This is a genomic window from Streptomyces sp. NPDC020379 (assembly GCF_044387105.1).
Classification (GTDB): Bacteria; Actinomycetota; Actinomycetes; order Streptomycetales; family Streptomycetaceae; genus Streptomyces.
On record NZ_JBIRVR010000008.1, the window covers coordinates 187,535 to 243,644 of the forward strand.

Sequence of the window (56,110 nt, forward strand, 5' to 3'; positions counted from 1 at the left end):
AATGCCGACGGCTCACGCGTCAGGTGGTCAGCAGCACCTTCCCGACGTGCGTGCTCTCCTCCAGGACGCGGTGGGCCTCCGCGGCCTCCCGGAGCGGCAACGTCCGGTCGACCACGGGCCGTACGCGTCCTCCGGCGATCAGCGGCCAGACGTGTTCGCGCACGGCCGCCACGATCGTCGCCTTCTCCGCGAGCGGACGGCCCCGCAGCGAGGTGCCCATCACGGCGGCCCGCTTGGTGAGCAGCGCGCCGATGTCCAACTCGGCCTTGCGGCCGGCCTGGAGGCCGATGATGACGAGCCGTCCGTTGACGGCGAGGGCGTCCACATTGCGCGCGAGGTACTTCGCGCCGACGATGTCGAGGATGACGTCCGCGCCGGCGCCTCCGGTGACCTTGCCGAGCTCCTCGACGAAGTCCTGCTCGCGGTAGTCGATGAGGATGTCCGCACCCAGCTCCCGGCAGCGTTCCAGCTTGTCCCGGCTGCCCGCCGTGACGGCGACGCGCGCGCCGACGGCCTTCGCCAGCTGCACGGCCATCGTCCCGATGCCGCTGCCGCCGCCGTGGACGAGCAGGGTCTCACCGGGGCGCAGGTGCGCGACCATGAAGACGTTGGACCAGACGGTGGCCGTCACCTCGGGCAGACCGGCCGCGGTGACCAGGTCCATGCCCTCGGGCACCGGCAGCAACTGACCGGCCGGCACACAGACCTTCTCGGCGTACCCGCCGCCCGCGAGCAGCGCGCAGACCTCGTCGCCGACCGCCCATCCGCTCACCCCGGGGCCGAGCGCGGCGATCCGGCCGGAACACTCCAGGCCGGGGTAGGGGGAGGCGCCGGGCGGCGGGTCGTAGAAACCCTGTCGCTGCACGACGTCGGCGCGGTTGACGGCGCTGGCCACGACATCGACCAGGACCTCTCCGCTGCCGGGAACGGGATCGGGGACCTCGGCCCAGACGAGGGCCTCCGGCCCGCCGGGCTGGGGGATGGTGATCGCATGCATGCTCGCGAGGCTACTCCCGGGTCCCCCCGCCGATCCCGGAACATGGGACGCATGGCAACAAACCCGCGGCGCCCGGACTCCCGGAAGGCGCCCACCCGGCTCTCGCTCTTCCGCTCGCTCTGGCACCGCACCCGCGGTGAGGCCGAGGACGACGCGGAGGCCGGGCGCTCCATCGTGATGCCCGTCCAGAACGTGGCGGCTCCGCTGCGGCAGGTGCTGCGCCGGCTGATCATGGCGCTGCTGGTGCTCGGCGTCACGACGCTGCTGGTCTACGCCGACCGCGAGGGCTACCACGACAACGCGGACGGCGCCGTCGGCTTCCTGGACTCCGCCTATTACGCGACCGTCACCCTCTCGACGACGGGCTACGGCGACATCACACCCGTGAGCGACGGGGCGCGGCTGACGAATATCTTCGTGGTCACGCCGTTGCGCGTGTTGTTCCTGATCATTCTGGTCGGTACGACCCTGGAAGTCTTGACCGAACGGACGCGCCAGCAAGTGCGCATCCACCGCTGGAGGTCGCGGATGCGAGATCACACCGTCGTCGTCGGATACGGCACCAAGGGCCGCCACGCGATCGAGACCCTGATCGGGCAGGGCAAGCCGAAGGACAAGATCGTGGTGGTCGACCCGCAGAAGAAGGTCGTGGACGCGGCGTCCAGCGACGGCCTGGTGGGCGTCCTGGGCGACGCGACCCGCTCCGACACCCTGCAGCGCGCCGAGCTGCCACGGGCCGCGCAGGTCGTGATCTGCACCGAGCGGGACGACACGGCGGCCCTGGTGACCCTGACGGCACGCCAGCTCAACAAGCAGGCCACGATCGTGGTGGCCGTCCGGGAGGACGAGAACGTGCCGCTGCTGCGGCAGAGCGGCGCCAACACGGTGGTGACCAGTTCCAGCTCGGCGGGCCGGCTGCTCGGCATGTCGATGGTGAGCCCGAACGTCGGCACGGTCCTGGAGGACCTCCTGACGTACGGCAACGGCCTGGACGTCGTCGAGCGCCCGGTCACCAAGCGCGAGGCCGGCCACTCGCCGCGCGACTGCGAGGACTTGGTGGTGGCGGTCGTGCGCGGCCACCGGCTCCTGCCCTTCACCGACCCGGAAGCGGCGACGCTCCACCTCGCCGACCGGGTGATCACCATCCAGACGGCGGGTGTGAGCGAGGCGGGCTGAGCCTCCGTCAGGCCCCCGCCGGTGCCGCCCAGGGGAGGCCCAGCAGGCTCACCGCGTCGCCGGGTGCCGCGCCCCCGGGCGGGACGACGGCCAGCGCGTCCGCCGCCGCGAGACCGCGCAGCATGGCGGGTCCGTGGAAGGCCAGGGGCCGTACGCGGTCACCGGGCAGCCGCAGCACCGGCATCAGACGGGTGTCCGTGGGGTGCCCCTGCGCGGCCTCGGCCAGCGCCGCCCGGGTGCGGGCCGGCGCGGGGCTGCCGGAGAGCGTGCGCAGCAGCGGCTCCGCGAGGGTCAGCAGACCCGCGACGGCGGCCAGCGGGTTGCCCGGGAGGCCGACCAGGTGCCGGCCGGGGGCGAGCCGGGCCAGCAGCATGGGGTGGCCGGGCCGTACAGCGACGCCGTCGACCAGGAGCTCGGCGCCGACACGGCGCAGGGTGGGGTGCACGTGGTCGACGGGCCCGGCGGCCGTGCCGCCCGTGGTGAGCACCAGATCGGCGTCCGAGGAGGTGAAGGCGTCGTGCAGGACGTCCGCGTCATCACCGAGGCGCCGGGTCGCGATCACCTCGGTGCCGAGCGCGGCGAGCCAGGGGCCGAGCATGGGCCCCAGGGCGTCCCGGATCCGGCCGCCCTGGGGCAGGCCCTCCCGGAGCAGTTCGTCGCCGAGCACGAGGATCTCGACGCGGGGCCGCCTGGTGACGCGCAGCCGGTCGTAGCCCGCGGCGGCGGCCAGGCCCGCCACGGCCGGGCTGACGGTGGTGCCCTCGGGCAGCAGGTGATCGCCGTGGCGGCACTCCTGGCCGCGGGGGCGGATGTCCTGTCCGTGCGTGACGCGGCGGGTGGCGTGCAGTTCGCCCTGGCCGGTCACCTCGCCGTGCTCGCTGCGCAGGACCGCGGTGGCACCCGGGGGGACGCGGGCGCCGGTGGCGATGCGGACGGCGTGTCCGTCGCGGAGCGGCGTGGCACCGGAATGATCGGATCCGGCCAGGACGCCGCCGGCGGCCTGGGGTGATGGCAGCCGCCAGGGGCCGGGGCCGGAGACCGCCCAGCCGTCCATGGCCGAGGTGTCGAAGGACGGGAGGTCGGTGAGGGCGTCCAGGGGTTCCGCCAGCACCTGCCCCAGGGCTTCGCCGAGGGGCCGTTCCTCGGCGGGCAGCGCCTCGGCCGCCCGCGCGGCGGTCAGGTGGGCGCGTGGCCAGGGCGTGGCGGAGTGGGACCGCGGGGGCAGGTCAGCCATGGGGATGCCGGATGGGGAGTGGGACGACGGGTGGGTCGGTTCGCCGGAGTGCCCGGACTGTTCGCCGGAGTTTCCGGACGCGGGAGCGGAGGCGCGCTCCGAGGCGGGCACGGCCCGGGGAGCGGGCTCGGGGGAAGGGGCGGAAGCGGAAGAGCCGGGAGAGCCGGGCGCGGGAGGGCGAGAAGCAGAGGAGGCTGTCTCACCGAAGGGGTCGTCGGCGAACAGGAACTCGTAAGCCCGTGCCGGGGAGCTGTTGCCGCGCACCCCGTCCGTGGAAGTGCTGGCGCGACCACCACCGACCACGCCACTTCCTATCGGCATCTCTCCGAAGGGGAAATATGCGGTGGGAGTTTCGTGGTCGTGCACGCTCGCGGCCGGTGACCCGGCAGGGCCGTCGTCGTGGCCGTCGGTACGTCGGTCACGGGCGAACAACGCCAGCGCCTCCGCGGCGGCCCGGTCGAGCGCGGAATCCGCTTCCTTGTCGGTCATTCCGACTCTTCGGCCTTGTCATCGGACCGAGGGTTCCTGTCGCCGGAGCCGTGTCCCTGACCGGCGGCGGGCTTGCCCGGCGCCATCGCGGGCCGCCCGGCCGGCGCGGCCCCTCCAGGGCCCTCCGCCTCCTCGGCGGCCCAGCGCCGGGCCAGCGCGCCGGCCTTGCGCGTGAGTTCGGCGACGGCCTCGGGGCCTCCGCCCCGCTGCGCGGCCGCGTAACCGACCAGGAAGGTCGTCAGGGGCGCGGCGGGGCGGGCCACGCCGTGCGCGGCGTCGCGCGCGAGATCCAGAAGGGCGACCGTGTCGACATCGAGATCGATGCCGAGCTCGGCCTTGGCAGCGGTGATCCATTCATCCAGCACCCACCCATCGTCCCTGATGCGCGCGCGGGCGGCGGCGACGTCCTCCCAGGTGTCACAGTCGAACGAGGCGTCCGGGTGCGGAAGGCGGCCGAGCGACAGCTCAGCGGTGAGCAGCCGCAGCGGGAGCCCGGACAGCGAGCCGTACTCGGCGGCGAGCAGTGCCAGTTCACGGCGGAGCGACTCCGTGCGGTAGGCCGCGACCAGCGGCTGGTCACGGCCGCCGGGGTCGGCGAGCAGGACGCCTTCCACCGCGGCGCCCCCATGGGCGACCTCGCGGAGCAGCGCCCGTACCGTCTCGGCACGCAGGAACGGCAGGTCGGCGGAGAGCACGAGCGTGGTGGCGGCGGCCGTGTGCCGGAGCCCCGCTTCGAGCGCGGCGAGCGGCCCGCCGCCGGGAGGCTGCTCGCGCGCCCACCGCACGGCCCGTACGGTCGGACGGCGCGGCCCCACGACGACGGTGTCACCGGCGTCGGCGCACGCGCTCAGGACCCGGTCGAGCAGCGTGCGACCGCCCACACTCAGAGCGGGCTTGTCCGCACCGCCCAGTCGGCCGGCCGCACCCCCGGCAAGCACTACGGCGTCATAAGCAGTCACCCGTCGAGTATGGCCGCTCGCGCACCGCCGTCCGCTGTCCTCCCCTCACAGGGAGCGCAGCAGCACCGCCGGGCGCTCGACGCAGTCGGCCACGTACCGCAGGAACCCGCCCGCCGTGCCTCCGTCGCAGACCCGGTGGTCGAAGGTGAGGGACAGCTGCACCACCTGCCGTACTGCCAGCTCGCCCTCCCGCACCCAGGGCTTCGGCGCTATCCGGCCCACACCGAGCATCGCGGCCTCCGGGTAGTTGATGATCGGCGTGGAGCCGTCGACTCCGAACACCCCGTAGTTGTTCAGCGTGAACGTGCCTCCGGTCAGCTCGGCCGGGCTGAGCGTGCCCGTCCGCGCCGCTTCGGTGAGCCGGGCCATCTCCGCCGACAGCGCGACGGCGTTACGGGTGTGGGCCTCCCGCACGACGGGGACGACGAGCCCGCGGTCCGTCTGCGCGGCGAAGCCGAGGTGCACGCCCGGCAGCCGCACGATCTCCTGGGCCTCGGTGTCCACGGTGGCGTTCAGCTCGGGGAACTCCGCCAGCGCCGAGGTGCAGATCCGGCCCAGCAGGGCGAGCAGCGAGACCTTGGGCGCGTCGCCCGCGTTCATCGTCCGGCGGGCGGCGAGCAGTTCGGTGGCGTCGGCGTCCACCCAGCAGGTGGCGTCCGGGATCTCCCGGCGGCTCCTGCCGAGCTTCTCCGCGACCGCGCCGCGCACTCCGCGCAGCGGTATGCGCAGCGCCTCGGGTTGCGGGGATGCCGTATCCGCACTCCGGAGGGCCGCCTCCCGCCCGTCCCGCCGCTCTGCCGCCGCCCGTTCGACATCGGCGCGCAGGATCAGGCCCTCGGGGCCGCTGCCGCGCACCTGGGCGAGGTCGAGTCCGCGCTCCCGCGCGATCCTCCGGACGAGCGGGGAGATCACCGCCCTGGCCACCGGCGCGGTCCTCCCGGGCACCTCGGGTGCCGCGTCCCCTGTCGCCCTCTGCCGGTCGCCGACCGGTGCCCGGAGCCGGCGCCGCCGGGCCGCGGGAGCCTGGGTGCCATAGCCGACCAGCACGTTTCCCGAGCCTTCCGGCGCGCTGCTCCCGGCTCCCCCGGTGTGCCCGTCGCCTTCCGGCCTCACCGGCACCGGCTCGCCGACCGCCACCGTCAACAGCGGTGCCCCCACCGGGAGCTCGGCCCCCTCCTCCCCGAACCGGGCGGTCACTACGCCTCCGTAGGGGCACGGCACCTCGACCATGGCCTTGGCCGTCTCGACCTCCACCACGGGCTGGTCGACGGCGACCACGTCACCCACCTTCACCAGCCAGCGGACGACCTCCGCCTCGGTGAGCCCCTCGCCCAGGTCCGGCAGCCTGAATTCGCGCACCACGGCCATCAGCGCCCGCTCCTCTCGTGCCCCGCGGGCGTCCATTCCGACTCCCACTGCAGGCGCGCGACAGCGTCCAGCACCCGGTCCACGCCGGGCAGATGGTGCTGCTCCAGCATCGGCGGCGGGTAGGGGATGTCGAAGCCGGCGACGCGCAGCACCGGCGCCTCCAGGTGGTGGAAGCAGCGCTCCGTGACCCGTGCGGCGATCTCCCCTCCAGGACCGCCGAAACCTGCCGACTCGTGCACGACGACGGCCCTGCCGGTGCGCCGTACGGACGCGCAGACGGTCTCCTCGTCGAACGGCACCAGGGATCTCAGGTCGACGACCTCGAGGTCCCACCCCTCTTCGAGCGCCGCCTCGGCCGCCTCCATGCAAACCGGCAGGGACGGGCCGTAGGTGATGAGGGTCGCGGACGAGCCCGGGCGCCGGATAATCGCGCGTCCGATGCCGGGCACCGTCTCCGGGTGCGCGGCGTCCCAGTGGTCCTTCGCCCAGTAGAGCCGCTTGGGCTCCAGGAAGATCACGGGGTCGTCGGAGGCGATCGCGGCGCGCAGCAGTCCGTACGCGTCGGCGACCGTCGCCGGGGCGACGACATGGAGGCCCGGTGTGGCCATGTAATACGCCTCGGAGGAGTCGCTGTGGTGCTCGACCCCGCCGATCCCGCCGCCGTACGGCACCCGCACCGTGAGCGGCATCGGTACGGCCCCGCGCGTGCGGTTGCGCATCCGCGAGACGTGGCTGACCAGTTGCTCGAACGCGGGGTAGGCGAAGGCGTCGAACTGCATCTCCACCACGGGCCGCAGCCCGTACATGGCCATCCCGACCGCCGCCCCCAGGATGCCGGCCTCGGCCAGCGGGGTGTCCGTGCAGCGGTCCTCGCCGAATTCCTTGGCCAGCCCGTCGGTGACCCGGAAGACGCCTCCCAGGGTGCCCACGTCCTCGCCGAGGACATGGACGGACGGATCGTCGGCCATGGCGTCACGCAGCGCCCGGCCGAGCGCCTGCGCCATGGTGGCGGGCTTGTGGCCGGCCCTGACAGCCGCTGTGGTCATCACCGCGCCCCTTCCTGAGCGCCGGACTCCCCGGCGGCGGCGAGCTCGGCCCGCAACCGGTCGGCCTGCTCGCGCAGTTGGGCGGTCTGCTCGGCGTAGACATGGGTGAAGAGCTCCATCGGGTCCAGGACGGGGTCCTGGTTCATCCGGTCGCGCAGATCGGCGGCCAGTCGCTCAGCGGCCTCCCGCTCGGCCTCGATCGCGGCCGCGTCGATCAGTTTCCTGCTGGTCAACTCCCTTTCCAGCAGGTCGATCGGGTCGTGCGCGCGCCAGGTCTCGACCTCTGAGTCGGAGCGATAGCGCGTGGCGTCGTCCGCGTTCGTATGGGCGTCGACGCGATAGGTGACGGCCTCGACCAGCGTGGGGCCCGCGCCGCCGCGGGCACGGCGGACGGCCTCGGCGAGCACCTGGTGGACGGCCGCGACATCATTGCCGTCGACCAGCCGGCCGGGCATGCCGTAACCGACGGCCTTGTGCGCGAAGGAGGGTGCGGCGGTCTGCTTCGCCAGGGGCACCGAGATCGCGAAGCCGTTGTTCTGCACGAAGAAGACGACCGGGGCCTTCCAGACCGCGGCGAAGTTCAGGGCCTCGTGGAAGTCACCCTCGCTGGTGCCACCGTCACCGACCATGGCGAGCGCGACGACGTCGTCCCCCTTGAGGCGCGCGGCGTGCGCGAGCCCGACCGCGTGCGGCAGCTGGGTGGCCAGCGGGGTGCACAGGGGCGCCACCCTGTGCTCGTGCGGGTCGTATCCGGTGTGCCAGTCGCCGCGCAGCAGCGTCAGCGCCTGCACGGGGTCGATCCCGCGGACCACGGCCGCGAGGGTGTCGCGATAGCTGGGAAACAGCCAGTCCCGCTCCTCCAGGACGAGCCCCGCGGCGACCTGGCACGCCTCCTGCCCGGTGGAGGAGGGATACACCGCCAGCCGGCCCTGGCGGGTGAGCGCGGTGGCCTGGCCGTTGTACCGCCGGCCGCGCACCAGCTGGCCGTAGAGCCGCTTCAGCAGACCGGGATCCAGCCCGGCGGCTGCGGCGGTGCCCAGCAGGCGGTACGGCTCCGTGTCGGGCAGCAGCGGCGCGGGGTCGGTGCGGGGCTGCCAGGCAGGGGGCGGGACGGGCCGGTACGAGCCGGGCTGCTCCAGAACCGTCATGACGAGCACCTCCTTTTGGGCGGGCTTGACCGGCCGCACGGCTCAGCGCGCCGCACGCCCTCCCTACCGATTGTTCGGTCGTCGGCACGTTTTGGCTACAGGCGGCCCGACCCTGTGGACAAACGGTTCTCCACAACCTGAGATATGGACAGGACGTCCACGAAGGGGAGGCGGGGCGGTATGCCGGACGAACAGATGGCCTTCTCGGGCGGCAAGCCACCCGCCCGGCCGCTCGACGAGATCGACCGCGCGATCCTGCGGATGCTCCGGTCCGACGGCCGCGCCTCGATACGGTCCGTATCGGAGCGGGTGCACGTCTCGCGCGCCAACGCCTACGCCCGGATCAACCGCCTCATCGACGACGGGGTGATACGCGGCTTCAGCGCCCGGATCGACCAGGAGCGCGCGGGGCAGAGCGCCTCGGCGTACATCACGCTGAAGATCGTCCAGAACTCCTGGCGCACCGTCCGCGAAAAGCTCCGGGCGCTTCCGGGAGCCGCCCATATCGCCCTGGTCAGCGGGGATTTCGATGTCCTGCTGCTCGTCCACACCAAGGACAACCACGCGCTGCGGGAGCTCGTTCTCACCCGCATCCAGGCCATGGACGAGGTGCTCAGCACCCGCACCCTCCTGGTCTTCGAGGAGACGGACCTGGAGGAGGGGCGGGTGCCGGGGGAACCCTGAGCGGCCGCGTCCGCCCGGGTCAGCCGGTGGTGCGCAGCCCGGCGAAGGCCGTGCGGACCACCGCGTCGGCCACCTCGTCGCTCGTGGCCCCGCCTCGCTCCGGCTGGTACCACTCCACGACGGAGTTGATCATTCCGAAGAGCAGCCGGGTCGCCAGCCGAACGTCGACGTCGGCCCGCAGGTCACCGTCGGCCGAGGCGCGCTTCAGCAGCTCGGCGACCTGGTGGTCGAACTCGCGGCGCCGCTCCATGGCCCAGCGCTCGGTGTCCGTGTTGCCCCGCACCCGCAGCAGCAGCGTCACGTAGGGCAGCTCGTCCATCAGGACTTCCACGGTCCGCCGGGTGACGTACTCCAGCCGCTCGATCGCCCGCCCCTCGACGGCGCGCGGCTCGTCCAGGACGGCGAAGAGCCCGTCCAGGGCGCGGCTTATCGCGAGCCGGAGGAGCTCTTCCTTGCTCTTCACGTGGTGATAGATGGAGGACTTGGAGATTCCGGCCGCCTTGGAGAGGTGCTCCATGGACGTGCCGTCGTAGCCCCGCTCGTTGAACACCTGGACGGCGACCGCGAGCAGCGATTCGGGCGTGTAGGTGTCGCGCTTGGCCATGGTCATGATTACAGCAGGCTCTCTTCGACGGCTGCACGGCGGAGCAGCGGCTGGGACGGCGCGTAGCGGCCGTCGGGGTACTGGCAGTGCAGGTTCCGCAGCATCCGGCTCACTCGCGCCGGGCCGAGGATCCGGCCCCACTCCAGCGGGCCGCGCGGGTGGTTCACACCGAGCCGCATGGCGGTGTCGATGTCCTCCGGGCTCGCGACGCCCCGGCCGACGGCGTCCTCGGCGAAGTCGACGAGCATGGCGACCGTACGGGCCACGATCATGCCCGGTGCGTCACCGATGACGCTGACCTGCTTGCCGAGCGCCTGGAACAGGCCGGTCGCCGCCCGGACGTCCGCCGGGGAGGCGGCCGCGGAGGGCGCGAGGGCGACGCGGGCGCAGGTGCGGTAGTCGAGGGCCAGGTCGAAGTGGATCCGGGCGCCGGCGGGCTCCGTGGTGGCCGGGCGGCCCTGCGTGAGGGAGAGCTCCGTGCCGCCGGGGAGGACGAGATATCCCTCGTCCTCGGGCCCGGAGACCTCGGTGACCGTGATGCCCGCTTCCCGGATCAGCTCGGCCAGTGCGGCGCAGACACCGGGAAGCCGCCCGTGGACGGTGACTTCCGCGGGGGCGCCGCACGGTTCCTCGGTGCGCGGCGACGGCCGCTCGGCTCCAGCCGTGTGGTCGTACCAGCCGTGGCCGCTTTTGCGGCCGAGCAGCCCGGCCTCCACAAGGCGCCGCTGCGCGAGCGAGGGCCTGAACTTCGGATCGTGGAAGAACGCCTCATGGACCGAACGGGTGACGGCTTCGTTCACGTCCTGGCCGATGAGGTCGGTGAGCTCGAAGGGGCCCATGGGGAAGCCGCCGCTCTCACGCAGCACGGCGTCGAGGGTCGCGGGGTCGGCGGCCCGTTCCTCGTGGAGGCGGAACGCTTCGGCGTAGAAGGGCCTGGCGACGCGGTTGACGATGAAGCCCGGGGCGTCGGCACAGCGCACCGGCTTCTTTCCCCAGGCGGCCACGGTGTCGTACGCCCGTTCCGCCACAGCCGCGTCGGTGGCGAAGCCCCGGACGACCTCCACGAGCGGCAGCAGCGGCGCGGGGTTGAAGAAGTGCAGGCCGACGAGACGGCCGGGGAGCCGGAGGGCACCCGCGACGGCGGTCACCGACAGGGACGAGGTGTTGGTGGCCAGCAGGCAGTCGTCAGGAACGACCGATTCCAGATCCGCGAACAGCTTCTGTTTGGCGGGCAGTTGTTCCAGAATCGCCTCGATGACGAGCGCCGAGTCAGCGAGATCGTCCAGTCGCGCGGCGGGGTGCAGACGGGCCAGCGCCGTGTCGCGGCCGACGGCCGTGAGCCTGCCCTTCTCCACGAGGCGGTCGAGGCGGGCGCCGATGGCCCGGGCGGCCTCGACCGCCCGCCCCTCGACCGTGTCGTACAGCCGCACACCATGGCCCGCCACGAGGGCGACCTGGGCGATTCCCTGGCCCATGGTGCCGGTGCCGACGACTGCGACGGTCGCGTTCGGCTCGATTGCGGTCATGCCGGTGATCCTCCCCGATGAGTTGTCCACAGGTTCGCCGGGCCCCCTTGTCCCGACCGATCGTTCGGTTACTGTATCCATCGGGGGGAGTCCCCGGCCTCCCGAAGCGTCCCGCCCGCGTTCTGTCGCCCGAAGTCTGTCGCCCCATCCGAGCCCAGCTCGACGAGGAGTTGGTCAGCCGTGACCGCCGGACCCAGCACCGCCCAGTTGATCGAGAAGCACCTCCCCACGCTCGACCAGGCCCTGGACGCCATCCGCACGCGCGTCTATTGGTCCCCCTTCCCCGAGCACCCGAAGGCGTACGGCCCGGAGGGCGCCGTGCCCGGCAGCCTGAGTGCCGCCGAGGGCCAGGCCGCCTTCGAGGCGCTGCGCGGCAAGCGCTTCGAGCTGGACCAGCCGGGCTCGGACGGCTGGGCGGGCTCCGAAGTCTCCCCGTACGGACCGGAGCTGGGCATCGAGTATCCGCACCCCGGCGTCGAGGCGCTGCTCCCGGCCATGCGCGCGGCGATGCCGCAGTGGCGCGAGGCGGGCCCCCAGGCGCGGGCCGCGGTCTGTCTGGAGATCCTCGCCCGGATCAACGCCCGTACGCACGAGTTCGCCCACGCGGTCATGCACACCAGTGGCCAGGCGTTCATGATGGCCTTCCAGGCCGGTGGCCCGCACGCCCAGGACCGCGGCCTGGAGGCCGTCGCCTACGCCTTCGCCGAGCAGGTCCGCACCCCGGAGTCGGCCGACTGGTCCAAGCCGCAGGGCAAGCGCCCGCCGCTGGAGCTGCGCAAGGAGTTCACCGCCGTGCCGCGCGGCATCTCGCTGCTGATCGGCTGCAACACCTTCCCCACCTGGAACGGCTACCCCGGCCTGTTCGCCTCCCTGGCCACGGGCAACGCGGTTCTGGTCAAGCCGCATCCGCGCGCCGTGCTGCCGCTGGCCCTGACGGTGCGCGTCGCGCGCGAGGTCCTCCGCGAGGCGGGCTTCTCCCCCGACCTGGTCACGCTGGCCGCCGAGCGCGACGGCGAGGGCATCGCCAAGTCCCTGGCCGTGCGCCCGGAGATCCGCATCATCGACTACACCGGCTCCACCGCCTTCGGCGACTGGCTGGAGGCCAACGCCCGCCAGGCACAGGTCTTCACGGAGAAGGCCGGGGTGAACACGGTCGTCATCGACTCCACCGACGACTACAAGGGCCTGCTGAGCAACCTCGCCTTCTCGCTGTCCCTCTACAGCGGCCAGATGTGCACCACCCCGCAGAACCTCCTCATCCCGCGCGAGGGGATCACCACGGACGCGGGGCCCAAGTCCTACGACGAGGTGGTGGCCGACCTCGCCGCCGCCGTCGACGGCCTGCTGGGTGACGACGCCAGGGCGAACGCCCTGCTGGGCGCGATCGTCAACGGCCAGGTCGAGGAGCGCCTCGCCGCCGCCGCACAGCTCGGCGAAGTCGCCCTCGCCTCGCGGGCGGTGACCAACCCCGACTTCCCCGACGCCACGGTGCGCACGCCCGTGATCGTCAAGCTGGACGGCGCCAAGCCGGATTCCGAGGCGGCCTATCTGTCGGAGTGCTTCGGCCCGGTGTCCTTCGCCGTGGCGGTGGACTCGTCCGCGGACGCCGTCGAGTTGCTGCGCCGCACGGTGCGGGAGAAGGGCGCGATGACCGTCGGGGCGTACACCACCTCACCGGAGGTCGAGCGGCTGGTGGAGGACGCCTGCCTGGAGGAGTGCGCCCAGCTCTCCCTCAACCTCACCGGCGGGGTGTACGTGAACCAGACCGCCGCCTTCTCCGACTTCCATGGTTCCGGCGGCAATCCGTCGGCCAACGCGGTGCTGTGCGACAGCGCGTTCGTCGCGAGCCGTTTCCGCACGGTGGAGGTGCGGCGTCCGCTCTAGGCCGTGCGGGCCGGGGCGGCTCCCGCCGCGAGTGGCGGGAGCCCCTCAGCCCAGGGGCCGTTCCGCGCCCGGCCCGCCCCAGTGGAAGAGGGCCATGGCGACGCTCGTGGCGAGGTTGTAGCTGGACACCTGCGGCCGCATGGGAAGGGCGACCAGCCGGGTCGCCCTCTCCCGCAGGTCGGGCGAGATGCCGTGCCGCTCGGAGCCGAAGGCAATGAGCGCGTCGTCGGGGAAGTCGACGGACCGGATGTCGTCGCCCTCCGGATCCAGCGCGAAGACCGGGCCGGGCGGCAGTTCGGGCAGCGGCAGCCGCTCGACCGCGGTCGCGTAGTGCAGGCCCGCGCCGGCCCGTACGGCGTTGGGGTGCCACGGGTCCATGTCACCGGTCGTGACCACACCCGTGGCGCCGAAGCCCGCGGCGAGGCGGATGACGGCGCCGACGTTCCCGAGGTTGCGCGGGTTGTCCAGCACGACGACGGGTGCGAGCCGCGGTGCCCGCGACAGGGTGTCGAGGTTCTTCCGGCGGCTCGGCCTGGCCGCCAGCGCGGCCACTCCCGTGGGGTGGACCCGGGGCAGCAGCTCCCGCAGGCTCGGCGCGGGGATCGCGACGAGCCGCTCGGCGAGCTCCTCGGTGAGGTCGTCGGCCAGCTCGGCGGCGAGCGCCAGCGTGGCCTCCTTGTCGGCGCAGACAGCCAGCCGCACGTCCGCGCCGAAGCGAAGCGCGTGCTTCAAGGCGTGGAAGCCGTCGAGCAGTACGGCGTCAGGGGCGAGCTCGCCCCACTGTCGTACGGCTGCCACGGCTTCGTCCTCGGTCATGCCCTCAGCCTACGGTCCCGCCCCGGGCCGGCCACTCCCGCTCAGCCCACCAGGCTGCGGGGGCTCCCCTCGTCCTCCCGCTGCGACGGGATCGAGGCCGCGTGCGCGGGCAGCAGCCGGTCGCGGGCCCGCCCGGCGAGAGCGCCGACGCGTCGCAGGAAGGACGTGGGCAGGAAGACGGCGTCCGCCACGATCATCGCCAGCGAGAAGAAGGGCAGTCCGAGGGTGACGGCGATGCCGAGGTGCTCGCACATCATCACGGCCAGCAGGACGTTCTTGGCCCGCCGGTTCAGCAGGGTGAACGGGAACGCGACCTGCACCGCCACCGTGCCGTAGCTGAGCAGCAGCACGATGACGCTGTTGCCCCCGAGGACGTCGGAAAGCTCGGGCCAGGGCGAGAAGTAGTCGAGGTGCAGCGGGTAGTAGAGCGCCGTACCGTCCTGCCAGCGGGACCCCTGGATCTTGTACCAGCCGGCCGTGGAGTAGATCAGGCAGACCTCGGCCATGATGACCAGCAGCGTCGCGTTGTGCGCCAGATTGGCGAACGCGTCCAGGACCGTGCGCGGCTCCCCGGGGGCGTAGCGCCGTACGCACCACCACAGGCCCTGGACGAGCCAGAGCCCCCAGAAGACCGAGGCCCAGCCGAGGCCGGGGAGCGGCCCGTCGGCCGTCCAGGACATCCGGCTGTCGCCGAGGGCCTGTGTGGCGGCCAGTGCGAGTCCGCAGGCGGCCCACAGCAGGATGCCGGTGACATCCGGGCCGGCGCCGGGACGCGTTCCGCCGGTCCGTCCCGCGTCGTCCGCCGCTTCGGTCCGGCGACGGCGGGCGCGCCGGGCGTCGAGGGACCACACCAGTCCGCAGCGGGTGAGGACGGTGTAGAGGGCCAGCAGGTGGATGACGTTGTCGCCGCCGTCGCCGAGGAAGACGCTGCGGTTCTGGAGCGACAGCACGCCGATCATGAACAGCACGGACATGGTCCGCGTCCGCCATCCGAGCATCAGCAGGGCGCTGGACACGATGGCGAGGCCGTAGAGGGTCTCGAACCACAGGGTGCTGTCGGACCAGACGAGCGCGGTGAAGGCGTGGTTGTCGGCGGTCAGCCGACGGGCCATGTCCCAGCTCCACGGGCCGTCGGGCCCGTACATCTCATGGCGGTTGGGCCACTCGCGGAGCAGGAAGCACAGCCAGGCGAAGGAGATGCCGATCCGGATCACGGCCGTCTGGTAGCGGCCGAGGGCGGAGCGGGTGACGCGGTCGATGCCCCGGGCGAGCGGGGCGAGGGAGGCGCTCACCGGTTCTTCGCCTCCGGGCGGTCGGCGGTGGTGACCGGCCACCAGTTCAGCACGCGGTAGGAGGGTTTGGTCCCCACCTTCTCGTCACTCCAGGGCGGCGGCGCCACGGAACGGGTCATCGACCGCACCTGGACGCGGTCGACCGGCCGTCCGTCGCGCTCGCTTCCGAGCCGGAGCAGGGCGATGCGCCGGATGTACTGCTCGGAAAGGTTTCCGCGCAGGCCGTTGGGCTGCTCACGGGCGTCGTGCGTGCTCACGTAGAAGTCCCAGGCGCGCCGCACCTCGTTCTGCTGGGTGTGGCTCGGGAAGAGGTTGTGATGTATCTCGGCACCGTCCTGGGCGGAGAGGTCGATCCACGGGGTGAGCACCGACCGGCCGTCCTGGCCGCGCAGCTCGGCGCGGGCCTGGACGGCGATGTTCTGCTGGAGGGGGTTGGGAGCGAAGAGCTTCCAGTTCTGTTCGAACTCCGGGTAGATGTAGTCGCCGATGGCCGCCGCGTGCTGCTTACTGACCGCGTTCGGCGGTGCCACGTGCAGGAACACCATCGCCAGGTGCACGGCGGTGGCCACCGTCACGACGGCGACGCCGAGGGCGACGGCGACGCGCGCGGGCAAGGACAGCCCCGCGACGGAGCCGGCCCGCTCGTCGTGCTCGTCATCCGTCTCCATGTCCCGCCCCGATCCCGCGTGCCGCCTGTATTCGTGCACCCGAACCGTACCCAGGACGTCCCACGGGGCCCAGCGCGCAGGGGTTATCCACAGGCTTGACACCTCACGATCCGGCGGCCCACCATTGAACCGAACGATCGGTCGGTCGGGAGCTCAGGGAAGGGCAGGGGGCATGCCATGACGACGACGGCGCCGGACGCAGGGACCTACGAGGCGGCCTTCGACGCCGCGGTGGCAGCCGACGAGCGCATCGAGCCACGCGACTGGATGCCCGACGCCTATCGCGCCTCGCTCGTCCGCCAGATAGCGCAGCACGCGCATTCGGAGATCATCGGCATGCAGCCCGAGGCCAACTGGATCACTCGCGCGCCCTCGCTGCGCCGCAAGGCCATCCTGATGGCCAAGGTGCAGGACGAGGCGGGCCACGGCCTCTATCTCTACAGCGCCGCGGAAACCCTGGGCACCGGGCGCGACGAGCTGCTCGACAAGCTGCACTCCGGCCGCCAGAAGTATTCGTCGATCTTCAACTACCCCACGCTGACCTGGGCGGATGTCGGCGCCATCGGCTGGCTCGTGGACGGCGCGGCCATCACCAACCAGGTCCCGCTGTGCCGCTGTTCCTACGGGCCCTACGCCCGCGCCATGGTCCGCATCTGCAAGGAGGAGTCCTTCCACCAGCGCCAGGGCTACGAGCTGCTGCTGACCCTCAGCCGCGGCACCGGGGCCCAGCACGCCATGGCGCAGGACGCGGTGGACCGCTGGTGGTGGCCGTCCCTGATGATGTTCGGCCCCCCGGACGACGAATCCGCCCATTCGGCCCAGTCCATGGCCTGGAAGATCAAGCGCCATTCGAACGACGAGCTGCGCCAGCGGTTCGTGGACATCTGCGTCCCCCAGGCCGAATCACTCGGCCTGACCCTCCCCGACCCGGACCTCCGGTGGAACGAGGAGCGTGGCCACCACGACTTCGGCGCCATCGACTGGGACGAGTTCCACGAGGTGCTGCGCGGCAACGGCCCGTGCAACGAACAGCGGATCAGCCGGCGGAAGCAGGCACACGAGGAAGGCGCTTGGGTGCGCGAGGCCGCCGCCGCCCATGCCCGCAAGCACAGCGGCACACCAGGGGAGGCAGGGGCATGACGAGCGCCGAGTGGCCACTGTGGGAGGTGTTCGTGCGCAGCAGGCGCGGGCTGTCGCACACCCACGCCGGAAGCCTGCACGCACCGGACGCGGCGATGGCGCTGCGCAATGCCCGGGATCTCTACACCCGGCGCTCCGAAGGCGTCTCCATCTGGGTCGTGCCTTCCGCCGAGGTCACCGCCTCCTCGCCGGACGAGAAGGACCCCTTCTTCGAACCGGCCGCGGACAAGCCCTATCGCCACCCGACCTTCTACGACATCCCGGAGGGGGTGCGGCACCTGTGAAGCCCCCCATCCCGGGCGCCTGCCCACAGGCCCCCGACCCTGCCCCCAGTGACCCCGGCGTGCCGCTCGGCGCGGCACTGGCGCTCGGTGACGACGCCCTCGTGCTGTCCCACCGGCTGGGGGAGTGGGCCGGCCGCGCGCCCGTCCTGGAGGAAGAGGTCGCCCTCGCCAATATCGCGCTGGACCTGCTCGGCCAGGCCCGCTTCCTCCTCTCCCTCGCCGGCGACGAGGACGAGCTGGCCTATCTCCGGGAGGAGCGCGCCTTCCGCAATGTCCAGCTGGTCGAGCAGCCCAACAGCGACTTCGCCCACACCATCGCCCGCCAGCTGTACTTCTCCACCTACCAGGAGCTGCTGTACGGGCAGTTGGCCGCTGGGGACGGCCCCTTCGCGCCCCTGGCCGGGAAGGCGGTCAAAGAGGTCGCCTATCACCGGGACCACGCCGAGCACTGGACGCTGCGGCTCGGCGACGGCACAGCGGAGAGCCACCGGCGGATGCAGGCCGCGACCGACGCCCTGTGGCGGTATACGGGAGAGCTGTTCGACCCGGTCGACGGTCTCGACGTCGATGTGGCCGCCCTGCGTGACGGCTGGCTGGCACTGATCACCAGGACGCTTGAGCAGGCCACTCTGACACTCCCCACCGGCCCGCCGTCCGGTGCCTGGACGGCCGGAGCAGGGCGGCAGGGCCTTCACACCGAGCCGTTCGGGCGGATGCTCGCGGAGATGCAGCATCTGCACCGCAGCCACCCGGGGGCGACATGGTGACCGTGCCGGCCCCTCTGGATCCGCAGGCGGCGGCCCCGTCGGCACCTCGCCCGCCGGGCCCGGAGCACACGACGCCCGCCCGCGGCCGGGCCGCTCAGGACGCCTCCGCCCCTGGTGCCGCCACCTTGGCACCCACCGCGCTGGAGCGGCGCCTCCTGGAGCTGGCAGGTGCCGTGCCCGATCCCGAGCTGCCCGTGCTGACACTGGCCGAGCTGGGCGTGCTGCGCGGCCTGCACCTGACCGGCCCCGGACGGGTGGAGGTGGAGCTGACGCCCACCTACACCGGCTGCCCGGCGATCGAGGCGATGTCCGCGGACATCGAGCGGGTGCTGCACGATCAGGGCATACCGGAGGTCGAGGTGCGCAAGGTCCTCGCACCGGCCTGGTCCACGGACGACATCACGGCCGAAGGGCGCCGCAAGCTCGCCGAGTTCGGCGTGGCACCGCCGCGGAGTACGGGCCCGGAAGGTCCGGTCCCGGTGACACTCGGCATCCGCTGCCCGCACTGCGGGTCCATGGACACCACGCTGCTGAGCCGCTTCTCGTCGACCGCCTGCAAGGCCCTGCGGCGCTGTGAGGCGTGCCGCGAACCGTTCGATCACTTCAAGGAGTTGTAGATGCCAGCAGCGGCCCGCCACGGCGCCTTCCACCCCTTGCGAGTGACGGCCGTCGACCCGCTCACGGACGACGCGGTCGCCCTGACCTTCGCCGTGCCTCCGGAGCTGCGGGACGTCTATCGCTACGCGGCGGGTCAGCACATCACCCTCCGCAGGAGCACGGAGGACGGCGAGGCCCGGCGCACCTACTCCCTCTGCGGCCCCGCCCCGGCACCGGGCACCGGCGAGGTGGCCGAACTCCGGGTCGGGGTGCGACTGGTGGACGGAGGGGTGTTCTCCACATACGCGCTGAAGGAGCTGGCCGCGGGGGACACGGTGGAGGTGATGGCACCAGCCGGACGGTTCGTGCTGGAGCCCCGCCCCGGGCACTTCGCCGCGATCGTCGGCGGCAGCGGGATCACCCCCGTCCTGTCCATCGCCTCGACCCTGCTCGCGCGGGAACCCGACGCCCGGTTCTGCCTGATACGCAGCGACCGGACCACCGCCTCCGCGATGTTCCTGGAGGAGGTCGCCGACCTCAAGGACCGCTGGCCGGACCGCTTCCAGCTGGTGCACGTCCTCTCCCGCGAGGAGCAGCAGGCGGGGCTGCCCTCCGGACGGCTGGACGAGGGGCGGCTGACCCGGCTGCTGCCCGCGCTGCTCCCGGTGGAGGAGATGGACGGCTGGTTCCTGTGCGGCCCTCACGGTCTGGTGCGGGAGGCCGAGCGGGCGCTGCGCGCCCTGGGGGTCGGCCGTGACCGTGTCCATCAGGAGATATTCCACGTCGACACCGCCTCGGACGCGCCCCCGGCCGGCTCCCCCGGCGCCGCCGCCCCCGCCCCGGCGCACAGCACCGTGACCGCGACGCTGGACGGGCGCAGCGGGAGCTGGCCGGTGCGGGAGGGCGAGCCGCTGCTGGACGCGGTGCTGCGCAGCCGTGCCGACGCCCCGTACGCCTGCAAGGGCGGGGTGTGCGGAACCTGCCGGGCCTTCCTGGTCAGGGGAGAGGTGCGGATGGACCGGAATTTCGCACTGGAGCCGGAGGAGCTGGCGGCCGGATATGTGCTGGCCTGTCAGTCGCATCCGGTCACGGAGGAGGTGGAGTTGGACTTCGACCGCTGAGCGGCAGCGGAGCGGACGGTAGCGCCGTGAGGGCGTCAGAGCGATCCCAGCGCCCCCGGGCCTGCGCCCCGGACCGCTTCCCCGGACACGTCCATGTGTTCCCAATTCCTGCAACGTGTTCTACCTTGACGCCCCATCAGCTCCAGGCGTCAGTGGCAGCAGCGGGCAGTGCCGGTGTGCGGGAGGACGGACAGTGGACTTCACCTTCACCGAGGAACAGCGGGCCGCCGAGGAAGCGGCCAGGGCGGTCTTCTCCGGGGTCTCCCTCGACGGCGTGCCCAGCCCGGCCCTGACCAGGGGCGCCGTGGCCGAGGACTTCGACCGGCCGCTGTGGGCGAAGCTCGCGGGCGCGGACCTGCTGAGCCTGCTCATCGCCCCCGAGCACGGCGGCGCGGGGCTCGGGCCTCTCGCGCTGTGCCTGGTGCTGCGCGAAGCCGGGCAGGTCCTGGCCCGCGTCCCGCTGCTGGAGACCGGCGCGGCCGCCGCCGTGCTGAGCAGCCACGGCGGGCCGGCCGCTGGCAAGTTGCTGCCCCAGGTAGGGCGGGGCGAGCTCGTCATCACCACCGCGTCCAGCGGCCGCACCGGTCATGACCCGGCCGAACTCGCCGTCACCGTACGCAAGGTGGACACCTCCGGCACGGAAGGCACCGGCTGGGTGCTCGACGGGGCGCAGACGGCCGTGCCCTGGGCCCGGAGCGCGGACCGCGTCCTGCTGCCCGCTCGTACGGAGGAGGGGCACACCGTGCTCGCGCTCGTCCCGCCCGACCGCCCCGGGGTCACCCTGGCCGGTCAGGTCTCCACCAACGGCGAACGGTACGCGGAAGTGCGTCTCGACTCCGTACGGGCCGGTCACGACGAATTGATCACCGCCGAGGGGGCGTGGGAGCGGCTGCGGCGGCTGCTCACCCTCGGCACGAGCGCGCTCGCCCTCGGGGTGGGTACGGCGGTGGCCCGCATGACCAGCGCGTACGCCACGAAGCGCGAGCAGTTCGGCCATCCGATCGCCACGTTCCAGGCCGTCGCCGTCCAGGCCGCCGACCGGTACATCGACCTGCGCGCGATGGAGGCCACCCTCTGGCAGGCGGCCTGGCGGCTGGAGTCGGGAGCCGCCGGGGAGTTGCCGGTCGACGCGGACATCGCCGTCGCGAAGATCTGGGCCTCCGAGGGCGTGCGCCGCGTCGTCCAGACCGGGCAGCACCTGCACGGCGGCTTCGGCGCGGACACCGGCTATGCCTTGCACCGGTACCACGCGTGGGCCAAGCAGTTGGAGCTCTCGCTCGGCCCCGCGGCGGCCCATGAGGAGGCACTCGGCGACCTGCTGGCCGCCTGTCCGGCCGACTGACCGCCGCCGGGGCCCCGCCGAGCGGGGCCCTCGAACGACCAGAGCTAGATCACGGCGCCGGGCGCGCCGTTGCCGTCGACGACCGGGCGGCCCGCGGCCTCCCAGACCTGCATGCCGCCGTCGACGTTCGCCGCGTCCAGGCCCTGCTGGACGAGGTAGGCGGTGACCTGGGCGGAACGCCCGCCCGAGCGGCAGATGACATTGATCCTGGCGCCGTCGGGGGCCTTCTCCGTCAACTCGCCGAACCGGGCGACGAAGTCGCTCATCGGGATGTGGAGCGCGCCTTCGGCGTGCCCTGCCGCCCACTCGTCGTCCTCACGGACGTCCAGCAGGAAGTCTTCGGGTGCGAGAGCGTCGACGCCGACCGTGGGTACACCGGAAAAATGCATGTCCCCGACGCTACCCGACCAGCGACGCGAGCTGTGCCCTGCGCTCGGCGACCTGGGCGACGAGGCCCTCGGCGATCTCCTCGAGGAGCCGGTCCGGATCGTCGGCCGCCATCTTGATCATCGAGCCGATCGCGGAGCCCTCCAGCTCCGCGGCCACCGCCGCCAGCATCTCCTTGCGCCGGGCCAGCCACTCCAGGCGGGCGTAGAGCTCCTCGGCGGGGCTCGGCCGCGGCTCCTCGGGCGCGGGGCCCGCGGCCCACTCCTCGGCCAGTTCCCGCAGCAGGGCCTCGGCCCCGTCCGCGTAAGCGGCGTTGACCCGCACGATGAACTCCTCGCGCCGTACGCGCTCCGCCTCGTCCTGCGCCAGGTCCGGGTGGGCCTTGCGGACGAGCTCGCGGAAGATCCGCCGGGCCTCGTCGCTCGGGCGCACCCGCTCCGGGGGCCGTACCGGCCGCTCCGTGAGCATCGCCGACGCCTCGGGCGACAGGCCCTCCGAGTCCATCCAGCCGCCGAGCAGCTCCTCCACCCCCGGCAGCGGCTGCACGAGGGCGCGCGCCTCGCGGGCCCGCCGGAGGTCCTCGGCGTCGCCGCTGCGGGCCGCCAGGGCCTCCGCGATCTGCGCGTCCAGCTCGTCGAGCTGTGCGTACACCGGGCCGAGCCGCTGGTGGTGCAGCCGGGAGAAGTTCTCCACTTCCACCCGGAAGGTCTCCACCGCGATCTCGAACTCGATCAGCGCTTGTTCCGCGGCGCGGACGGCTTGGGCCAGGCGCTGGGTGCCCGGCTCCTCGGCGTGGAGATTCTCGGCTTCCGGATTCATCACCCGCCCAGCGTACGAGCTCCCGCCCCCTGCGGATCCCCCCGAGCCCCACCGGTCCCTCCGTCCTCAGCCACCGGACGGGCGCGGATGCCCGCCGCGCATGGCCCTTGAAGCCCCGGAACGGGCGCGGACGTGTCCGGACGCACATCCGGCCGGCTACACCCCCATCTCGGCCGGCACCCGGCCGCTCCGGACGGCCGCCACGAGCTTCGCGTGGTCCGCCTCCGTGCGGTCCGCGTAGGTCACCGCGAAATCGGCCAGCGCCTCGTCCAGCTCGGCCGCCTTCCCGCAGTAGCCCGCTATGAGCCGGGGGTCAGCGGTGTGCGCGTGGGCCCGTGCGAGGAGCGCGCCCGTCATCCGGCCGTAGTCGTCGAGCTCGCCGGGGGCGAGGGCGGCCGGGTCCACGCTGCCCTTGCGATTGCGGAACTGCCGCACCTGATACGGCCTGCCGTCGACCGTCGCCCACCCGAGCAGCACATCGCTGACCACCTGCATCCGCTTCTGCCCCAGCACCACCCGACGGCCCTCGTGCCCCTCCGGGGGACGGCCGGGCGCGAAGCCGGCCTTCTTCGCGTACGACAGCAGCACCGAGGGCCGTGCCTCCTTGACCTGGAGCACGAGCGGCTCGCCGCGGTGGTCAAGCAGCAGCACCACGTAGGACCGCAGCCCCACGCTCCCCGTGCCCACCACGCGGAACGCCACGTCCTGCACCTCGTACCGCGCGAGCAACGGCAGCAGCTCCTCCGGCAGGGTGCCCAGATACTCGCCCAGCGACAGGGCGACCGCCGCCGCCTCACCGGCCGGCACCCGCCTCAGCACGGGCGGGGCGTCCACGAAGCACCGGCCCCCGTCCCCGGCCTTCTCGGTCGCCTTCGCCGCGAAGCGGGCGCTGGTGTTCCGCCGGGCCTTCGCCGCGACCCGCTCCAGCGTGCCCAGCAGCGCCCGCGCGTCGGCGTGCGCGACGAGCTCCTCGTCGGCGATGGCGTTCCAGGCGTCGGCGGCGGGCAGCTTGGCCAGCAGCCGCATCGTGTGCCGGTAGGCACCCGCGGCGTCGCGCGCGGCGGCCCGGCAGGTGTCCTCGTCGGCGCCCGCCTCCCGCCCGGCCAGCACCAGGGAGGCGGCGAGGCGCTTGACGTCCCACTCCCATGGCCCGTGCAGGGTCTCGTCGAAGTCGTTGAGGTCGATGACGAGTTCACCGCGCGCGTCGCCGTAGAGGCCGAAGTTGGCGGCGTGGGCGTCGCCGCAGATCTGCGCGCCGACACCCGTCACGGACGTACGCACCAGGTCGTGCCCCATCAGCCCGGCCGAGCCGCGCAGGAAGGCGAAGGGCGAGGCGGCCATCCGGCCGACCCGTATCGGCGTGAGCTCGGGAAGCCGGCCGGCGTTCGCAGCCTCCACCGACTCCACGGCCCCGGGGCGCCCCGCGTCGGCGGCCCACCCGGCGTGCGACGCCCTGGGCACACGCGCCCGCAGCGCCTTGCCCTCGGCCTTCGGTGAGCCCGGCTTCCCGGCCCCGCCAGGCTGCGCGAATCCTGGTACGTACGGCAGTCGCGACACAGCGCGCCCCTCCCCCTCGACGCCCAACTACCCCGAATCTAACGGGCACCACTGACAACGGCCGGGCCCGACCGATGCGGCACGGGCCTCAGCTGAACTGCTTCGGGCACTCCGCGCTGCTCTCCGGGAGGTATTTCCCGGCCCATCGCCCCAGTTCCTTGAGCGCCGGCTCCAGCGCCGCGCCCGCCTCCGTCAGCCGGTACGCCACGCGCAGCGGCGGGCCCGCGTGCACCTCCCGTACGAGCAGCCCGGCCGCGGCGAGCTGGGTGAGCCGGTCCGACAGCATGCGCTCGCTGATGCCCGGGATCGCCCGCCGCAGGTCCGCGAAGTGGACCGGGCCCTGCAGGAGCGTGGCGACGATCAGCCCCGTCCAGCGCTTGCCGAACACCTCGAAGACCCGCGTCATGCCCTCGTCGACGCTCTTGCACGCCTCTTCACCACGGTCCGCCATGCGTCCAGGGTACTGCGTTCCCCATCGTCCCTATAAAAAAGTAAGTCCCTGTGTTATTAATAGTTGCATACGGAGCTACACCCCGTGGCTCCGCCCTCGCCGGCGTCACGCCCGTCATCAGGAGAAACCCATGGCCACGCTGCTGCACCTCGACTCCTCCGCCCTCCCGCAGGGCTCCCACTCCCGCGATGTCACCGCCGCCTTCCGCAAGGCGTGGGAGGAGCAGCACCCCGACGGCACGGTCATCTACCGCGACCTCTCCGCGAACCCGCTCCCGCACATCACCGCCGACGGCATCCAGGCCCTCTTCGCCGCCCCGGAGGCGCGCACCGAGGAGCAGGCGGCCGCCTTCGCGCTGCGCACCGAACTGGCCGAGGAGCTGGAGCGCGCCGACGCCGTGCTGATCGGCGCCCCCATGTACAACTTCTCGATCCCCTCCAGCCTCAAGGCGTGGCTGGACCACGTGATCATCATGGGCCGCACGTCCGGTGTGGAAACGCCCTCGGCCGCCGGTACGCCGACCACCGTCGTCGCCTCCCGCGGCGGTTCCTACGCGCCGGGCACCCCGCGCGAGGACGCCGAGTTCGTGACGACCTACCTGGGCAAGGTCCTGGGCGACATGCTCGGCCTGGACGTCGACTTCATCGTCCCCGAGCTGACCCTGGCCCGCTCCGTGCCCGCCATGGCCGCCCTCGTCGACAAGGCCGACGCCTCCCGCGCCCAGGCGCACGAGGACGCCGCCATCAAGGGCAAGGCGACGGCCGCGCGCTTCACGGCCTGACGCCCCGGGCATGTGCCGGGAGTCCCCCGGACGCCCGCCCCGACAACATCTGGCCGAAATCGACCGTTCGCCGCGTCATGCCTGGTCATGAGTGACCAGGCAGACGAAATCCCCCCGCGCTGACGGAATCTTTAGCCGAATCCAGGCTTTTAGCTAAGCCTAAAGGTGGCATTCTCTTCTGCAGAGGTCTTCATGAGCCGCCGACGGCGGCCGAGGAAGTGGCCGCCGGCACCTCGGCCGGCGCCGCGATTCTGGGGGGTAGCCATGTCCTGGCGCCACGGTACGGAGCGCAGCCGCTACGCCGATCTGGCGGGGGCCCGCGCGGCACGGCACGCCACAGCCTCGCTCGCGGGCCTCGTCGCGGAACGGGGCATGTCCCGCAAGGAGTTGGCCGACCGCATGGGCGTCTCGCCCGGGAGGGTCAGCCAAATCCTGTCGGGTGACGAGAATCTGACGCTCCGTTCCCTGGCGGCGGTCGCCGAAGCCCTGGACGTGAGCATGGAGATCTCGTTCTGTGAGCAGCCCGCCACCGAGCACCGAGAGCCGCCGGAGACCGTGCGACCGGAGACCGCGGACCGGCTGCGCCCCTTAACTCCGTCCCACCGCTGAACCGCACACCTCGTGCCGCAGAGCGAGAAGCACCTTGTCGTCGCTGCGCTTGCCGTACGCGTGTGCCAGATCGAGCAGATACGTGCAGAGGTGCTCGGCCTCGCCGAACGCCCTCCGCGCCTGCCGGATCTCCTCCCGTGTGCGTTCACGCCGCTGCTGCTCGCACAGCTTCTCGATCTTCGTCTCGATGGTGATCCACTTCTGCGCCGCGGTGCGCACGTCCCGATGGCGCTCGCAGATCTCCCGCTTGAGGTGGGTGCGCCCCCTGGCCGTACGCCCCGGGATGTCCACCCGTGTCATCAGGTGCACCTTGACCCGGTCCGCGAAGGCGTCGAGATCCCAGCCGTCGGGAAAGCCGGCCACCATCGCGTGACACCACTCCGCCCGGTCCGTCCGCAGGCGCAGGGCCAGGCTGTTGAGCAGCAGCGAGTCCCCGAGGGTCACGATCGCCATCAGCGGGTGCTCACCGGGTTCCCCCGCCTTGCGCTTAGGCACCAGCCCCAGTCCGGCCACGGCGCCCACCGCCGCCGGCGGCACGCTCGACGCGTGCGGCAGCAGCAGCCCGCTGGCCAGGGCCGCCATGCCGGAGGTCCAGATCAGCACGGCGAGCGCCGCCGCGGCCGACCGCGCGGTGCCCAGCAGCCGCCCCTCAGCGCGGAAGCGCCAGATCAGGCAAACCCAGGTCACAGGCGCGCAGACAGCGGCGGGCAGCACCCACTCCGACAGCACGGACGACTGGCCCCACGCCACAGCGTCCCCCATTCCGGTTGCAGACGAGGCTCCCCGCGACACCGGACTCGACGCTCTTCACACAGAGCCCCAGCGCGATCACGGAATGATGTTCCCACTGCCATCGCTACCGTGTGCAGCGATTCCGGCCAAGACTTCGCTCAGGACCCCGCAAATCCAGCCATGGTCCGAACAGCGACTGGACAAGAGCGCAACAAAACGAAACGGACCCCTCCGTGTGACTTACGTCACTTCGGAGAGGTCCGTTTCGCTACCTCATGGTGCGCGAGGGGGGAGTTGAACCCCCACGCCCTTTCGGGCACTGGAACCTGAATCCAGCGCGTCTGCCTATTCCGCCACCCGCGCATGGGTGTTGTCTTCAGTCTTCCCGCACCGCCCTCGGACTTTCCGTCCGGTTCTTGCGCGTTCGCCTTCCGACATCGAGAACATTAGCACGGTGTGGCGGGTGTCTTCACACTCGTTCCTGGTGGGCGGCCGGGGACGGCCCCGGAGCGGCGCCGGACCCCGCGTGACCTGCCGTGGGCACGGAACGTGCGCGGAGGTCAGGAGCGGGACGGAACCGGAGGCCGCCGACGCCGCCGGAAGGTCATCCGGAAGGTCATCCGAACCCCGCCGGACCGGCGGGACCGCGGGCACCCCACCGGTTGCGGGACACTGGCTCGCGGCCGCCTCTACGATCCCTAGTGAAGGCGGCACCGGAGCACCGGGTGAAGGCGACACTCGTCACTCCTGGCGCCGAAGGGGAACCAGCCGTTTTCCCGACGCGTGGATACGATCAGTAAGCAGTATCAGGAACGACACTGAGCATCAGGAACGTCACTGAGGGAAGGAGGTGCCCCGTGGGAGTACTGAAGCGCTTCGAGCAGCGACTCGAGGGTCTCGTCAACGGCACCTTCGCCAAGGTGTTCAAGTCCGAGGTGCAGCCGGTGGAGATCGCGGGCGCGCTCCAGCGCGAGTGCGACAACAACGCCACCATCTGGAACCGCGACCGCACCGTCGTCCCCAACGACTTCATCGTGGAGCTGAGCGCTCCGGACTTCGAGCGCCTCAGCCCGTACTCCGGCCAGCTGGGCGACGAGCTCTCCGGCATGGTCCGCGACTACGCCAAGCAGCAGCGCTACACCTTCATGGGGACCATCAAGGTCCACCTGGAGAAGGCCGACGACCTCGACACCGGGCTGTACCGGGTGCGCAGCCGCACCCTCGCCGCCAGTGAGTCGCAGGACCCGCAGGCCCAGCGCCCGGCCGCGCCCCGCTCCGGCGGCGGCAGCGGCCCCGTCACCCACGGTGCCGGCTATCCGGCGCCGCCCTCGGGGCTGCCGCCCATGCCCGCGGGCCCGCCGCCCGGCGGCGCCGGGCGGGCACCGCGCACCGCCGCGCCCGGCCCCACGGCCGCCCCGGCGTCCGGCGGCCAGACCCGGCGCTGGATCGAGATCAACGGCACGCGGCACCAGATCTCACGCCCCACCCTCGTGCTGGGCCGCAGTACCGAAGCGGACGTACGGATCGACGACCCCGGCGTCTCCCGCCGGCACTGCGAGATCCGGGTCGGCACCCCCGCGACGATCCAGGATCTGGGGTCGACCAACGGCATCGTGGTGGACGGACAACACACCACGCGCGCTACGCTCCGCGACGGCTCACGCATCGTCGTGGGCAGCACCACCATCGTTTATCGGCAAGCCGAAGGGTGAAGCGGGGGCAATGTCAGAGCTGACCCTCACGGTCATGCGGTTGGGTTTCCTCGCCGTCTTGTGGCTGTTCGTCATCGTGGCCGTCCAGGTCATCCGCAGTGACCTCTTCGGCACGCGGGTCACCCAGCGCGGCTCCCGCCGCGGCGGCCCGGAGCGGCAGACGCAGCGCGCGCAGCAGCAGACCGCACCGCCGCAGCAGCGCCAGCAGCAGGGCGGCGGCCGGCGTGCCGACCGCGGCCGCCGCGGCGCGCCCACCAAGCTCGTGGTCTCGGAAGGCTCCCTGACCGGCACCACGGTGGCCCTCCAGGGCCAGACCATCTCGCTCGGCCGCGCCCACGACTCCACGATCGTGCTGGACGACGACTACGCCTCCAGCAGGCATGCCAGGATCTATCCGGACCGCGACGGCCAGTGGATCGTCGAGGACCTCGGTTCGACCAACGGCACCTATCTCGACCGGACCAGACTGACCACCCCGACCCCGATCCCGCTCGGCGCGCCGATCCGCATCGGCAAGACCGTCATCGAGCTGCGGAAGTAGTAGGACCATGACGACCGGAGGGTGGGCAGCGTGTCTGGGAAGGGGCTGTACCCGGAGCCGACGGGCGAGGTGCGCATGAGTCTGTCACTGCGTTTCGCCGCCGGATCGCACAAGGGCATGATCCGGGAGGGCAACGAGGACTCCGGTTACGCCGGCCCCCGCCTGCTCGCCATCGCCGACGGCATGGGCGGCCAGGCCGCGGGCGAGGTCGCCTCCTCCGAGGTGATCTCCACCCTGGTCACGCTCGACGACGACGTCCCGGGCCCCGACATCCTCACCTCCCTCGGCACGGCCGTGCAGCGCGCCAACGACCAGCTCCGGCTCATGGTCGAGGAGGACCCGCAGCTGGAGGGCATGGGCACCACGCTCACCGCCCTGCTGTGGACCGGGCAGCGGCTCGGCCTCGTCCACGTCGGCGACTCCCGCGCGTACCTCCTGCGCGACGGCGTGCTCACCCAGATCACCCAGGACCACACCTGGGTGCAGCGGCTCGTCGACGAGGGCCGGATCACCGAGGAAGAGGCCACCACCCACCCGCAGCGCTCCCTGCTGATGCGCGCGCTGGGCAGCGGCGACCACGTGGAGCCCGATCTCTCCATCCGGGAGGTCCGGGCCGGGGACCGCTATCTCATCTGCTCCGACGGTCTGTCCGGCGTCGTCAGCCACCAGACGATGGAGGAGACGCTCGCCAGCTACCAGGGCCCGCACGAGACCATCCAGGAGCTGATCCAGCTCGCGCTGCGCGGCGGCGGTCCCGACAACATCACCTGCATCGTCGCCGACGTCCTCGACGTCGACGGCGGTGACACCCTGGCCGGCCAGCTCAACGACACCCCGGTGATCGTCGGCGCGGTGGCCGAGAACCAGCTCCAGCTGGGCGACGACGGCGCCCTGCACACCCCGGCCGGGCGGGCCGCCGAGCACGCCCGCGCCAACCGTCCCGTGCCTCCGCAGGGCGGCGGCTTCGGCCCGCCCGGCAGCGGCGAGGCGGACATGGGCGGGACGCCGGACGGCTCCTTCGGCGCCTTCATGGACGAGGAGTACGTCAAGCCCGTCCGCCGCGGCAGGTGGATCAAGCGGTCCCTGATCGTGGCGGTGGTGCTCGGCGTCGTCGCCGGCGGCCTCTACGGCGGCTACGGCTGGACCCAGACGCAGTACTTCGTGGGTGCCAAGGACAACGACCACGTGGCCGTCTACCAGGGCATCAACCAGAAGCTGGCCTGGGTCAGCCTGAGCAAGCTCTATCAGGACCACCCCGAGATCGAACTCAAGTACCTCCCGGTCGACCAGCGCGGCCGTGTCCAGGACACCATCGCGCTCGACGGCCGCGACAAGGCCGTGCAGAAAGTCAAGGACCTCGGCCTGCTCGCGGGCGCGTGCAAGAAGGAAGACGAGCGGCACAAGGCCGAGGAGCAGGCGCGGGAGAAGGAGAAGCAGAGCGGCGAGCGGGCCGGCGGCGCTGTGGGCGAGACTCCCAAGGACCCGAAGGCCGACGCCAAGCCGGGCTCCCAGACCGCCCCCACGACGGCGCCCACGCCCGCCCCGGGCCCCACCCTCAGCGAGGAAGAGCAGAAGTTGGTCCCGCAGTGCAGCACGCAGCAGTGAAGCCGTAGGGGGCCATCAACTCATGTCAGCCATGTCATCCATGCCGGGTATCAGCAACACCACCACGATCAGCACGGTCGGCCCGCCCAGCAGACGCAACACCGAACTGGCGCTGCTCGCCTTCGCGGTGATCATCCCCTGCTTCGCGTATGCCAACGTGGGGCTCGCCCTCAGCGGTGAGATGCCCTCGGGCATGCTCGGCTACGGCCTGGGCCTCGGCCTGCTCGCCGGCGTCGGCCACCTCGTCATCCGCAAGTACGCCAAGTACGCGGACCCGCTGCTGCTGCCGATGGCCACGCTGCTCAACGGGCTCGGCCTCGTCCTGATCTGGCGGCTGGACCAGTCGCCGCGACTGGCCAACCTCGCCAAGAACCAGGGGTTCAAGTACGCGGCGTCGGCGCCCAACCAGCTGATGTACTCGGCGCTGGGCATCGCGTTCTTCGTCGCCGTGGTGATCTTCCTCAAGGACCACCGCATCCTCCAGCGCTACACCTACATCTCGATGGCGGCCGCGCTGGCCCTGCTGATCGCCCCGATCTTCTTCCCCGCCAAGTTCGGCGCGCGGATCTGGATCACGCTGCCGGGTCTGGGCTCGCTCCAGCCCGGTGAGTTCGCGAAGATCATCCTGGCGATCTTCTTCGCCGGCTATCTGATGGTGAAGCGCGACGCCCTGGCCCTGGCCAGCCGCCGCTTCATGGGGCTCTATCTGCCGCGCGGCCGCGACCTCGGCCCGATCCTGGCCGTCTGGGCGTTCAGCATCCTCATTCTCGTCTTCGAGACGGACCTCGGCACCTCGCTGCTGTTCTTCGGCATGTTCGTCGTGATGCTCTACGTCGCGACCGAGCGCACCAGCTGGATCGTCTTCGGCCTGCTGATGTCCGCGGCCGGCGCCGTCGGCGTCGCCTCCTTCGAACCGCACGTCCAGGCCCGTGTGAACGCCTGGCTGGACCCGTTCGGCGGCTGGGGCAAGTCCGCGGCCAGTGAGCAGATCTCGCAGGCGCTGATGGCCTTCGGCTCCGGCGGCGTCTTCGGCTCGGGCTGGGGCCAGGGCTACTCCGACCTCATCGGCTTCGCCGCCAACTCCGACTTCATCCTCGGCACCGTCGGCGAGGAACTCGGCCTTGCGGGCACCATGGCGATCCTGATGATCTACGCGATCATCGTGGAGCGCGGTGTGCGCACGGCCCTGGCCGCGCGGGACCCCTTCGGCAAGCTGCTCGCGTGCGGCCTGTCGGCGGCCTTCGGCATCCAGGTCTTCGTCGTCGCGGGCGGTGTCATGGGCCTCATCCCGCTGACCGGCATGACCATGCCGTTCATGGCCTACGGCGGCTCCTCCGTGCTCGCCAACTGGGCTCTGATCGCCATCCTCATCAAGATCAGCGACACCGCGCGCCGCCCCGCGCCGGCGCCCGCTCCCTCCCCCGACGCCGAGATGACCCAGGTGGTCCGACCGTGAACAAGCCCGTGCGCCGGATCGCGATCTTCTGCGGGCTGCTCGTACTGGCCCTGCTGCTGCGCGACAACTGGCTCCAGTTCGTCCAGGCGGACGAGCTCAAGACCAACAAGCACAACCACCGCGTCGCGATCGCCCGCTACAGCCAGCCGCGCGGCAACATCATCGTCGACGGCCAGGAAGTGACCGGCTCGGTCGAGACCAACGGCATCGACTACAAGTACAAGCGGACCTACAAGAACGGCGAGATGTGGGCGCCGGTCACCGGCTACACCTCGCAGGTCTTCGGCGCCTCGCAGCTGGAGAACCTCTACGACAAGGTCCTGACCGGCGACGACGACAAGCTGTTCTTCAACCGCACCGTCGACATGATCACGGGCAAGGGCCAGAAGGGTGGCGACGTGATCACCACCCTCAACGCCAAGGCCCAGGAGGCCGCCTTCAAGGGCCTCGACGGCAAGCGCGGCGCCGTCGCCGCCCTCGACCCGCGCACGGGCAAGATCCTGGCCCTGGCGTCCGCCCCGTCGTACGACCCGTCGAAGATCGCGGGCGCGAACGACAGCGCGACGTGGACGGCGCTGGAGAAGGACAAGAACCAGCCGATGCTCAACCGGGCGCTGCGGGCCACCTACCCGCCCGGTTCGACGTTCAAGGTCGTCACCGCGGCCGCGGCGCTGGAGAACGGGCTCTACACGGACCCGGACCAGAAGACCCAGACGCCGAACAAGTACATCCTTCCGGACTCCACCACTCCGCTGGCGAACGAGGGCAGCATCCAGTGTGAGAACGCCACGATGCGCGAGGCCCTGCGGATCTCCTGCAACACCGTCTTCGGCAAGATGAGCGCCGACCTCGGCAACGACAAGATGAAGAAGGAAGCGGAGAAGTTCGGCTTCAACAGCGAGACTCTCACGCCCGTGCGCGCCGAGAAGAGCGTCTACCCCAAGGACAACCGGCCGCAGAACGCCATGGACGGCATCGGCCAGGCGTCCAACCGCGCCACCCCGCTCCAGATGGCCATGGTCGTCTCCGCGATCGCCAACAACGGCAAGCTCATGGAGCCGTACATGGTCGACAAGGTGCGCGCCCCGAACCTCAACGTGATCGAGACGCACCAGCCCAAGGAGATGTCGCAGCCGCTCTCCGCGCAGAACGCGCAGAAGATCCAGTCGATGATGGAGACCGTGGTCGAGAAGGGCACCGGAACGAGCGCCCAGATCGACAACGTCACGGTCGGCGGCAAGACCGGCACCGCGCAGCACGGTGTCGACAACAGCGGCAAGCCCTACGCCTGGTTCATCTCCTACGCCAAGACCGACAACGGCTCGCCCGTCGCGGTCGCCGTGGTGGTCGAGGGCGACGACCAGACCGCGCGTGACGACGTCGCCGGTGGCGCACTCGCCGCACCGATCGCCAAGAACGTCATGGAGGCCGTACTCAAGACGTCGAAGTGACGCCGCTCACCCCAGCAGCCGTGCGCCGTAGCTGACGGTACCGGTCGTGTATCAGGTGACGGTGGCGCCCGGAAGGGGCGCAGCGTGCCGGGTACGGTAAGCCCGGACAGCACACCGCCGGACCCACGCCGGTGCGGTCAGGAAAACGGAAGGGCTGGAGCTATGGAAGAGCCGCGTCGCCTCGGCGGCCGGTACGAGCTGGGCTCGGTGCTCGGCCGCGGTGGTATGGCCGAGGTCTATCTCGCCCACGACACCCGGCTCGGCCGCACCGTCGCCGTGAAGACGCTGCGGGTGGACCTCGCCCGCGACCCGTCCTTCCAGGCCCGGTTCCGCCGTGAGGCCCAGTCGGCCGCCTCGCTCAACCACCCGTCGATCGTCGCCGTCTACGACACCGGCGAGGACTACGTGGACGGGGTCTCGATCCCGTACATCGTCATGGAGTACGTCGACGGATCCACCCTGCGCGAGCTGCTGCACTCGGGCCGCAAGCTGCTGCCCGAGCGCTCGCTGGAGATGACCATCGGCGTCCTCCAGGCGCTGGAGTACTCGCACCGGGCCGGCATCGTCCACCGCGACATCAAGCCCGCGAACGTCATGCTGACGCGCACCGGCCAGGTCAAGGTCATGGACTTCGGCATCGCCCGCGCCATGGGTGACTCCGGCATGACGATGACGCAGACCGCGGCCGTCATCGGCACCGCCCAGTACCTCTCCCCGGAGCAGGCCAAGGGCGAGCAGGTCGACGCGCGCTCGGACCTCTACTCCACCGGCTGCCTGCTCTACGAGCTGCTGACCGTGCGGCCCCCGTTCATCGGCGACTCCCCCGTGGCGGTCGCCTATCAGCACGTGCGGGAGGACCCGAACCCGCCGAGCGTCCACGACCCCGAGATCACGCCCGAGATGGACGCGATCGTCCTCAAGGCGCTGACCAAGGACCCGGACTACCGCTACCAGTCGGCCGACGAGATGCGGGCCGACATCGAGGCCGCGCTGGAGGGCCAGCCGGTGGCGGCCGCCGCGGGCGCGTACCGGCCCGCCGGCTACGGCGAGGACCAGCCGACCACCATGCTCCGTCCGCAGGACCACGGCGCCGGACAGACGTCCATGCTGCCGCCGGTGCGCGACGACGACGGGGGCTTCGGCGGTTACGACGACGGCAACGGCCGCCGTCGTGGCGGGGGCGGGAAGAAGAGCGGCCTCTCCACGATCCTGCTGATCGTCGCGGGCATCCTGGTGCTCGTCGGCGCGATCTTCATCGGCAAGTCGCTCTTCGGCGGCAACTCCAACAGCTCGCAGGTCAACGTGCCCAACCTGGTCGGGCAGACGTTCAAGGACGCCCAGCAGCAGGGTGTCAACGGCGACTTCAAGGTCGTCCAGAGCGACTCGAAGCCGTGCGACCAGGACAAGGGCAAGATCTGCGCCCAGGATCCCAAGGACGGCGGCAAGATCGACCGCGGCGGCGAGGTCAAGGTGACCGTCTCGACGGGCGCCGAGCAGGTCGAGGTCCCGGACGTCACGGAGAAGCAGGCCGACAAGGCCCGCCAGATCCTGGAGGACAAGGGCTTCACCGTCGACGTGAAGACGAACGTCACCGACAGCGCTCCCGCGGGCAGTGTCACGGACCAGGACCCCAAGGGCCTCACCAAGGCCGACAAGGGCTCCAAGGTCACGCTCACGGTCGCCGCGGCCCAGCAGGCCAAGCAGGTGCCGTCCGTGGTCGGCCAGGCGTTCGACGCGGCGAGCAAGCAGCTGTCGGACCTCGGTTTCGTGGTGAACAAGCAGGAGGAGGAGTCGGACCAGCCTCCGGGCACCGTCCTCCGGCAGAGCCCCGACGGCAACACCAACGCCAAGCCCGGCTCCACGGTCACCCTGACCGTCGCCAAGGCCAAGGCGAACCAGAAGGCGACCGTGCCCGCGCTGAGCAACCAGAAGCTCAAGGACGCGAAGAAGGCACTGACGGACGCGGGCCTGAAGGTCGGCAACATCTCCGGCCCGCAGGACGACAACGCGACCGTGATCGCGTCGGCCCCGGGCGCCGGCACCCAGCTCGACAAGAACACCCCGGTGAACCTCTTCACGCTGGCGGGAGTGCCGGGCGGGGCGAACGGTGACACGGGTACGCCGGGCGGGGACACCGGCAGTGACACCGGCTTCATCGGCGGGTTCACCGGCGGACGCCGCCACTGACCTTCTGCGAGAGGTCGCTTTCAAACGCCGGAGGGGCTGGGAATTTCCCAGCCCCTCCGGCGTCTGTGCCGACGCGGTCGTGTCAGCGCAGTTCCTTCGGCTTCGTCCGCGCGCTGTCGACCTTCTCGGTGCGGTCGAGCTCCGCCCAGACGATGTAGCGGTAGTCCGAGGTGTAGACCGGGGTGCAGGTCGTCAGGGTCAGATAGCGGCCCGGCTTCGTCTTCCCGGACTTCTTCGGTACGGCGTCGAGGACGTCGACGTCGTACTTCGAGGTCTGCTTCAGCTCGGCGTAGACCTTGTAGACGTACCAGACGTCGCGTGTCTCGAAGACGACCGCGTCACCGGTCTTGATCTTGTCGATGTTGTGGAACTTCGCGCCGTGGCCGTCGCGGTGCGCCGCCAGCGTGAAGTTGCCCTGCTTGTCCCAGGGCATCGCGGCCTTCACGGGGTCGCGGTAGAAGCCGGCGACGCCCTCGTTGAGGATGCCGGTGCCGGTGCCGCCCTTGACGAGCACCTCGCCGTTCTTCATCGACGGCACGTGCAGGAAGCCGATGCCGTCCTTGGTGTCGAGGGCGCCCGGCCCCGGCTTGGCCCAGGTGTCGCGCACGTGGTTGCTCTGCCGCTTCGCCTCGCGGTCGGCGAGGACGTTCGTCCACCACAGGGAGTAGACGACGAAGAGGGCCATGAGCACGCCCGCGGTGATCAGCAGCTCGCCGGTCACTCCGACGATGGCGGCGATCCGCCTCCGGGCGGTCACCCGCCGCTGTGGCTCACCGTCGTCGTTCCGTGCCACCGCGCCGTACCCCGTTTCGTTCCGCTGTGCCGCTGTTCCGCTGTGTGCCGTCGACTCGTTCACTCGACGAGGGCGTCCGGCTTGCCCTTGCTCCGGGGCCGCTCGTCGACCATCTTGCCCCAGACGATCATGCGGTACGTACTGGTGAATTCCGGCGTGCAGGTCGTGAGCGTGATGTAGCGGCCGGGCCCCGTGAACCCCGAACCCTTGGGTACGGGTGCGATGACCGTGACATTCTCCGGAGACGTCTGCTCCAGGCGGCTGGTCATCTCATAGGTGTAGAAGGTGCTCCGCGTCTCCACGACGATCTTGTCGCCGGGCTTCAGCCGGTTGACGTACCGGAACGGCTCACCATGGGTGTTGCGATGGCCCGCCAGCGCGAAGTTCCCCTGCTTGTCCCAGGGCATCGCGGTCTTCAGCGGCTTCTCGCCGTAGTGGCCGACCATGCCCCGGTCCAGGACCTGGTGCTTGCCGGTGCCCTCGGCGATCGGGGCCTTCACGTCCAGCGTGGGGATGTAGATGATCGCGAAGCCCTCACCGGGCGAGAACGCCCCCGCGTCCCGGTCCACCCCGGCGCCCTTGTCCCAGGTCTTCTGGAGGTGCTTGGCAGCGCCGCCCGCCTGCTGGTGGGCTATCACGTTCGTCCACCACAGCTGATACGCGACGAACAGCAGCATCAGCGCGCCGGCGGTGATGAACAGCTCGCCCATCAGGCGGCACAGCAGAACGCCGAGGCTCTCCCTGGGCGCCACCCGGGCCGCGGCCACTCCCCCGGGACTCCGCTGCGCCTTGTGCGATCTGTGCGTCCTACGGGCCTTCTGAGCCTTGTGTGCCGCCTTCCGCCGCTCGGCCCGGCCGCCGGGTCGTACCGCCTGCGCCGGAACCACGGCGTCCACCCTGCGCAACTCCATGGTCGCGTGATCCTCGGGCGGCAGCGGCCGCGATACGACCCTGGGGGCCGGTTCGGGGCGGAGCGTGGTCACGCCCCGGCCTTGCCCACCACCGGGGCGAGCCCCGCGGAGCGCTCCACCGCGTCCTTGTCACCGCAGGTCACCAGCCAGTTGGCGAGCATCCGGTGGCCCCACTCGGTGAGCACCGACTCGGGGTGGAACTGGACGCCCTCGACCGGCAGGTCACGGTGGCGCAGGCCCATCGCGATGCCCGACTCCGTCCAGGCCGTGATCTCCAGCTCGTCCGGCCAGTTCTCGCGCTCGACGGCGAGCGAGTGGTAGCGGGTGGCCGTGAAGGGCGAGGGCAGGCCCTGGAAGACGCCGGAGCCGCCGTGCGTCACCAGCGAGGTCTTGCCGTGCAGCAGCTCGGGAGCCCGGCCGACGACACCGCCGTACGCGACGGCCATCGACTGCATGCCCAGGCACACGCCGAAGACCGGTACGCCCGTCGCGGCGCAGTGCCGCACCATGTCGATGCAGACACCGGCCTGCTCGGGCGCGCCCGGACCGGGCGACAGGAGCACACCGTCGAAGCCGTCCTGGGCATGGCTCAGTTCGACCTCGTCGTTGCGCAGGACCTCGCATTCGGCGCCGAGTTGATAGAGGTACTGCACGAGGTTGAAGACGAAGCTGTCGTAGTTGTCCACGACGAGGATGCGCGCACTCACCGGTTGACCGCCATTCCGTTGTCGACCGTCACATCGTTGAACGGCAGCAGCGGTTCCGCCCAGGGGAAGACGTACTGGAACAGGACGTAGACGATCGCCAGCACGAGCAGCAGCGAGATCAGTGCCCGCACCCATGCGTTGCCCGGCAGATGCCGCCAGATCCAGCCGTACATGCTGTCCCCACTTGCCGATGACGTAGTCGATACAGGTCGATGGAGTATCGATTTGCAGCACCAGGGTAAGGGTCGCGGGAGAGCCGGGTGGGTCAGCTGAGCAAAGCCTTCGGCTTGCCCTCGGTGACCGGGCGGGTGGCGTCCAGGTGGGCCCAGACGATCAGCCGGTGGCTGTGGCCCCACTCGGGTTCGCAGGTGGTGAGGGTGAGATAGCGGCCGGGCCCGCGGTAGCCCGACCCGGCGGGCACGGGGTCGATGACGCCGATGTCGTCGGGGCGGGTCTTGTAGGGGGCGCCGTCGACGAGATAGGTGAACCAGTTCGTGCCGTCGGTCAGCACCACCGCGTCCCCGGAGCGCAGTTCGGGCAGGTCCTTGAAGGGGTCCCCGTAGGTGCGGCGGTGACCGGCGACCGCGAAGTTGCCCGTCCCGCCGAGCCCGGTGGTCCGGTCGTAGTGCCCGAGGCCCTTCTTGAGGACCGCGGTGGAGGTGCCCTGGAGGACGGGCTTGGCCCAGCCGGAGCCGAGGCGGGGGATGTACATGACGGCGAAGGCGTCCCCGGGGACGTAGGCGGACGGTCGCCGCGGAACCGTTTCGCCTTCACCGCCGCCGCTCTGCCCACGATCCGGGGGCCGCGCCGCCGGCCCCGCCGTCCCGCCCGGCGGCTGCCCCGCCGCTGGGCCCGGTGCCTGCCCCGGGGCCTGTCCTGGTGCCTGCGCGCTCGGCCCGCCCGCCGGCTGCTCCGTCGGCGGTGCGGCGGTCGACCAGCGTTCGTGGAGACGGTCCAGCTCGCCGCCCATCGCGCTGTCCGCCCGCACGCCGGTCCAGTAGAGGACGTACACCACCAGCAGGACGATCAGGGTGCCGATGGTGACGCACAGCTCGCTGAGTGTCCGGACGACGAGTCTCGCGCTCATCGGCCGACCCCCTCCCGGGTTACCCCATGGGCTTGGCGTAGTGGAGATCCACTGTGCCCGAGTAGCCGGGAAGAGTCACCGCGTCGTGCTGGTCGACTTTCCAGCCGAGGCCGTACGCCGTCACGTACTGCAGGTAGTTCTGGATCGCGGGCGAGCTGTCCAGGGCCTTGCGCAGGGCGCCGCGGTCGCCGACGGCGGTCACCTTGTACGGCGGGGAGTAGACGCGGCCCTGGAGGATGAGGGTGTTGCCGACGCAGCGGACCGCGCTGGTGGAAATCAGCCGCTGGTCCATGACCTGGATGCCCTTGGCGCCGCCCTGCCACAGGGCGTTGACCACGGCCTGGAGGTCCTGCTGATGGATGACCAGGTCGTTCGGCTGCGGGTCGGGGACGCCGGGGATCCGCGGGGTGGCGTTGGGCGGCGCGTCGGTGAGGGTGACCGAGAGGCCCGCACCCTGGATCTTGCTGGTGCCCGCGTCCGCTTCCAGGTCGGCGAGCTTCTTGTTCTCGGCGGCGCTGTTGCCGTTGTCGCGCCGGGCGAGGGCGTCGACCTGCGAGCGCATGGCCGCGGCGCTGTCGTCCAGGTCGGCGTTCTTGCGGCTGCGTTCCTGGATGAGGTCGGACAGCCGGAGCATCGAGTCGTCGGTGCGGATGTTGGTGCCGTGCGCGGTGTTGAAGCTTGTCCAGAAGATGAGGCCCGCGAGCGCGAAGACCCCGCCGGTCAGCAGCCGCACCGGCCGGAATCGCCGGGAAGGCGTGCTGGTGGAGTCCGCAGAATTGCTCAACGTACCCTTATCCTCTCCGACGCCGCGGAAGCACTACGCTAACGGACGCCCGGGGGAAGGGAGCGTTCCCGGCGCTTCCCGACTCGGCGGCCAGCCCTTGTATCCCCAGCGCGGTCACGCAGCGCATCGACAGGAGAGTTCCTCGTGCCGAAGTCACGGATCCGCAAGAAGGACGACTTCACGCCACCGCCGGCGAAGCAGCAACAGAACATCAAGCTGAGCAGCGGCCGCGGTTGGGTCGCCCCGCTGATGCTGGCGATGTTCCTGATCGGTCTGGCGTGGATCGTCATCTTCTATGTGACCAGTGGCGATATGCCGGTCGAGTCGCTGCACAACTGGAACATCGTGGTCGGCTTCGGCTTCATCGCCGCGGGATTCGTCGTCTCCACGCAGTGGAAGTAGCGGTCTGACCGGGCTTCGCGCAAGCCCTGCGGTCGACCTTCCGGGGAGTTATCCACAGCCTCGTCCACAGTGGGGAAAAACTCAGAAGATCTGTGGATAACTTCCCCGGCATTGACACCGGTGTGACTGATCACCAAGGCGGTGTAGCACGGGTCACAGGGCCCCATCCAGCGGAAACGTAGCTCTGTGCGATGCCGGACAGCTGTTCCCCACGGCATGCACAAGATCCCGCACGCTCTGTGGACAACCCGGCTCACCGGCGCCCCGGGGGCTCCGGGGAAAAGATCACCCGGTGAGCTGAAGCGTCCGGACCGCCACGGCCCCGGCGATCACCAGCAGCGCCAGCCCGCAGGTGGCCCGCTGCACCAGCACCCGCTTGTCCCTCGGGGCGTGCACCAGGCCGTACGCCACGGCGGTACCGACCACCAGGCCGCCGATGTGCGCCTGCCAGGCGATGTTCGCCCAGGCGAAGGTGAAGATCAGATTGAGCACGAGCAGCGCGACGACGGGCCGCATGTCGTAGTTCAGCCGCCGCATGAGCACGGCCGTCGCACCCAGCAGGCCGAAGATCGCGCCGGAGGCGCCGAGCGAGGGCTGGGCCGGATCGGCGACCAGATAGGTCAGCGCGGAGCCGCCCAGGCCGGCCAGCAGATAGAGCGTCAGGTAGCGGGCGCGGCCGAGCGCCGCCTCCAGCGGGGGGCCGAGCCACCACAGCGAGAGCATGTTGAACGCGATGTGCATCGGCGCCTGATGCAGGAACACCGATGTCAGCAGGCGGTACCACTGGCCTTCCGCGACACCCTCGACCGGACCGTCGAAGGTCAGCCGGGCTCTGCCGAACAGCTCCAGCCCCTCCACGAGCCGGTCGCCGGCGATCATCACCGCGATCCACAGGGCCACATTGAGGCCGAGGAGGATCTTGGTCACCAGGCGGGGATCGGACGCGTGGGCGCCGCCCGCGATCGTGCGCGGGGCGCTGGCACGCGGCGGCGGCGCGCCCTGGCCCGCGCCCCCGGCACGGCCGCTCACACACTCCGGGCACTGGAAACCGACCGATGCGCTGACCATGCACTGCGGGCAGATCGGCCGCTCACAGCGGGTGCAGCGGATGCCTGTCTCCCGGTCCGGGTGCCGGTAGCAGCCGAGAGCCTGGTCGTTCATGCGTTCCCCTTGCGCCTGTCACGGGCGGGCCTCGTCGGTGACGCGAGGCCCCGCCCGTCATACGGACGGGCGGGGCGCCGGGTTCCCGGAAGCCACGCCTCGTAAGGGTGAGGCCACGACTCGGAAGGTGACGTCAGCCCTTGCGGGACTCGATGACGACCGACTCGATGACGACATCCTCCACCGGGCGGTCGGTGCGCGCGTTGGTCTCGGTGTTGGCGATCGCGTCGACGACCTTGCGCCCGGCGTCGCCGCTGACCTCGCCGAAGATCGTGTGCTTGCCGGTGAGCCAGGTGGTGGGCGAGACCGTGATGAAGAACTGCGAGCCGTTGGTGCCCGGGCCCGCGTTGGCCATGGCCAGCAGATAGGGCTTGGTGAAGGCGAGGTCGGGGTGGAACTCGTCCGTGAAGGTGTAGCCCGGGCCGCCGGTGCCGTTGCCCAGCGGGTCGCCGCCCTGGATCATGAAGCCCTGGATGACGCGGTGGAAGACCGTGCCGTCGTAGAGCTTGTCCGTGGACTTCTGGCCGGTCTGCGGGTTGACCCACTCCCGCTCGCCCTTGGCGAGCTCGACGAAGTTCCGCACCGTCTTGGGCGCGTGGTCCGGCAGCAGCCGGATCTCGATGTCGCCCTGGGTGGTCTTCAGGGTGGCGTACAGCTGCTCGGCCACGTTCTACCTTCCGTAAGTCTTCGCCGGACGGCTACCGATCCTCGCACGGACGGCTTCGCGCCGAGTAGCGGGCAAACGCCCTCGCGCGGCACGAAATCGTGGCATTGTCGATCGAAGCTCTTCGTGCAACCCGCTGATGCCCTCTCGGTGCTCATTGATGCCCACGGGCGTTCACCGGTGTGCCCGGTGCCGGAGCCCCGCTCGATGACCCGGATGCCCGCTCGCAGGTGCCGGACCGCCCACCGGCAGGCATGATTTTCCACTGGGTGGAAAGGCGACAAAACATAACGCCACCGAGGAGGAGGTTCTCGTGACCCGCAAAGACAGCGTGCGCGCCGCGACCTGCACGGCGAAGGACAGCGTGCGGCACGCCGCGGAAGTGGTGGCGCCCTACGCCGGCACGGCCAGGGACGCCGCCGTGCACTACGCGCACGAAACCCGCACCCGGCTCGCTCCCAAGGTCTCGGCCGCCACGCGGCAGGCGCGCAGCAGCGCGGGCGAGCAGTACCACGCGCACCTGGCCCCGCGCCTGGAGCACGTCCGAGAGTCCCTGCCCCCGAAGGTCGACCAGGCCGCCGCCCGGGCCCGCGCCGCCGCCGAGCCGGTGCGCGACGAGGCCGTCGCCCGGGGCGCCGCGGCCATCGCCGCGCTGCGCGGCCAGGTGTCCGCCGCCGACATCGAGAAGCTGATGGCCAAGCGCGGCCGCCGCGGCCGCGCGGGCCGGGTCGCCAAGCGCTTCGTCCTGCTGGGGCTGCTGGCCACAGGCGCGTACGCCGCCTGGAAGTGGTGGGACAAGCAGGCCAACCCGGACTGGCTGGTCGAGCCGCCCGCCCCGACCGAGGTCTCCGACCGGCACCCGCTGAGCTCGGTGGACGGCAGCTCCGGCTCCCTCGACCCCGACGTGCAGGCCAAGCAGGACCGCGAAGACCTCGCGGAGGACGGCATGGAGGAGCGCGACGACCGCCTCTGACCTGGGCCGGTGTCGGCAGGACAGAAGAAAAAGCCGCGAGGCGGGAGACCGATCGGTCTCCCGCCTCGCGGCTTTTCCCGTGGAGCCTAGGAGAGTCGAACTCCTGACATCCGCCATGCAAAGACGGCGCTCTACCAACTGAGCTAAGGCCCCTTCGCCGCTCAGGATACCCGGTGACGGCCCCCTTTCCCGACCGGGTATCGCCGCGACCCACCACTCTCCGTAGGATGCACCGCAAGATTCGCGGCAGCGAAGCGAAGGGGAGAGCGAGATGGACGCAGCACAGCAGGAAGCCACCGCCCGCGCACGGGAGCTCCAGCGGAGCTGGTACGGAGAGCCCCTGGGGGCGCTGTTCCGCCGTCTCATCGACGATCTCGGCCTCAACCAGGCCCGTCTCGCCTCCGTTCTCGGCCTGTCCGCGCCCATGCTCTCGCAGCTGATGAGTGGTCAGCGGGCGAAGATCGGCAACCCCGCGGTGGTGCAGCGGGTCCAGGCCCTCCAGGAGCTCTCCAGCCAGGTCGCCGACGGCAGTGTGAGCGCCGCCGAGGCCGCCGACCGGATGGAGGAGGTCAAGAAGAGCTCGGGCGGCTCGGTCCTCAACTCCACCCAGACCACGGCCAGCAGCGGCGCCCCGACCGTGCGGCGCGTGGTGCGCGAGATCCAGTCGCTGCTGCGCTCGGTGGCCGGCGCCGGCGACATCATCGACGCCGCGCAGACCCTCGCCCCCACCCACCCCGAACTCGCCGAGTTCCTGCGGGTGTACGGCGCCGGGCGCACTGCCGAGGCGGTCGCCCACTACGAGGCGCACCAGAGCTGACCGACGCGAACGCGATGGGTGAGGTCTTCGCGGGGCGGTACGAGCTGGTCGACCCGATCGGACGGGGCGGGGTGGGAGCCGTCTGGCGGGCCTGGGACCACCGCAGGCGGCGCTATGTGGCGGCGAAGGTGCTTCAGCAGAGCGATGCCCACACCCTGCTGAGATTCGTCCGCGAGCAGGGTCTGCGCATCGACCACCCCCATGTGCTGGCACCGATGAGCTGGGCGGCGGACGACGACAAGGTGCTGTTCACCATGGACGTGGTGCGCGGCGGTTCGCTGGCCCATCTCATCGGTGACTACGGCCCATTACCGCCGTATTTCGTGTGTCTCGTGCTCGACCAGCTGCTGTCCGGCCTGTCGGCGGTGCATACGGAGGGGGTGGTGCACCGGGACATCAAACCGGCCAACGTCCTTTTGGAGGCGACCGGTACGGGCCGCCCCCATGTGCGGCTCTCCGACTTCGGCATCGCCATGCGCAAGGGCGAGCCGAGGCTGACGGACACCAACTATGTGATGGGGACGCCCGGTTATTTCGCGCCCGAGCAAATGCTGGGTGACGAGCCCGACTTCCCCGCGGACCTTTTCGCCGTCGGGCTGATGGCCCTCTACCTCCTCACCGGCCGCAAACCCGACGCGGAAGCGCTGGTGCGGCGATTCCTGGAGCACGGCACACCGACCGCGCCGGAGGGCGTCCCCGAACCGCTCTGGCATGTGCTCGCGGGCCTGCTGCAGCCCGATCCGCGCATGCGGTTCCGTACGGCCACGGGCGCCCGGAAGGCACTGGCCGAGGCTGTCGAGCTGATGGACGGGCCGGGGCCCGACGAGGAACCGATCGAGGTCTTCGACCATCTCGGGCCCCTGCCACCGGGGTTCGGCCCCGAGGGGCCCGAGCCGCGCGGGACGCCCGAGGCACCCGGCACCCCGGCGACGCCCCGGCTGCCGCCCGGTCAGGCACCCCTGCAAGCGCCCGGAACGCCTCCTGAACCGCCCTTCGCGCCCGCCTCTGCCGCCACACGGCGTCCCGCGCCCCCGGCTGCCCCCGCGGCCCCGCCGGCGCCTCCCGTGCCCGTACACCCGCCCGCGCCTGCCTCACGTACGCGCTCCCGGACGGTCGGGCCGCCGCCGGTGAAGGTGGCCGTGCCGGTGCTGATCGTGGCGCTGCTCTGCCTCGCGGTGGGCATCTGGGCGCTGACCGCGGGCTGATTCGCGTTCGCAACCATTTCATTCACTGCCGCAAACACAACAGGGCCCCGGCCGCGTCGGCGGCCGGGGCCCTGCGTCAGGACTCTGTTGTCTTACACACCCGAACCTGCGGGCACGGAGTCGGTCGCCTCCGTCCACAGGTCCTGCTCGGCGCGATCCGCCTGGATCTGGCGGTACACGAGGAGCCCGCCGATGGCGGCCAGTGCGACCAGGAGGAGCTTCTTCACCGCGCGACCTCGTCTTTCCTTGACGTAAGGGGACCTCTGGTGGCCGATGATACACACCGACCGATACCGATCGGTGACCTGTGCCGGGTCCACTTCTCACACCCGGCGCGGGCTCAACTCCCCCACCACGGAAAACAGATCGGGCCGGACGGAGAATTCTCCGTCCGGCCCGATCGTGCGGTGGGGCTAACAGGACTTGAACCTGTGGCCTCTTCCTTATCAGGGAAGCGCTCTAACCGTCTGAGCTATAGCCCCGCGCGACACCGAAAGATTAGCGCACTTGGGGCCCAGTCCCAAAATCGTCCGGGCCCCCGGTGCAGGTCGCGGCTATTCGTCCTCGGCGAGGGTCAGCTCCACACCGCCGACGAAGCCCGCCGAGAGGTTGTAGACAAAGGCCCCCAGCGTCGCCAGCGCCGTCGCCAGCACCACGTCGATCACGGCGATGACCGTCGTGAAGAGGAGGACGTTCGGCAGCGACAGGAAGGACTGGAGGTCGAAACCGCCGCCCTCGCTGGAGGTGGCGTCATTGATCGTGCCGCCGACGGTGGAGAAGACGCCCATGGCGTCCATGACCGTCCACAGCACCGCGGCCGCCACGATCGTGCACACGCCCAGCGCGATGGACAGCAGGAAGCTGACCTTCATCACCGACCACGGGTCGGCCTTGGCCACCCGCAGCCGCGCCGAGCGCGTACGCGGCGCGGGCCGGGCCGCTGCCGCCGCCGGAGCCGCCGGGCGGGGTACCCGCGGCTGCTGCTCCTCAGCGGCCCGCTGCGCGGGCGGACGGCCCTTGGCGGGGCCCTTGGCGGCCGGGGCGCCCTGAGCCGCCGCGGGCGCCTCGGCGGCGGCCGCGGGGGCCTTCCCGGCCGGCTCCGCCGCGGCGGGGCCGGCGGACTTCCCGGCGTCCTCGGCGGCCGCCTGCTTCTTCGTCTCCTTGGCGGGCTTCGCCGCCTTCCCGTCCTTCGAGCCCTTGGAGCTCGTGGAACCGGAACCCGAAGCGGAACCCTCCGCCGGCGGCTCGTACGCCTTCGGCGGGTGGTAGGGCTTCGGGTCGCGGGTGTCCGTCACAGTCCCCCCCTTGGAGTTCACCCCGGACGTGCCGGAGCCACGAGCGCCGGTCTTCTCTGCGACAGGGGCGGCGGTGGTGGGTTTGGCACCCGCACCGCTTGCCGCGGCGCCCGTGGCTCGACTCACGACTTACTCCTCGGTGTCCTCGGCCGGGGGCTCCGCGCCCTCGGCCGTCTGGGGCCCGTCGCCCGCGGCTGCGTCGGCCAACTCCTCGACCTCTTCAGCCTCGCGACCGGCCTCGGCATTGCGCGCGATACCCACAACGGCGTCGCGCTTGCCCAAGTTGATCAGCTGAACGCCCATGGTGTCACGGCCTGTCTCCCGCACCTCGTTGACCCGGGTCCGGATCACACCACCGCTGAGGGTGATGGCGAGGATCTCGTCGGTCTCCTCGACCACCAGAGCGCCGACCAGCGAGCCACGATCCTCCACGATCTTGGCCGCCTTGATACCGAGGCCACCACGGCCCTGGACGCGGTACTCGTCGACGTTCGTCCGCTTCGCGTACCCGCCGTCGGTGGCGGTGAACACGAACGTCCCCGCCCGGACCACGTTCATCGAGAGCAGCTCGTCGCCCTCGCGGAAGCTCATGCCCTTGACGCCCGAGGTCGCGCGCCCCATGGGGCGCAGAGCTTCATCCGTTGCGGTGAACCGGATCGACTGTGCCTTCTTGCTGACCAGCAGCAGGTCGTCCTCGGCGGACACCAGCTCGGCACCGATCAGCTCGTCCTCCGCGCCGCTGTCCGTCTCACGGAGGTTGATGGCGATGACACCGCCCGAGCGGGGCGAGTCGTAGTCCTTCAGCGGAGTCTTCTTCACCAGGCCGGACTTGGTGGCGAGCACCAGATAGGGCGCCGCCTCGTAGTCGCGGATGGCGAGGATCTGGGCGATCTTCTCGTCCGGCTGGAAGGCCAGCAGGTTCGCCACGTGCTGGCCGCGGGCGTCCCGGCCGGCGTCCGGCAGCTCGTACGCCTTGGCGCGGTAGACCCGGCCCTTGTTGGTGAAGAACAGCAGCCAGTGGTGCGTGGTCGAGACGAAGAAGTGGTCGACGATGTCGTCCTGCTTCAGCTTGGTGCCCCGGACGCCCTTGCCGCCGCGCTTCTGCGAGCGGTAGTCCTCGGTCTTGGTGCGCTTGACGTAACCACCGTTGGTGATGGTGACGACGATGTCCTCCTCGGCGATCAGGTCCTCGATGGACATGTCACCGTCGAAGGGGATCAGCTTGGAGCGCCGGTCGTCGCCGAACTTCTCGACGATCGCGGTCAGTTCCTCGCTGATGATCATCCGCTGCCGCTCGGGCGAGGCGAGGATCGCGTTGTACTCGTTGATCTTCGCCTGGAGCTCGTCGTGCTCGGCGGTGATCTTCCGGTGCTCCAGGGCCGCCAGGCGGCGCAGCTGCATCTCCAGGATCGCGTTGGCCTGGACCTCGTCGATCGTCAGCAGGCCCATCAGGCCCTCGCGCGCGATCTCGACGGTGTCGCTGCGCCGGATCAGCGCGATGACCTCGTCGATGGCGTCCAGGGCCTTCAGCAGACCGCGCAGGATGTGCGCGCGCTCCTCGGCCTTGCGCAGCCGGAAGCGGGTGCGCCGGACGATGACCTCGATCTGGTGGGTGACCCAGTTGCGGATGAAGGCGTCGATCGAGAGGGTGCGCGGCACACCGTCGACGAGCGCCAGCATGTTCGCGCCGAAGTTCGTCTGGAGGTCGGTGTGCTTGTAGAGGTTGTTGAGGACGACCTTGGCGACCGCGTCCCGCTTGAGCACGACGACCAGGCGCTGGCCCGTACGGGAGGAGGTCTCGTCGCGGACGTCGGCGATGCCGCCGACCTTGCCGTCCTTCACCAGGTCGGCGATCTTCTGCGCGAGGTTGTCCGGGTTGACCTGGTAGGGCAGCTCGGTGACCACCAGGCACTGGCGGTTCTGGATCTCCTCGACCGCGACGACCGCGCGCATGGTGATCGACCCGCGGCCGGTGCGGTACGCCTCCTCGATGCCCTTGCGGCCCACCACGAGGGCGCCGGTCGGGAAGTCGGGGCCCTTGATCCGCTCGATGAGCGCCTCGAGGAGCTCCTCGGAGCTCGCCTCGGGGTTGGCCAGATACCACTGGGCGCCCTCGGCGACCTCGCGGAGGTTGTGCGGCGGGATGTTGGTGGCCATGCCGACCGCGATGCCCGCGGAACCGTTGATCAGCAGGTTCGGGAAGCGCGCCGGCAGGACCGTCGGCTCCTGGTTGCGGCCGTCGTAGTTGTCCTGGAAGTCGACGGTCTCCTCGTCGATGTCCCGGAGCATCTCCATGGACAGCGGCATCATCTTGCACTCGGTGTACCGCATGGCGGCGGCCGGGTCGTTGCCCGGGGAACCGAAGTTGCCGTTGGAGTCCACCAGCGGCATCCGCATCGACCAGGGCTGGGCGAGGCGGACGAGCGCGTCGTAGATCGAGGCGTCACCGTGCGGGTGGTACGTACCCATGACGTCACCGACGACACGGGCGCACTTGTAGAAGCCCTTCTCGGGGCGGTAGCCGCCGTCGTACATCGCGTAGAGCACGCGGCGGTGCACCGGCTTGAGGCCGTCCCGCACGTCCGGGAGCGCACGCGAGACGATGACGCTCATCGCGTAGTCGAGATACGAGCGCTGCATCTCGGTCTCGAGCCCGACGGGCTCGACGCGCATCCCGACGCCCTCCAGGGGGGCGGGGGCGCCCTCGGGCGTCACCTCGGGCACGGGGGCGGTGGGAGTCTCAGGGGTCTCGTCGGCCATTGCTGTTCAAAGTCCTTTCGCGCTGCGGCTGTTTCTCGTGGGCCGACAGGCTCAGATGTCGAGGAAGCGGACGTCCTTGGCGTTGCGCTGGATGAAGGAGCGCCGTGCCTCGACGTCCTCGCCCATGAGCACCGAGAACAGGTCGTCCGCCTGCGCGGCGTCGTCCAGGGTGACCTGGCCGAGCACGCGGTGGTCGACGTCCATGGTGGTGACGCGCAGCTCCTCGGCGTTCATCTCACCGAGACCCTTGAAGCGCTGGACCGAGTCGTCCTTGATCCGCTTGCCGTTCTCCCGGCCGAGCTGGATCAGCGCGTCGCGCTCGCGGTCGGAGTAGGCGTACTCGAAGTCGTCCCGGCCCCACTTGATCTTGTACAGCGGGGGGCGGGAGAGATAGACGTGCCCGGCCTCGACCAGCGGCCGCATGAAGCGGAAGAGGAAGGTGAGCAGCAGGGTGTTGATGTGCTGACCGTCGACGTCGGCGTCCGCCATCAGGATGATCTTGTGATAGCGGAGCTTGGCGATGTCGAAGTCCTCGTGCACACCGGTGCCGAAGGCCGAGATGAGGGCCTGGACCTCGGTGTTCTGGAGGATCTTGTCGATCCGCGCCTTCTCGACGTTGAGGATCTTGCCGCGGATCGGGAGGATCGCCTGGTACTGCGGGTTGCGGCCGGACTTGGCCGAGCCGCCGGCGGAGTCACCCTCGACGATGAAGATCTCGCACTTGGTCGGGTCGTTGGACTGGCAGTCGCTGAGCTTGCCCGGCAGCGACGCCGACTCCAGCAGGCCCTTGCGGCGGGTGAGGTCGCGGGCCTTGCGGGCCGCGACGCGCGCCGTCGCCGCCTGGATGGACTTGCGGATGATGTCCGCGGCCTCGTTGGGGTTGCGGTCCAGCCAGTCCGTCAGGTGCTCGTGGGCGACCTTCTGCACGAAGGTCTTCGCCTCGGTGTTGCCGAGCTTCGTCTTCGTCTGGCCCTCGAACTGCGGCTCGCCGAGCTTGACGGAGATGATCGCGGTCAGACCCTCGCGGATGTCCTCACCCGTGAGGTTGTCGTCCTTCTCGCGGAGCAGCTTCCTCTCGCGGGCGTACCGGTTGATCAGACCGGTGAGCGCGGCGCGGAAGCCCTCTTCGTGGGTGCCGCCCTCGTGGGTGTGGATGGTGTTGGCGAAGCTGTAGACACCTTCGCTGTACTGGCTGTTCCACTGCATCGCGATCTCGACCGAGAGCATGCGCTCCTTGTCCTCGGCCTCGATGTCGATGACGGTCGGGTGGATCAGCTCGCCCTTGCGGGCGTTGAGGTACTTCACGAAGTCGACGATGCCGCCTTCGTAGTGGTAGTCCACCGAGAGGGGCTTGCCCTCCTCGTCGACGTGGTCCGCGCGCAGGTCCGTCAGCGAGATGCGCAGGCCCTTGTTGAGGAACGCCATCTCCTGGAAGCGCCGCGAGAGCGTCTCGAAGGAGTACTCGGTGGTCTCGAAGATGTCGCCGTCGGCCCAGAAGGTGACGGAGGTGCCCGTCTCGTCGGTCGCCTCGTTCTTCTGCAGGGGGGCCGTGGGGACGCCCAGCTTGTAGTCCTGCGTCCAGCGGTAGCCGTCGGTCCTGACCTCGACCGCGACGCGCGTCGACAGGGCGTTGACGACCGAGACGCCGACGCCGTGCAGACCACCGGAGACCGCGTAGCCGCCGCCGCCGAACTTGCCGCCCGCGTGCAGCACGGTCAGCACGACCTCGACGGCCGGCTTCCCCTCGGAGGGGACGATGCCGACCGGGATGCCACGGCCGTTGTCCACGACGCGCACACCGCCGTCGGGGAGGATCGTCACCTCGATGGTGTCCGCGTGGCCCGCCATGGCCTCGTCGACGGAGTTGTCCACGACCTCCTGCACCAGGTGGTGCAGGCCACGCTCACCGGTCGAGCCGATGTACATGCCGGGTCGCTTGCGGACCGCGTCCAGTCCCTCCAGCACGGTGATCGCACTGGCGTCGTACGACGTCTCGCCGGCGACGGTGCCGGTGACGACGTCCTCCGCCGTGGAGGGGGAGGTGTTCTCGTTGGGGTTGCCGGAATCGGCCACGAAGCGCCCTTTCTGGCACAGCACAGGCCATCCCTGCCTACGGCGGGGAGACCCCACCCGGGGCAGGCAGGAGCGGCTGCGTCGTTCTGCGTTGGTCGACGTGTCCCGCGAACCGGCGGGATTGTCACCAGTCTACCGGTAGCACTGACATGAATGGGGGTTTGGCGGTGCCTGAGTCCTCACGTGCCGCCCTGAACCGGCATCAGCCGACTCCCTATATGTGGGACCGGCCCCGAGGAGGCTCACAGCGGCACTCAGCGCTTCGGGCTGTCAACCGCCCGCTACCGTGAGCGGAGTCCCGGCCCGCGGTCGGCGCGCGACGCCCGCGCGCCGGGCGCACGCGGGGTGCCGCCGGGGGTCCGCCGGACGTCAGCGGGACACACCGGATCACCCGTGGGTGTCGCCCGGCCCGGTGCTCCCCGGGGCCCGCAGCGGCCCGTACCTGCGGCTGGGGCCGCCCGGCCCCAGCACCTTGATCGTCTTCACCGTGCCCTGCCCGAGATCGGCGTTCAGGCGGGCCACCAGCTGCGGCGCCAGCAGCCGCAGCTGCGTCGCCCACGCCGTCGAGTCGCACTGCACGGTCAGCACCCGGGCGTCCTCGTCGTACTTCTGCGGCTCGCAGTGCAGCGCGACGTCCGGCCCCACCATCTGCGGCCAGCGGCCCATCACCCCGCCCACCGCGGCGGGCGCCTCCCAGCCGCGCTCGGTGATCAGGCGGTTGATCGCGGCGCCCAGCGGCAGCGGGTCCCGGCCGTCCGCCCGCGCGCCCGAGCGCAGACCACCGCGGCGCGCCTGCTTCTTCTGCTGCACGGCGTTGCCCCGCGCCCGCGCCTGCTCCTTCGCGGCCCGCAGCGCCACCCGCGCGAGATCCACGCCGGACGGCTCGGCCGCCTTGGGCCGCTCGGGGTTCTCCGGGCCGGGGGTCATACGCGCTCGACCGTGCCTTCCGTGACCGCGTACCGCGCGCCCACCAGCACGCCCGGCACGTCGTCGTCCACCGCGGCCGTCACCAGCACCTGCTCACCCGGAGCCACCAGCTCCGCCAGCCGCTCGCGGCGGCGGGCGTCCAGCTCGGCGAAGACGTCGTCGAGCACGAGCACCGGTTCGTTGCCCTCGGAACGCAGCAGGTCGTACGAGGCCAGGCGCAGCGCCAGCGCGTACGACCAGGACTCGCCGTGGCTGGCGTACCCCTTGGCGGGCAGCCGGCCGAGGTTGAGGAGGAGTTCGTCGCGGTGCGGGCCGACCAGGGTCACGCCGCGCTCGATCTCCTGCTTGCGGACCTCCGCGAGCGCGGTGATCAGCGCCTCGTACAGCTCGTCGCGGGTGTGGGCGCCCTCGATGGCGGCGGGGCCGCGGTACTCGAAACCGACCGGGCCGCCGCCGGGCGCCAGTTGTTCGTACGCCTTGTCCGCCAGCGGCCGGAGCGTGGCGATCAGGTCGAGGCGTCGGTCCAGCAGCTCGGCACCGGCGCGGGCCAGGTGCTGGTCCCAGATGTCGAGGGTGGAGAGGTCCAGGCCGCGGCCGCCGTGGCGGCGGGCCAAGGCCGCGCTCTTCAGCAGGGTGTTGCGCTGCTTGAGGACCCGGTCGTAGTCGGAGCGCACCCCGGCCATCCGCGGGGAGCGCGCGGTGATCAGCTCGTCCAGGAAACGGCGGCGCTCGCCCGGGTCGCCCTTGACCAGGGCCAGGTCCTCGGGGGCGAACAGCACCGTACGGACTATGCCGAGCACGTCGCGCGGGCGGACCTGCGAGGAGCGGTTGACGCGGGCCCGGTTCGCCCGGCCGGGGTTGAGCTCCAGCTCGATCAGCTGCTGGCGCTCGCCCTGCACGACGGCGGCCCGGATGATCGCGCGCTCCGCGCCCATCCGCACCAGGGGCGCGTCGGAGGAGACCCGGTGGCTGCCCAGCGTCGCCAGATAGCCGACCGCCTCGACGAGGTTGGTCTTGCCCTGCCCGTTGGGCCCCACGAAGGCCGTGACGCCCGGGTCGAGCGGGACCTCGACCTGGGCGTACGAGCGGAAGTCGGCCAGCGACAGATGCGATACGTGCATGGGGTGGCGCCGACCTCTCCCGGCTGCTGCTTCGCTGCTTCTTACTTGCTCTCGACCGCGTGGCCGCCGAACTGGTTGCGCAGCGCGGCGATCATCTTCATCTGCGGGGAGTCGTCCTGGCGGGACGCGAAGCGGGCGAACAGCGACGCGGTGATCGCGGGCAGCGGCACGGCGTTGTCGATCGCCGCCTCGACCGTCCAGCGGCCCTCGCCGGAGTCCGCGGCGTAGCCCCGCAGCTTGTCCAGGTGCTCGTCTTCGTCCAGGGCGTTGACGGCGAGGTCGAGCAGCCAGGAGCGGATGACCGTGCCCTCCTGCCAGCTGCGGAAGACCTCGCGCACGTCGGTGACGGAGTCGACCTTCTCCAGCAGCTCCCAGCCCTCGGCGTACGCCTGCATCATGGCGTACTCGATGCCGTTGTGGACCATCTTCGCGAAGTGGCCCGCGCCGACCTTGCCCGCGTGGACAGAGCCGAAGTCGCCCTCGGGCTTGAGCGCGTCGAAGACCGGCTGGACCCGCGCGACGTTGGCGGCGTCGCCGCCGTACATCAGGGCGTAGCCGTTCTCCAGGCCCCAGACACCGCCGGAGACACCGCAGTCCACGAAGCCGATGCCCTTGGCCGCGAGCTCCTCGGCGTGCTTCTCGTCGTCCGTCCAGCGGCTGTTGCCGCCGTCGACGACGACGTCGCCGGGGGAGAGCAGCTCGCCCAGCTCGTCGATGGTGGACTGGGTCGCGGCGCCGGCCGGGACCATGACCCAGACGACGCGCGGACCCTGAAGGGAATCCACAAGCTCCTTGAGGCTGTGGACATCCCCAAGGTCCGGATTGCGGTCGTACCCGATGACGGTGTGGCCCGCGCGGCGGATGCGCTCGCGCATGTTGCCGCCCATCTTGCCGAGACCGATGAGACCGAGCTCCATGGGTGATCCTCTATGCCTTGATTTCCGTGACGTCCGGGTCCGAGCCTACGCCCGCCGGCCCGCGCACACCTGTGGGCTCGCGCGCTCAACAGTCGAGTGGGCCGACTGCGGCCGGCCGACCCACTTCTACCGCGAGTTTCCGCAGGTCAGCGCGATAGGCGCACCGGCAGACGGCGGCCTTGCGAGGGACGGCTCTCGCGCTCCCGGCCGCGGGTGGCGGACGGGAGCGCCGAAGGGGTCAGCCGGACAGGCGCACCGGCATGATCAGGTACTTGTACGCGTCGTCCGCCTCGGCGTCCACCGCGGGCTTGCCGCTGAGCAGCGCCGGCTTCGTGGAGGTCGTGAAGGACAGCTGGGCGACGGGGGAGTCGATCGCGGAGAGGCCCTCCAGCAGGAAGCCGGGGTTGAACGCGATCGAGATGTCGTCACCGTCGAGCTGGGCGTCCACCCGCTCCACAGCCTGTGCGTCGTCGCTGGAACCGGCCTCCAGGATCAGCACGCCCTGCTCGAAGCTCAGCCGCACCGGGGTGTTCCGCTCGGCGACGAGCGCCACGCGCTTGACGGCCTCCACGAAGGGGGCGGTCTCGATCACGGCGACGGAGTTGAACTCCGTCGGGAACAGCGTGCGGTACTTCGGGAGGTCGCCCTCCAGCAGCCGCGTGGTCGTGCGGCGGCCGGCGCCCTCGAAGCCGATGAGGCCCTCGCCCGCGCCGGAACCGGCCAGGGCGATGGAGACCGTGTCGCCGCCGCTGAGCGACTTGGCGGTGTCCAGCAGGGTCTTGGCGGGCACCAGGGCGACGGCGGAGATGTCCGGGGTCTCGGGCTTCCACATGAACTCGCGGACCGCGAAGCGGTAGCGGTCGGTGGAGGCCAGGGTGACGGTGTCGCCCTCGATCTCGATCCGGACACCGGTGAGCACCGGCAGCGTGTCGTCACGGCCGGCGGCGATGGCGACCTGGGCGGCGGCCGCGGCGAAGACCTCACCGGGGACGGTGCCCGTGGCGGTCGGCATCTGCGGCAGTGCCGGGTACTCCTCCACAGGAAGGGTGTGGAGTGTGAATCGCGAGGAGCCGCAGACGACCGTGACGCGCACACCGTCGGTGGAGATCTCCACCGGCCTGTTGGGAAGCGCGCGGCAGATGTCGGCGAGCAGCCTGCCGGAGACGAGGACGGTGCCGTCCTCCTCCACATCCGCGTCGACCGAGACGCGGGCCGAGACCTCGTAGTCGAAGCCGGAGAGGCTCAGGGAGCCTTCCTCCGCCTTCAGCAGCAGGCCCGCGAGGACGGGCACCGGCGGACGGGCCGGGAGGCTGCGGGCCGCCCAGGCCACTGCCTCCGCGAGTACATCGCGCTCCACCCGGATCTTCACCGGAACCGCCTCCTGCTTGTTGCTGGCTCGCCCTGCTGGCTACGTCGTCGGCCGATTTGCCGGAGACCAGTCTGACGCACGTCGCTGACAGTCGGTGCGCCTCGGGGTCAAGTCAGGTCGGAGGGCGTGGCGCGGCCCGCGGCCGAGTTGTGCACAGGCCCCACTTCGAAACGAGTTCCCCGCTAGATCTCTGTGGTCGTAGTAGTAGGGCCTGTGGAAACGGTGGAAAACCGTCTTTGCCCAGGTCAGCGCGGATTTTTTGTCCACCGGCCCTGTGGGCGGCGGCGGTGGAAAAGCGGGGTGGTCTGTGGACCGCGGAAAGTTCTGCACACCCCGTGCACAGGCGGGGGGTACTTCTCCCCAGCGCCGTCCCCAGTTTTACCCACGTTCCCCACAGCCCAACCCGGCAACTTCGTGTGACGCCTTTCACTCGGTGCGGTGAGCGGGGGTGTTTTGTTCCCGAACAGTGGACAGGGGTGTGGAAAGACTGTGTACAACATCCACTTCCCTGTGGGCGGCCGGTGGACAACCGCGAGGGGGCCTTGTGGGTGAATTTCTTGTCCACAGGGTGTGGAACGTCGTCGACCACAAATCCACACCCCGCTGACCTCCCCTGATGGCCTATCAACAGGCTCCTCTGTGGACAGCGTCTGGACAACTTCGCGATCCCCAGGGTGTGGACAGCCGGTCGGCCGGAAATCTGTGGAGAACCGG

General features: G+C 71.0%; 53 protein-coding genes and 3 tRNA genes. 21 read left to right on the forward strand and 35 right to left on the reverse strand.

The window, feature by feature from the left end; genetic code table 11:
* Positions 1-19 precede the first annotated feature (19 nt).
* Complete coding sequence (locus tag ACH427_RS13600; RefSeq protein WP_398869628.1) at positions 20-997, reverse strand: NAD(P)H-quinone oxidoreductase; 978 nt, start codon at positions 995-997, stop codon at positions 20-22.
* Positions 998-1,048: 51 nt separating this feature from the next.
* Here ACH427_RS13600 and ACH427_RS13605 point away from each other — a divergent pair, with 51 nt between their 5' ends.
* A complete protein-coding gene (locus ACH427_RS13605; protein ID WP_398869629.1) occupies positions 1,049-2,173 on the forward strand; it encodes a potassium channel family protein in 1,125 nt (374 codons plus the stop codon).
* 7 nt (positions 2,174-2,180) lie between these two features.
* Here the strand turns inward: ACH427_RS13605 and ACH427_RS13610 are convergent, their stop codons facing one another.
* The 5 genes from ACH427_RS13610 to pdhA are packed head-to-tail and all read right to left on the reverse strand — an operon-like array spanning position 2,181 to position 8,417.
* Complete coding sequence (locus ACH427_RS13610; protein WP_398869630.1) at positions 2,181-3,896, reverse strand: molybdopterin molybdotransferase MoeA; 1,716 nt, start codon at positions 3,894-3,896, stop codon at positions 2,181-2,183.
* On the reverse strand, positions 3,893-4,855 hold the full coding sequence (locus tag ACH427_RS13615; protein WP_398869631.1) for an NTP transferase domain-containing protein: 963 nt from the start codon (positions 4,853-4,855) through the stop codon (positions 3,893-3,895). The genes ACH427_RS13610 and ACH427_RS13615 overlap by 4 nt, the downstream gene beginning before the upstream one ends.
* A 45-nt stretch (positions 4,856-4,900) precedes the next feature.
* Positions 4,901-6,223, reverse strand: a complete 1,323-nt coding sequence (locus ACH427_RS13620; RefSeq protein ID WP_398869732.1) for a dihydrolipoamide acetyltransferase family protein — start codon at positions 6,221-6,223, stop codon at positions 4,901-4,903.
* Positions 6,223-7,269 carry an alpha-ketoacid dehydrogenase subunit beta gene (locus ACH427_RS13625; protein ID WP_398869632.1) on the reverse strand — a complete coding sequence of 349 codons (1,047 nt, stop codon included), beginning with the start codon at positions 7,267-7,269 and terminating at the stop codon, positions 6,223-6,225. Before ACH427_RS13625 ends, ACH427_RS13620 begins: the two co-directional genes overlap by 1 nt.
* Positions 7,269-8,417, reverse strand: coding sequence for a pyruvate dehydrogenase (acetyl-transferring) E1 component subunit alpha (pdhA, locus tag ACH427_RS13630; RefSeq protein WP_398869634.1), 1,149 nt, complete (start codon positions 8,415-8,417; stop codon positions 7,269-7,271). The genes ACH427_RS13625 and pdhA overlap by 1 nt, the downstream gene beginning before the upstream one ends.
* 180 nt (positions 8,418-8,597) lie before the next feature.
* Between pdhA and ACH427_RS13635 the strand changes: the two genes are divergently transcribed.
* Positions 8,598-9,101 (forward strand): Lrp/AsnC family transcriptional regulator, encoded by a 504-nt coding sequence (locus tag ACH427_RS13635; protein WP_398869635.1) that lies wholly within the window; start codon positions 8,598-8,600, stop codon positions 9,099-9,101.
* Positions 9,102-9,120: 19 nt separating this feature from the next.
* On the opposite strand, the gene ACH427_RS13640 is transcribed toward ACH427_RS13635, so the two are convergent.
* Both ACH427_RS13640 and ACH427_RS13645 read right to left on the reverse strand, forming a co-directional pair.
* Positions 9,121-9,711, reverse strand: coding sequence for a TetR/AcrR family transcriptional regulator (locus ACH427_RS13640; protein ID WP_398869636.1), 591 nt, complete (start codon positions 9,709-9,711; stop codon positions 9,121-9,123).
* Between the two features lie 2 nt (positions 9,712-9,713).
* Positions 9,714-11,231: a 3-hydroxyacyl-CoA dehydrogenase gene (locus ACH427_RS13645; RefSeq protein WP_398869637.1), complete on the reverse strand. Its 1,518-nt coding sequence runs from the start codon at positions 11,229-11,231 to the stop codon at positions 9,714-9,716.
* A gap of 180 nt (positions 11,232-11,411) precedes the next feature.
* Between ACH427_RS13645 and paaN the strand changes: the two genes are divergently transcribed.
* The gene (paaN, locus tag ACH427_RS13650; protein WP_398869638.1) at positions 11,412-13,115 is read left to right on the forward strand and encodes a phenylacetic acid degradation protein PaaN; all 1,704 of its coding nucleotides are present in this window, start codon (positions 11,412-11,414) and stop codon (positions 13,113-13,115) included.
* A 45-nt stretch (positions 13,116-13,160) separates the two neighbouring features.
* On the opposite strand, the gene ACH427_RS13655 is transcribed toward paaN, so the two are convergent.
* The 3 genes from ACH427_RS13655 to ACH427_RS13665 are packed head-to-tail and all read right to left on the reverse strand — an operon-like array spanning position 13,161 to position 15,891.
* Positions 13,161-13,931 (reverse strand): TrmH family RNA methyltransferase, encoded by a 771-nt coding sequence (locus ACH427_RS13655; protein WP_398869639.1) that lies wholly within the window; start codon positions 13,929-13,931, stop codon positions 13,161-13,163.
* Between the two features lie 41 nt (positions 13,932-13,972).
* Entirely contained in the window at positions 13,973-15,223 is a 1,251-nt protein-coding gene (locus ACH427_RS13660) for an HTTM domain-containing protein (protein ID WP_398869640.1), read from the reverse strand.
* The gene (locus ACH427_RS13665) at positions 15,220-15,891 is read right to left on the reverse strand and encodes a DUF5819 family protein (protein ID WP_398869641.1); all 672 of its coding nucleotides are present in this window, start codon (positions 15,889-15,891) and stop codon (positions 15,220-15,222) included. The genes ACH427_RS13660 and ACH427_RS13665 overlap by 4 nt, the downstream gene beginning before the upstream one ends.
* Before the next feature lie 177 nt (positions 15,892-16,068).
* Here ACH427_RS13665 and paaA point away from each other — a divergent pair, with 177 nt between their 5' ends.
* From paaA to ACH427_RS13695, 6 genes are all read left to right on the forward strand, one after another.
* On the forward strand, positions 16,069-17,031 hold the full coding sequence (paaA, locus tag ACH427_RS13670) for a 1,2-phenylacetyl-CoA epoxidase subunit PaaA (RefSeq protein WP_398869642.1): 963 nt from the start codon (positions 16,069-16,071) through the stop codon (positions 17,029-17,031).
* Positions 17,028-17,315: a 1,2-phenylacetyl-CoA epoxidase subunit PaaB gene (paaB, locus tag ACH427_RS13675; RefSeq protein ID WP_398869643.1), complete on the forward strand. Its 288-nt coding sequence runs from the start codon at positions 17,028-17,030 to the stop codon at positions 17,313-17,315. Before paaA ends, paaB begins: the two co-directional genes overlap by 4 nt.
* Positions 17,316-17,374: 59 nt before the next feature.
* On the forward strand, positions 17,375-18,082 hold the full coding sequence (gene paaC, locus ACH427_RS13680; protein ID WP_398869733.1) for a 1,2-phenylacetyl-CoA epoxidase subunit PaaC: 708 nt from the start codon (positions 17,375-17,377) through the stop codon (positions 18,080-18,082).
* A gap of 125 nt (positions 18,083-18,207) precedes the next feature.
* A complete protein-coding gene (gene paaD, locus ACH427_RS13685; protein ID WP_398869644.1) occupies positions 18,208-18,699 on the forward strand; it encodes a 1,2-phenylacetyl-CoA epoxidase subunit PaaD in 492 nt (163 codons plus the stop codon).
* Entirely contained in the window at positions 18,700-19,800 is a 1,101-nt protein-coding gene (locus tag ACH427_RS13690; protein WP_398869645.1) for a 2Fe-2S iron-sulfur cluster-binding protein, read from the forward strand.
* A gap of 193 nt (positions 19,801-19,993) precedes the next feature.
* Positions 19,994-21,142 (forward strand): acyl-CoA dehydrogenase family protein, encoded by a 1,149-nt coding sequence (locus tag ACH427_RS13695; protein ID WP_398869646.1) that lies wholly within the window; start codon positions 19,994-19,996, stop codon positions 21,140-21,142.
* 44 nt (positions 21,143-21,186) lie between these two features.
* On the opposite strand, the gene ACH427_RS13700 is transcribed toward ACH427_RS13695, so the two are convergent.
* The 4 genes from ACH427_RS13700 to ACH427_RS13715 all read right to left on the reverse strand — a co-directional run bounded on the left by ACH427_RS13700 (position 21,187) and on the right by ACH427_RS13715 (position 24,356).
* Positions 21,187-21,531 (reverse strand): rhodanese-like domain-containing protein, encoded by a 345-nt coding sequence (locus tag ACH427_RS13700; RefSeq protein WP_398869647.1) that lies wholly within the window; start codon positions 21,529-21,531, stop codon positions 21,187-21,189.
* 10 nt (positions 21,532-21,541) lie between these two features.
* Positions 21,542-22,348, reverse strand: coding sequence for a hypothetical protein (locus ACH427_RS13705; RefSeq protein WP_398869734.1), 807 nt, complete (start codon positions 22,346-22,348; stop codon positions 21,542-21,544).
* A 156-nt stretch (positions 22,349-22,504) separates the two neighbouring features.
* Positions 22,505-23,905, reverse strand: coding sequence for a DUF2252 domain-containing protein (locus tag ACH427_RS13710; protein WP_398869648.1), 1,401 nt, complete (start codon positions 23,903-23,905; stop codon positions 22,505-22,507).
* A gap of 88 nt (positions 23,906-23,993) precedes the next feature.
* Entirely contained in the window at positions 23,994-24,356 is a 363-nt protein-coding gene (locus ACH427_RS13715) for a winged helix-turn-helix transcriptional regulator (RefSeq protein WP_398869649.1), read from the reverse strand.
* 130 nt (positions 24,357-24,486) lie between these two features.
* Here ACH427_RS13715 and ACH427_RS13720 point away from each other — a divergent pair, with 130 nt between their 5' ends.
* Together ACH427_RS13720 and ACH427_RS13725 are read left to right on the forward strand one after the other, a co-directional pair.
* Positions 24,487-25,137 carry an FMN-dependent NADH-azoreductase gene (locus tag ACH427_RS13720; protein ID WP_398869650.1) on the forward strand — a complete coding sequence of 217 codons (651 nt, stop codon included), beginning with the start codon at positions 24,487-24,489 and terminating at the stop codon, positions 25,135-25,137.
* Positions 25,138-25,401: 264 nt separating this feature from the next.
* Positions 25,402-25,746, forward strand: a complete 345-nt coding sequence (locus ACH427_RS13725; RefSeq protein ID WP_398869651.1) for a helix-turn-helix domain-containing protein — start codon at positions 25,402-25,404, stop codon at positions 25,744-25,746.
* On the opposite strand, the gene ACH427_RS13730 is transcribed toward ACH427_RS13725, so the two are convergent.
* Together ACH427_RS13730 and ACH427_RS13735 are read right to left on the reverse strand one after the other, a co-directional pair.
* On the reverse strand, positions 25,726-26,508 hold the full coding sequence (locus ACH427_RS13730; RefSeq protein ID WP_398869652.1) for a hypothetical protein: 783 nt from the start codon (positions 26,506-26,508) through the stop codon (positions 25,726-25,728). The two genes, ACH427_RS13725 and ACH427_RS13730, sit on opposite strands and share 21 nt — an antisense overlap.
* Positions 26,509-26,754: 246 nt before the next feature.
* Positions 26,755-26,841, reverse strand: a tRNA-Leu gene (locus ACH427_RS13735).
* 494 nt (positions 26,842-27,335) lie between these two features.
* On the opposite strand from ACH427_RS13735, the gene ACH427_RS13740 reads away from it, so the two are divergent.
* From ACH427_RS13740 to pknB, 6 genes are all read left to right on the forward strand, one after another.
* Positions 27,336-28,190, forward strand: coding sequence for an FhaA domain-containing protein (locus ACH427_RS13740; protein ID WP_398869653.1), 855 nt, complete (start codon positions 27,336-27,338; stop codon positions 28,188-28,190).
* 10 nt (positions 28,191-28,200) lie between these two features.
* A complete protein-coding gene (locus tag ACH427_RS13745) occupies positions 28,201-28,731 on the forward strand; it encodes an FHA domain-containing protein (protein ID WP_361523977.1) in 531 nt (176 codons plus the stop codon).
* 75 nt (positions 28,732-28,806) lie between these two features.
* Positions 28,807-30,336, forward strand: a complete 1,530-nt coding sequence (locus ACH427_RS13750; protein WP_398869735.1) for a PP2C family protein-serine/threonine phosphatase — start codon at positions 28,807-28,809, stop codon at positions 30,334-30,336.
* Between the two features lie 40 nt (positions 30,337-30,376).
* A complete protein-coding gene (locus ACH427_RS13755; RefSeq protein WP_398869654.1) occupies positions 30,377-31,792 on the forward strand; it encodes an FtsW/RodA/SpoVE family cell cycle protein in 1,416 nt (471 codons plus the stop codon).
* Complete coding sequence (locus tag ACH427_RS13760; protein WP_398869655.1) at positions 31,789-33,243, forward strand: peptidoglycan D,D-transpeptidase FtsI family protein; 1,455 nt, start codon at positions 31,789-31,791, stop codon at positions 33,241-33,243. Before ACH427_RS13755 ends, ACH427_RS13760 begins: the two co-directional genes overlap by 4 nt.
* A gap of 162 nt (positions 33,244-33,405) precedes the next feature.
* The gene (gene pknB / locus ACH427_RS13765) at positions 33,406-35,430 is read left to right on the forward strand and encodes a Stk1 family PASTA domain-containing Ser/Thr kinase (protein ID WP_398869656.1); all 2,025 of its coding nucleotides are present in this window, start codon (positions 33,406-33,408) and stop codon (positions 35,428-35,430) included.
* A gap of 82 nt (positions 35,431-35,512) precedes the next feature.
* Here the strand turns inward: pknB and ACH427_RS13770 are convergent, their stop codons facing one another.
* The 6 genes from ACH427_RS13770 to ACH427_RS13795 form a co-directional block, all read right to left on the reverse strand.
* Positions 35,513-36,223 (reverse strand): class E sortase, encoded by a 711-nt coding sequence (locus ACH427_RS13770; RefSeq protein WP_398869657.1) that lies wholly within the window; start codon positions 36,221-36,223, stop codon positions 35,513-35,515.
* 59 nt (positions 36,224-36,282) lie between these two features.
* Positions 36,283-37,206, reverse strand: a complete 924-nt coding sequence (locus ACH427_RS13775; protein WP_398869658.1) for a class E sortase — start codon at positions 37,204-37,206, stop codon at positions 36,283-36,285.
* The gene (locus ACH427_RS13780; protein WP_361523992.1) at positions 37,203-37,841 is read right to left on the reverse strand and encodes an aminodeoxychorismate/anthranilate synthase component II; all 639 of its coding nucleotides are present in this window, start codon (positions 37,839-37,841) and stop codon (positions 37,203-37,205) included. The genes ACH427_RS13775 and ACH427_RS13780 overlap by 4 nt, the downstream gene beginning before the upstream one ends.
* Positions 37,838-38,014 (reverse strand): hypothetical protein, encoded by a 177-nt coding sequence (locus ACH427_RS13785; protein WP_366002130.1) that lies wholly within the window; start codon positions 38,012-38,014, stop codon positions 37,838-37,840. The genes ACH427_RS13780 and ACH427_RS13785 overlap by 4 nt, the downstream gene beginning before the upstream one ends.
* 92 nt (positions 38,015-38,106) lie before the next feature.
* A complete protein-coding gene (locus ACH427_RS13790) occupies positions 38,107-38,928 on the reverse strand; it encodes a class E sortase (protein WP_398869659.1) in 822 nt (273 codons plus the stop codon).
* A gap of 19 nt (positions 38,929-38,947) precedes the next feature.
* On the reverse strand, positions 38,948-39,712 hold the full coding sequence (locus ACH427_RS13795) for a DUF881 domain-containing protein (RefSeq protein WP_398869660.1): 765 nt from the start codon (positions 39,710-39,712) through the stop codon (positions 38,948-38,950).
* Positions 39,713-39,856: 144 nt separating this feature from the next.
* Between ACH427_RS13795 and crgA the strand changes: the two genes are divergently transcribed.
* Positions 39,857-40,114 carry a cell division protein CrgA gene (crgA, locus tag ACH427_RS13800; RefSeq protein WP_361524004.1) on the forward strand — a complete coding sequence of 86 codons (258 nt, stop codon included), beginning with the start codon at positions 39,857-39,859 and terminating at the stop codon, positions 40,112-40,114.
* Between the two features lie 285 nt (positions 40,115-40,399).
* Here the strand turns inward: crgA and ACH427_RS13805 are convergent, their stop codons facing one another.
* Together ACH427_RS13805 and ACH427_RS13810 are read right to left on the reverse strand one after the other, a co-directional pair.
* Positions 40,400-41,275 carry a rhomboid family intramembrane serine protease gene (locus ACH427_RS13805; RefSeq protein WP_398869661.1) on the reverse strand — a complete coding sequence of 292 codons (876 nt, stop codon included), beginning with the start codon at positions 41,273-41,275 and terminating at the stop codon, positions 40,400-40,402.
* A gap of 133 nt (positions 41,276-41,408) precedes the next feature.
* A complete protein-coding gene (locus ACH427_RS13810; RefSeq protein ID WP_398869662.1) occupies positions 41,409-41,942 on the reverse strand; it encodes a peptidylprolyl isomerase in 534 nt (177 codons plus the stop codon).
* A 310-nt stretch (positions 41,943-42,252) separates the two neighbouring features.
* On the opposite strand from ACH427_RS13810, the gene ACH427_RS13815 reads away from it, so the two are divergent.
* Positions 42,253-42,912, forward strand: a complete 660-nt coding sequence (locus ACH427_RS13815; protein WP_398869663.1) for a DUF5324 family protein — start codon at positions 42,253-42,255, stop codon at positions 42,910-42,912.
* Positions 42,913-42,992: 80 nt separating this feature from the next.
* Here the strand turns inward: ACH427_RS13815 and ACH427_RS13820 are convergent.
* Positions 42,993-43,065 (reverse strand) — tRNA-Ala (locus ACH427_RS13820).
* Positions 43,066-43,183: 118 nt separating this feature from the next.
* Between ACH427_RS13820 and ACH427_RS13825 the strand changes: the two genes are divergently transcribed.
* Positions 43,184-43,729: a DNA-binding protein gene (locus tag ACH427_RS13825; RefSeq protein ID WP_301894166.1), complete on the forward strand. Its 546-nt coding sequence runs from the start codon at positions 43,184-43,186 to the stop codon at positions 43,727-43,729.
* Positions 43,730-43,743: 14 nt separating this feature from the next.
* Positions 43,744-44,934 (forward strand): protein kinase, encoded by a 1,191-nt coding sequence (locus ACH427_RS13830; RefSeq protein WP_398869664.1) that lies wholly within the window; start codon positions 43,744-43,746, stop codon positions 44,932-44,934.
* Between the two features lie 92 nt (positions 44,935-45,026).
* On the opposite strand, the gene ACH427_RS13835 is transcribed toward ACH427_RS13830, so the two are convergent.
* The 9 genes from ACH427_RS13835 to dnaN form a co-directional block, all read right to left on the reverse strand.
* Positions 45,027-45,161 (reverse strand): DLW-39 family protein, encoded by a 135-nt coding sequence (locus tag ACH427_RS13835; protein ID WP_003958712.1) that lies wholly within the window; start codon positions 45,159-45,161, stop codon positions 45,027-45,029.
* Between the two features lie 181 nt (positions 45,162-45,342).
* Positions 45,343-45,416 (reverse strand) — tRNA-Ile (locus ACH427_RS13840).
* A gap of 72 nt (positions 45,417-45,488) precedes the next feature.
* A complete protein-coding gene (locus tag ACH427_RS13845; protein ID WP_398869665.1) occupies positions 45,489-46,229 on the reverse strand; it encodes a DUF3566 domain-containing protein in 741 nt (246 codons plus the stop codon).
* A gap of 129 nt (positions 46,230-46,358) precedes the next feature.
* Positions 46,359-48,989, reverse strand: coding sequence for a DNA gyrase subunit A (gyrA, locus tag ACH427_RS13850; protein WP_398869666.1), 2,631 nt, complete (start codon positions 48,987-48,989; stop codon positions 46,359-46,361).
* Positions 48,990-49,040: 51 nt separating this feature from the next.
* Positions 49,041-51,086, reverse strand: a complete 2,046-nt coding sequence (gene gyrB, locus ACH427_RS13855; RefSeq protein ID WP_398869667.1) for a DNA topoisomerase (ATP-hydrolyzing) subunit B — start codon at positions 51,084-51,086, stop codon at positions 49,041-49,043.
* A 363-nt stretch (positions 51,087-51,449) separates the two neighbouring features.
* Positions 51,450-51,989: a DUF721 domain-containing protein gene (locus ACH427_RS13860; RefSeq protein WP_398869668.1), complete on the reverse strand. Its 540-nt coding sequence runs from the start codon at positions 51,987-51,989 to the stop codon at positions 51,450-51,452.
* Entirely contained in the window at positions 51,986-53,110 is a 1,125-nt protein-coding gene (recF, locus tag ACH427_RS13865; RefSeq protein WP_398869669.1) for a DNA replication/repair protein RecF, read from the reverse strand. Before recF ends, ACH427_RS13860 begins: the two co-directional genes overlap by 4 nt.
* Positions 53,111-53,151: 41 nt before the next feature.
* On the reverse strand, positions 53,152-54,027 hold the full coding sequence (gene gnd / locus ACH427_RS13870; protein WP_398869670.1) for a phosphogluconate dehydrogenase (NAD(+)-dependent, decarboxylating): 876 nt from the start codon (positions 54,025-54,027) through the stop codon (positions 53,152-53,154).
* 238 nt (positions 54,028-54,265) lie between these two features.
* Positions 54,266-55,396 (reverse strand): DNA polymerase III subunit beta, encoded by a 1,131-nt coding sequence (dnaN, locus tag ACH427_RS13875; protein ID WP_116212842.1) that lies wholly within the window; start codon positions 55,394-55,396, stop codon positions 54,266-54,268.
* Between the last annotated feature and the right edge of the window lie 714 nt (positions 55,397-56,110).

Excerpts from the sequence above, each read along its gene's own strand:
- ACH427_RS13635 (WP_398869635.1), top strand. The coding sequence starts at position 8,598 with ATGCCGGACGAACAGATGGCCTTCTCGGGCGGCAAGCCACCCGCCCGG.
- pdhA (WP_398869634.1), bottom strand. The coding sequence starts at position 8,417 with ATGACGGTTCTGGAGCAGCCCGGCTCGTACCGGCCCGTCCCGCCCCCT.
- paaA (WP_398869642.1), top strand. The coding sequence starts at position 16,069 with ATGACGACGACGGCGCCGGACGCAGGGACCTACGAGGCGGCCTTCGAC.
- ACH427_RS13755 (WP_398869654.1), top strand. The coding sequence starts at position 30,377 with ATGCCGGGTATCAGCAACACCACCACGATCAGCACGGTCGGCCCGCCC.
- ACH427_RS13805 (WP_398869661.1), bottom strand. The coding sequence starts at position 41,275 with ATGAACGACCAGGCTCTCGGCTGCTACCGGCACCCGGACCGGGAGACA.
- ACH427_RS13825 (WP_301894166.1), top strand. The coding sequence starts at position 43,184 with ATGGACGCAGCACAGCAGGAAGCCACCGCCCGCGCACGGGAGCTCCAG.
- ACH427_RS13610 (WP_398869630.1), bottom strand. The coding sequence starts at position 3,896 with ATGACCGACAAGGAAGCGGATTCCGCGCTCGACCGGGCCGCCGCGGAG.
- ACH427_RS13730 (WP_398869652.1), bottom strand. The coding sequence starts at position 26,508 with ATGGGGGACGCTGTGGCGTGGGGCCAGTCGTCCGTGCTGTCGGAGTGG.
- ACH427_RS13690 (WP_398869645.1), top strand. The coding sequence starts at position 18,700 with ATGCCAGCAGCGGCCCGCCACGGCGCCTTCCACCCCTTGCGAGTGACG.
- gyrA (WP_398869666.1), bottom strand. The coding sequence starts at position 48,989 with ATGGCCGACGAGACCCCTGAGACTCCCACCGCCCCCGTGCCCGAGGTG.
- ACH427_RS13605 (WP_398869629.1), top strand. The coding sequence starts at position 1,049 with ATGGCAACAAACCCGCGGCGCCCGGACTCCCGGAAGGCGCCCACCCGG.
- ACH427_RS13750 (WP_398869735.1), top strand. The coding sequence starts at position 28,807 with ATGAGTCTGTCACTGCGTTTCGCCGCCGGATCGCACAAGGGCATGATC.
- paaB (WP_398869643.1), top strand. The coding sequence starts at position 17,028 with ATGACGAGCGCCGAGTGGCCACTGTGGGAGGTGTTCGTGCGCAGCAGG.
- ACH427_RS13655 (WP_398869639.1), bottom strand. The coding sequence starts at position 13,931 with ATGACCGAGGACGAAGCCGTGGCAGCCGTACGACAGTGGGGCGAGCTC.
- ACH427_RS13860 (WP_398869668.1), bottom strand. The coding sequence starts at position 51,989 with ATGACCCCCGGCCCGGAGAACCCCGAGCGGCCCAAGGCGGCCGAGCCG.
- ACH427_RS13645 (WP_398869637.1), bottom strand. The coding sequence starts at position 11,231 with ATGACCGCAATCGAGCCGAACGCGACCGTCGCAGTCGTCGGCACCGGC.
- ACH427_RS13665 (WP_398869641.1), bottom strand. The coding sequence starts at position 15,891 with ATGGAGACGGATGACGAGCACGACGAGCGGGCCGGCTCCGTCGCGGGG.
- ACH427_RS13620 (WP_398869732.1), bottom strand. The coding sequence starts at position 6,223 with ATGGCCGTGGTGCGCGAATTCAGGCTGCCGGACCTGGGCGAGGGGCTC.
- ACH427_RS13700 (WP_398869647.1), bottom strand. The coding sequence starts at position 21,531 with ATGCATTTTTCCGGTGTACCCACGGTCGGCGTCGACGCTCTCGCACCC.
- ACH427_RS13720 (WP_398869650.1), top strand. The coding sequence starts at position 24,487 with ATGGCCACGCTGCTGCACCTCGACTCCTCCGCCCTCCCGCAGGGCTCC.
- ACH427_RS13725 (WP_398869651.1), top strand. The coding sequence starts at position 25,402 with ATGTCCTGGCGCCACGGTACGGAGCGCAGCCGCTACGCCGATCTGGCG.
- ACH427_RS13625 (WP_398869632.1), bottom strand. The coding sequence starts at position 7,269 with ATGACCACAGCGGCTGTCAGGGCCGGCCACAAGCCCGCCACCATGGCG.
- ACH427_RS13830 (WP_398869664.1), top strand. The coding sequence starts at position 43,744 with ATGGGTGAGGTCTTCGCGGGGCGGTACGAGCTGGTCGACCCGATCGGA.
- pknB (WP_398869656.1), top strand. The coding sequence starts at position 33,406 with ATGGAAGAGCCGCGTCGCCTCGGCGGCCGGTACGAGCTGGGCTCGGTG.
- ACH427_RS13715 (WP_398869649.1), bottom strand. The coding sequence starts at position 24,356 with ATGGCGGACCGTGGTGAAGAGGCGTGCAAGAGCGTCGACGAGGGCATG.
- gnd (WP_398869670.1), bottom strand. The coding sequence starts at position 54,027 with ATGGAGCTCGGTCTCATCGGTCTCGGCAAGATGGGCGGCAACATGCGC.
- recF (WP_398869669.1), bottom strand. The coding sequence starts at position 53,110 with ATGCACGTATCGCATCTGTCGCTGGCCGACTTCCGCTCGTACGCCCAG.
- ACH427_RS13600 (WP_398869628.1), bottom strand. The coding sequence starts at position 997 with ATGCATGCGATCACCATCCCCCAGCCCGGCGGGCCGGAGGCCCTCGTC.
- ACH427_RS13745 (WP_361523977.1), top strand. The coding sequence starts at position 28,201 with ATGTCAGAGCTGACCCTCACGGTCATGCGGTTGGGTTTCCTCGCCGTC.
- ACH427_RS13790 (WP_398869659.1), bottom strand. The coding sequence starts at position 38,928 with ATGAGCGCGAGACTCGTCGTCCGGACACTCAGCGAGCTGTGCGTCACC.
- ACH427_RS13705 (WP_398869734.1), bottom strand. The coding sequence starts at position 22,348 with ATGAATCCGGAAGCCGAGAATCTCCACGCCGAGGAGCCGGGCACCCAG.
- ACH427_RS13785 (WP_366002130.1), bottom strand. The coding sequence starts at position 38,014 with ATGTACGGCTGGATCTGGCGGCATCTGCCGGGCAACGCATGGGTGCGG.
- ACH427_RS13640 (WP_398869636.1), bottom strand. The coding sequence starts at position 9,711 with ATGACCATGGCCAAGCGCGACACCTACACGCCCGAATCGCTGCTCGCG.